Below are 57,671 nucleotides of genomic sequence, written 5' to 3' on the forward strand. Positions count from 1 at the left end.
TAACCAGCTTGATTATAGAGGCACTACTTTTGCGGACGGCTATAACTACATTTTTTCTGCAGGCTTGTGGCAGGGATTAGAAGTAAGCGGGCAAATTGCAGCTAATACTATGCATGATGACATGTTTAGGACTAGAGCATTGGGCGACAGTCAAGTAAGGGACCTGTCTTTCAATGCCAAGTATCAAATTCCTTTTATTCCTGAGGACTGGTTTGATTTGGCTATCGGGGGGAAAGATATTGGTGGAGCGGCGAATCAGTATGAGTCATATTTTGCAGTTGTCTCAAAAGACTGGCTAGACTTTCGTTTTTCCACTGGAGTAAGCACCAGCAAAAACGAAATCGGTATGATGGATGGTGTATTTGCAGGTATCGAGTGGCAACCATTGGATTGGTTTGCTTTGCAAGTTGAGCATGATGCAGAAGCGGTAAATGCGGCTGCTCGCGTGACCGTGCCTAAAGCTTGGTTGTTTGATCTTGGCACTTTAACCCTGACGAGTCGCTTTTATAGCAGCACCGTTCACAGTGACAAAGACGCTTATTATGGCATTAATTTCTCCATGCCTTTATCTGAGCAGTCCAGAGAGGACTATCAGAAAATAAAACCAGCGCCTGATAATGCTGAAATGTTAGCGCGATTATCAGGGCAAGGCGTACAATCCGCAAAGTCTGATAATGCCCCTACAACAAGATCGAATAACCTTGCCCCTGGCACTCAAAATAGTGAATCAAGGTCAATTCAGGAAGTCAATATCAGTGAATTGAATACTGAGATACGTGCACTTAAAAACGCGCTGGTTGCTGATGGATTTGAAAACGTACAAGTTGGCGTAAATCGTGAGCCTGTTGTCGTGGTGAAATTCGAAAACCCAGTATTCAACCGAAATGATATCGATGCAATTGGGGTTGTATTAGGCCGAGTTGCGCAATATATCAGTGACGAGAGTGCGAGCTTTATTGTTCAACTGGGTAAACATGACATTCCGTTGTTGTCGTTGTCAGGACACGTTAGCAATTATCGACAGTTTATTACAGACGGCATCTCCCCTGGATTGACTATTCGCCAGGGGTTGATAAATGTCCCAGGTGGAGTAGCCTGGATAGGTGATGGTGCAGCTAATAGCCCTTACTTTAAGCCGCGGCTGACACTCGGGCCAGCATTAAGTTCGACCTATGCGACTGAGCTGGGTGTGTACGATTTCTCGTTGGCACTCAGAGCTGACTTAGATATACCAGTATGGCGTGGTGCGGGCTTTAACATCACTGCGCAAACGGTGGTTGCTGATACAGAAGACTTTGAAGCTGGGGAGGTGTTCGAGGCGCGCCGTGAACGAAATGGTCTTGAGAGAGCGGTCTTCTATCAGACATTTGATTTGCCCTTTGGTTTCTATAACCAGACTCAAATCGGCCTCTTCCGAGAGTTTTATGAGTATACTGGGTTAATTAATGAAACGGCCTGGGTAAGCCCTTCAGGACGCCATAAGCTCTACAACACTTACGGTTTCTTCGACTATCGTGATTACAATGAGGACCGTGACTATCATGTTATGGGTTATCAGTACCACTGGGTTGAGCAAGATATCTCATTTCATATCTCAGGTGGAGAATTCTGGCGAAGAGATAAAGGGATGAAGGTTGAGACCAAGTTTTGGTTTGGTGATAGTTATGTATCGGTATATGCCTATGATACAGATGTTGAGGTAGCGGGCATTTCATTCAGTATTCCACTTACGCCAAGAAAGGACATGAGCGTATCAAAGTATGGTCAGGTAAAAGGGAATCAGGCCTGGCGTCACGGTGTGAGCACGCGTATCGGCGATAAACACAACGCACTAGTGTATAAAAAAGGCTATGTACCGGAAACTTCGGTGAGCTTGGACCGTACGTATCTTAATCAGGGGCGCCTATCTAGCAGTTATGTCTATGCAAACCTTGCAAGATTACGCGAGGCGTACCTGACATACAAATAAGCCAATCAACACAGGCCAGGTTGCTTGTATCAGCAACCTGGCCTGTTCAGTGAAAAATAAGCCTGTTTTTGAACACCTTCTATCCCACAGACACATTATCCTGATCTATCACAAATAAATTCGGTTTGATGACAAAAATCTTAAATTTATGCTTGAGAATTGTGTCTTTCGCTCCAATACTTAGTAATAGGTAAACAACAAAAGGGAGCGCTTATGAAAATTAATCTTTCAGGCCACCATGTAGATATGACAGAAGCCGTAAAGCAACACGTTGATGAAAAGTTTGCCAAAGTAGCTAATCACTTCCCGTCGCTGTTGTCGATAGATGTCATAGTCAGTAAGGAACACAAGAAATTTTATACTGAGATCAACACCAATTATTCAGGCGCCCGGATATCTGTAAGAGGAGAGGACGACGTCATGTATCCGGCCATCGCTAATGCAGCTAAAAAGTTAGATGCGGCACTAAAACACAGAAAAGGTCAGCTCAAGGCTAACAAACATGAAAAACCTGTGAGTACGACTCCGCCAATCGCCCACGAGATCATTCAGGAAATGAACCTGAATTAGAGATAAGCTGCATGAAGCCACCTGCCGGTGGCTTCATGCATATTAGATATTAAACCGCCCCATCAAAGCCCATTTGACGCCACGATTCATAGACAAAAACGGATACCGCGTTTGACAGGTTCATGCTCCTGCTGTTCGGTCGCATTGGGATCCGCAGACGCTGTTCTGCCGGCAGAGAGAAAATCAAGTCTTCTGGTAAGCCTCTGGTTTCAGGTCCAAAGAGCAGACAATCACCACTCTGATAGTCTGGTTCGTGATGGTATCGGGTACCTTTAGTAGTGCAGGCAAAGACTCTATTGGGTTTGCGCGCTTGCAGATATGCATCCAAAGAGGGGTAACGTTTCACTTCGCTGAATTCATGGTAATCCAAACCGGCGCGCCTGACGCGTTTGTCGTCCCAGTCAAAACCCAGAGGTTCAATCAGGTGTAACGAAAACCCTGTGTTTGCACACAAGCGAATAATGTTGCCTGTATTAGGGGGAATTTCAGGTTGATACAATACGATGTCTAACATGGATAACCTCAAAATAATATTGCCCGCAGTATAGCGCATCTGATGGTGAGGCTAAAAGTCAGTGTATAGCCTTTGTGCTGTACGAAGACAAATACCTGACCAAAATTTGAAGTAGGCGTCACTAATTTTTCATTTTCATGACTTACACTATAAGATAAGCCTAAACAGGAGTTTTACGAGGTTGTTGAGGTAATAAGTGTCCCATAATTATGACTTTTTAGTTCGATTTTCCAGCATTTTTACGCTCGCAATGGCGGCATTAATGATCACAGCGAAGGCCTGGGCCTGGCTGGCGTCTGGCAGCGCGGCTATGTTGGGGTCGCTGACGGATTCCTTACTGGATGTCAGTGCTTCTATGATGAGTTTTTTGGTGCTCAGTTATGCGCTCCGCCCTGCAGATGACGATCATCGTTTTGGTCATGGTAAAGCGGAAGCCCTGGCAGGCCTTGGTCAGGCTGCATTTATCGCAGGCTCTGCGTGTTTACTCACTTTCCATGGTATTGAACGCCTGTTTAATCCGGTTGCAATTCAGCATAGCCTGTTGGGGGTGTGGGTTAGCCTGTTTGCTGTGGGGTGCACATTGGCTGTTGTCATTGTGCAGCATCATGTGGTTAAGCGAACCCAGTCAATTGCGATAAAAGCAGACTCTTTGCATTATAAAGGGGACATTCTACTTAACCTGGCAGTGTTGACGGCGTTACTGTTGAGTCATTGGCAGGTAGAGCATGCCGATGCCCTGTTTGCGATAGGTGTTGCTGCTTATCTGCTTTACAATTGTTGGGAAATAGCTCGAGAAAGTGCGGATCACTTGATGGATAAAGAGCTGCCTGACGAAGAAAAAACGGAAATTATCCTGTTAGCGTCCAGTCATGAAGAGGTATATGGGGTGCATGATTTACGCACCCGGCAAAGTGGTAAAGTGAAGTTTGTACAGTTGCATCTTGAGCTGGATGATCATATTCCGTTGGCTCGTGCGCATGAGATCAGCGATGAAGTCGTGGCACATATTAAAGCTGCTTTTGAGTCAGAAATGGATATCCTGATCCATCAGGACCCTGTGTCACTGTCGGTGTCACCAAACTCATCCACAGTGTAATTTGTGACGTTTTTGAGAGATGGCTGATAGCCAAGGAGTTGTTCGGCAAACGTATAAAACTGGTCCAGCACAGCACGTCGTATGGTGTCTGTTTCGCAGAGTAATTCGTGTTTACCTGGATAGGACTGTATCTGACACTGCGATTGACGTTGTGCAAACTGCGCATGCGCTGTTGGGCAGACAATACTGTCATACTCAGCACTGGCGATGCTCAGCGGCAGTGCTATCTGTAACTGCTCGATGTTTCGAGTAAATTGCAGTGCCTGCTGAAGCCAGCGGAAACTGACACCGCCCAGCTGTAATCCCGGGTTATCTCTGTAGAGTTGCCTGAATAATGCGTAACGGTGCTTACACTGAGTTAATTCATTGTCTTCGAAGGCTTTTGGCAAGTAGTCAGCCTGACCAATCGCATAGCACTTCCCCAATCCCAGCAGGCAGGCTGTAGACGCAACGCCATGCGCAAACCAGGCAGGGTAAGGGGCTGTGTTGATCGCAAGCATGGGGGCGCTGAGAAATGCACCTTTAACAGAAGTTGTGAAGCGGGACAAATAATCACATGCAATTGCTCCCCCCATTGAATGTGCCAATATAATTGTGTCACCCTGCCACTGTGAGGTGACCACTTCTTGCATAAATGCATCGAGGCAATCGCCATATTGGGTAAAAGTGTCAATATAGCCAATATGCAAATTGGCAAGGAAGCGCCCGGATAGGCCCTGACCTGGGTGGTCAAAGGTAAAAACGGCGATTTGGTTGCGGGCGAGCTCCCACATTAACTCCTGATATTTATGCGCCGATTCAATACGGCCATTGACCAGAACAACCGCAAATTTTGCCCGGTCCGGAATATGGCTGGCGTAAAAGAGTGGTCCTACCCCACTGGAAAATGTACCTTTTTGGCAGCGTTCCCAGTGCGCCTGGATATGAACCAGATTGTCCGTTAAGTGTGTGCTTTCGCTATAATACATGATTGCCTGTTGGCAGCGTTACGGTAACACGCAGGCCACTGTGGTTGCTAAACTGAATGTGGCCATGATGCACTTTTACAGCGTGCTGCGCAATTGCCAGCCCCAGTCCGAATCCACCGGGTTCAGCTGTACCATCAGGGGTGCGTGCTTGTGAGGCTCTGAAAAAGGGGATACACAGTTTTTCCAGCATAGTGTCACTGACACCAGGGCCATCGTCGCTGATCTTGACAGTGAGTTGATCGTCACTGCGTTGTATCATCAAGCTTACTTGTTTATTGGCGTATTTGATGGCGTTACGCAGGATGTTCTCAAATGCACGGTTGAGTAACGCTGCATCGACTGTCAGGGTGATGTCGGGCAATGGTTGCCATTCAATCTGTTTACCCAGTTGCTGGCCCTCAAATTTGGCATCATCCAGGATAGGTTCTAATAACTCTGTCAGTGAAATTGGATGAGGGGTGAGCACCAGTTGCTGAGATTCGAGTCGGGACAGTTGCAAAATATCACTCAACATGTGCTCAAGTAAGTGTGCCTCTTTTTCAACGCGTTGCAAGTACGGTAGCAAAGGGGCAGGGGCTTTATCACTGGCAATGCCGTTTGCCATCTGTAATCTGGTTAAGGGGGAGCGCAGTTCGTGAGAAATATCAGCCAGTAACCGTTTTTGTTGTGTCACATGAGCCTGCAGGCGGCTCGCCATTTGATCAAAATCTTTACCCAGCTGGCCTAATTCGTCCTGGCGCGAAACGTTAATCCCTGCTCGTGCATCCAGCTTCCCCTGAGCGAGGGAAGCGGCAGCCTGTTGAAGTTGACGCACAGGTTTGAGCAGTCCGCGTGCAAACCAAAGACTAAATGCAAAGCTTGCCAGTATTAATACCAAGAGCTTAGCCCAGTTAGGTAGCATTCGTATCTTAGTCAGAATATGTGGGTCTCGGTGGTCCATCAGCTGAAACAGCTGATATGTTTCTCCATGCAATTGGATATCCAGTGGACCATAGGCCCGATAACGCTCGGTATCAACAACTTGTGGTTGCGCACTGGTGGTAAAATTCAGCAAAGATAAGTCCCACTCCTGAAGTGCCGCATGGCTTAAAACACTGAGCTGTTCATTACTGTGACGTAAGTAAATTTTCGGACCGTGGTTGCGATGACGCCCAGGTAACAAGGTATTCAGTTCCTGCCCTGGCCGGCTCTGTGCACGCCGTTCTATGCTACGCTTCAGGTGGTGTAGGTTTTTCATCATAGCAGGACTGATTTGGCGTGTTTCCAGTATGTCTGGCTGCAACAGACTGATACTCATCAGCATAAACAGCGTAGCAGCAATTGTGCCCCAGAACCATAGGAAAATTTTTACTAGTAAGTACTTCCTCATCTCAAGCCTTAAGAAAAATATAGCCAGAACCTCGTAAGGTTTTGATATAGGTATGTGCACTATGTACGGCGATTTTTTTCCGTACATTACTGACATGCATATCCACAGATCTGTCATAGGGTGCCAGAGGGCGACCCAGCACAGCTTGAGACAAAGTTTGTTTAGTCACGGTCTGACCCGCAGATTTCATAAGCTGGTGGAGCATCTCGTACTCAGTACCTGTCAATGGCAGTGGTATACCCTTAATACTCGCGGTGCGTGAGGATAAATCCAGAGCAAGCTCATGGCATTCGAAACGGGGACTGGTCGTGGTATGAAGTAAATGGGCGACGCGGCGAGTAATGGCTTTGATCCTTGCCAGTAATTCTCTGTGATTGAATGGTTTTGGGATGTAATCATCAGCACCAAGTTCAAGCCCGAAGATCCGGTCAAAATCATCGCCTTTGGCGGTCAACATAATCACGGGCGTCATTTTTCTTGCACGTAATGCTTTGAGCACTTCAAAGCCGTCCAACTGGGGAAGCATCACATCCAGCAGGATGACATCAAACTCCCTGTCTAACGCCATATCCAGTCCCACAGGGCCCGTATGGGCGGTGTCAACATAAAACCCTTCGCCTTGCAGATAGTCTTGCAGAAGCTCACACAGGCCTCTATCGTCGTCTATTATCAGTACTTTCGCACTCATACTGTTACTCAATCACTCTTCTCACGCCTATCTTACCTTACTACTTACTATATAAGTAAGGTGACTGACTTTACATTTCTTTACGCTCTGGGAATGATGTCGAAACGCTGGATGTGTGAGGGCTGCAACAGCTCTTGACAAAACTTTACACAGCCTTGACGTTGCTTTGCTCTGGCGTTGCTAAAGTTGAACCTAACTTAACAGGAGACGCTATTATGAACACACACACCAAGATGAAAATTCGTCACACACTAAAAGCATTATTGCTGGCTTCGGTTATGGCTGGCAGTGGCACGGTTTTAGCTGATACCGATAAGGTTGAGGCGCATGCTCAGGCTAAGCACATGAAACCGATGCAAACAATGGGGCGCATGTTGTTATCAAAACGTGCGATAAAGCATCTGGCACTGACTGAAAGCCAGCAAGCTGAGCTAAAAAGTATTTTCGATGCTCAGAAGGAGCAAGTTAAGTCACTGCGTGGTGACAGAGACAAAGGAGAGCACCACACAGCATTTAAGGCATTGATCGAGGCCGAGCAGTTCGACAAAGCACAGGCACAGGTATTATTGGAGCAATTTCAGCCTCAAAAGCGTGACATGATGCTGATCAGACTGGAAACCCAGCATAAGGTCTATCATATTCTGACCGAAGAGCAGCGTGATAAGCTCAAGGAGTTGCGCCATAAACGGATGGGGAAAAAACACCACCAACATCAGTCATCCTGAACCACTGAACAAAGCCCGAACTATTTATTCGGGCTTTGTGGTTGTATAAGTTAGTCTTTAAAAAAACTATCGTCGTTTTTGGCCAGTAAGGCTTCCAGATCTTCCACCATATCCCGTGCTGCTTCAGGCGATAAATCCGCACTGTTAAGTGGCGTTGAGATTTTATTGTTCTCTTCTGACCACTCTCCTAAATCAATGAGTTGGCAGCGCTTCGAGCAAAAAGGGCGATGTGGGCTTTGCGCCGACCAGACGACGGCGGCCTGGCAGGTAGGACATTTTACAGATACAGGCATAAGCACCTCAGCATAACTATTTTACTCTATTGTACTGTGCAGCTCTCACACAGTCACGGGGGAGCCGGGATTTAGTAGTTGGTTACCCGGTTCACTTCCGCCAGTGAGGTGATCCCATCTGCTGCTTTTTTAAGTCCGGATTGTCTTAGGTTCGCAAAGCCCTGCTTGGCAGCCAGCTCCGCGATTTCCAGAGAGTTTCCGCCATCCATGATAGCATGAGAGATCTCTGGTGTGATTTTCATCACTTCATAAATGCCCACTCGGCCTTTATAGCCATCAGTACAGTGATCGCACCCTTTGGGTGAATAGACCGTCATATTTTTTATCTGCTCCTCGCTAAAACCCTGGCGTTGTAATTCTTCTGCTGGCAGATCTTCTGGTTCCTTGCATTTAGGGCAAAGACGCCGGGCCAGACGCTGTGCAATGATAAGGCTCACTGAGCTTGCCACGTTATAGGCGGGGACACCCATGTTGAGCAGTCGGGTCAGGGTTTCAGAAGCCGAATTGGTGTGTAGAGTACTCATCACCAGGTGACCTGTTTGTGCAGCTTTGATGGCAATCTCGGCGGTTTCCAGATCCCGGATCTCACCAACCATGACAACATCGGGATCCTGACGCAGGAATGCCCGCAGTGCGTTGGCAAAGGTCATATCGGCTTTGGTATTAATTTGAACCTGGTTGATCCCTTCGAGATTGATTTCCACAGGATCTTCCGCGGTGCTGATATTGCGCTCTGGTTTATTAAGTATATTCAGACCAGTATAAAGAGAAACCGTTTTACCCGAACCGGTTGGGCCCGTGACCAGTATCATCCCTTGCGGTTGTTCCAGGGCATTGAGATACATGTCTTTTTGGTCAGCTTCATACCCCAGGGCATCGATCCCCAGTTTTGCTGCGGATGAGTCCAGGATCCGCATTACAATCTTTTCGCCCCACATGGTTGGCAGTGTACTGACACGAAAATCAATACTCTTGCGCTCCGAGATTTTCAGTTTAATACGGCCATCCTGTGGCTTGCGCTTCTCTGCAATATCCAGATGCGACATAACTTTGATACGAGCTGATAAGCGGCTGGATAATGCGTGAGGGGGACTGGCCATTTCATGTAGCAAGCCATCGATACGAAAACGTACCCGATACTTTTTTTCATAGGGTTCAAAGTGGAGATCCGAGGCCCCTTTTTTTATCGCATCCATCAAAATCTTATTGATATAGACAATGATTGGAGCATCATCTTTTTCTTCGTCTGTGTTCTGTGTCTTGGGTTCATCTTCGACATCCAGACTGGCGAATTCCTTAAACTCGTCTTCACTCAGGCTCAGGCTACTATTGTCATCAAAGAGCTGATCGATTTTTTGATCGAGCAGTTTGTAATCTACGACGACAACCTCGCACTGCAAACCTGTGCTGAACTCAAAGTTTTCAAATGCCCCGTAGTCTGTTGGATCTGACGTGGCAATGAAGAGCTTTCTGTCCTTTTTAACCAGCGGCAGCAGGTGGTGCTGGCGGATCAGCTTTTCCTTAACCAGCTCTTTTGGTACCTGAGTAATATCAAAACCGCTCAGATCGAAGTAGGGGACTCTGAAAAGATCCAGGCATTGTTCGGCCATTTCCTGACTACTCATGCCGCTGCACAGACAAATAAGTTCAGCGGTGGAATGGGCATCGGCTTGTTTGGCTTTAACCTGCTCAGCAGTGAGTTTGCCAAGGGTAATAAACTTTCTCAGTAATGGCGAGTGATGTTCCATAATGCTCTTAAGACTTCAACGAGTTACACTAAATGTAGCAAAAATGCATAGATGCGGGTAGAGAATTGATGACGATCCGGGCTATGCCAGAGTCTGTTCAACGCATATCAAGCATGATTTGCCGCAGCCTGTTGTAAAAAGGTTTGATGCAATGCGCTCAGTTGTTTGTGCATTGCTTCGATAGGTTGGTGGTTGTCGAGAATAAAATCGGCCTTGTCGCGTTTATCGGCTCTGCTCATTTGTGCCTCTATGATGCGCTCAACCTGCTGCTGCGGACTATTGTCTCTGTTGCAGGTTCGCGCAATCTGGACTTCGACAGGCACATCGACAAGCAGCGTTTTGTCACAGTATTGTTCAAGCCCGTTTTCAAACAATAAAGGCGCAGACAAAATGACATAGTCGCTCTGGGCGCGGTTTAACTGGGCTAATAATTGCTCCCTGATCATCGGGTGCAATAGGCTATTCAGCCAGAGTTTTTCCTTTTCATCGCTAAAAATGGTATTGCGTAAGGCCTGGCGGTCTAGCGTGCCTTCTGCTGTCAGTATCTGCTCTCCAAAATGCTCAACAATAGCAGCCAACCCGTCGCTACCAGGCTCAACAACTTCTCTTGCGACAATATCTGCATCTACAACGACAATTCCTAACCGGTTAAGAAAATCGGATACCGTTGTTTTACCGGCGCCAATTCCGCCCGTTAAGCCTAAGATCCATTTAGCCATCGTCTTATGCTCCTAATAGTGAAAAGTACCAGCGACTGATCTGTTCACCATATAACAAGGTCAGCCAGCCAGCAATGGCGAGGTAAGGACCAAACGGGATAGGTGTGGCTTTGTCTTTTCCTTGCACGGCAAGCTGAGTGGCGCCGATCACGGCACCTACGACACTGGACAACAACACAATCAGCAATAATGACTGCCATCCCATGAGTGCGCCAAATACCGCCAGCAGTTTAAAATCACCAAACCCCATCCCTTCTTTTCCTGTCAGTAACTTAAAAGCCCAGTAAATACTCCACAGGCTCAAATAGCCGACAGCCGCGCCAATGATAGCTTGGGAAGGCGTGACGGTTATACCAAATACGGCGGCCAGCAGCGCAAACCAGAGTAAGGGGAGGGTCAGTTGATCGGGTAGTAACATATGGTCAATGTCGATAAAAATCAGGGCGATGAGTACCCAAGTCACAAGTAAGTAGACAAGGGCCTGTGGTGTTGCGGAAAAATGCCAGGCCAGCCAGACTGACGCAACCCCTGTGAGTAATTCGATAAGTGGATAACGTTTGGCGATAGGGGTGTCGCAGTATGCGCATTTCCCTTTCAAGAATAACCAGCTGAGTAGGGGGATATTGTGATGAACTTTAATTTTATTCTCACACTTAGGACAGGTGGAGCCCGGCGTCATCAGGTTAAAGCGTGCAGGCTCAGGCTGCTCAGGCTCCTGGGATAAAATCACTCTGCATTCTGCCTGCCAGCCGCGTTGCATCATGATGGGTAAACGATAAATTACGACGTTCAGAAAGCTGCCTATACATAGGCTGGTCAGAGCGACGGTCAGCAACCAAAACCAGGTTTGCTGCTCCATGAGGTGCCAAACTTCTTGCATAATAGAGTCTTTTTTATTGTTAAATGACGGTGCCGAGCTGGAATATAGGCAAATACATAGCAACAATCAAGCCGCCAACCAGTACGCCCAGGATCACCATGATCATAGGTTCAAGCAGTGATGATAACCCATCGACGGCGTCATCTACTTCCTGCTCATAAATACTTGCGACTTTTGCCAGCATGCTGTCAAGTGCACCGGACTCTTCACCAATGGCCACCATCTGTACGACCATGTCGGGAAAAATTCTGGAGTTGCGCATTGCCCAGTTCATCTGATTACCCGAGCTGACTTCGCCTTTGATGTCTAAAATAGCGTTCTTATAGATAATGTTGCCGGATGCACCTGCGGCAGATTCCAACGCATTTACCAGGGGAACACCTGCGGCAAAGGTGGTAGACAAGGTTCTGGCATAGCGAGCAACCGCTGCTTTTTTCAGGATCTCACCAATTGCCGGGATCTGCAGCACCATGCGGTCGTTAAAGTGGCGCACAGCGGCACTGCGTTGTAGTGCTTCTTTATAGGCGTAACCACTTCCGCCCAGCCCGATGAGGAACAGCCACCAGTATTCCTGCATAAACTCAGAAATACCTAACACCATCAGGGTAAAGCCGGGTAATTCAGCCCCAAAGCCGGTAAAAATTTCTTCAAACTGAGGCACAACAAAAATCAATAAAATGGAGGTCACGATCAGGGCAACTGACAACACCGCTATGGGGTAAAACATGGCTTTCTTGATCTTTGATTTCAGTGCTTCAGCTTTTTCTTTGTACAACGCCACCCGGTCGAAAATACGATCTAATGCACCGGACTGTTCGCCCGATTCAACCAGGTCACAATATAATTCATCAAAATACTTTGGGTGGCTGCGCAGCGATTTTGCCAGCGGCTGACCTGCTTTGACTTCGTCTGCAATATGGGTGATCAGCTTACTGACACTTTTATTTTTCGCCCCGGACGCAATCATATCTAGTGCCTGTACCAAAGCCACACCTGCGGTCAGCATAGTTGCAATTTGTCGTGTGACAACAGCAATGTCTTTCGGGGTGATTTTTTGGGTACTGCTCAAACCAAACAAAGGCTTTGGTTTGCGTTTAACTTTAGAGGGGGTGATACCCTGTTTGCGAAGTTGCGCTTTTACTAGCGCTACACTGGTTCCGGTGAGTTCGCCCTGCAGGCGTTTGCCACGGGCGCTGACGCCGACCCAGATAAAGGTATCGACCTTGGCAGAATTTTTGTCGGGTTGATTCATATGCGATGAGTCTGCAAGAGGGAGAGCCCCTCTTGCATAATTGAGCGCTAACTATTAGTTAGTCGTACAGCTTGCAGGTAACCAGCTCGCTTGTGCGTTACCAGTTACTGTGCCGTTACATTGCCAGCTGGCAATCTGGAAACCAGCGGTGAAGTCACCGGCTTCTGCAGCTTCACTATCCGCGCCATTAATTGGCGTTAGTGTCACAACCAGACCTGCCATGTCAGACTGACCCGTGATAGTAATTAGGCCCGCAGCGCTTACTGTCAGAGCTGATACAAACTGAGTGCCGTCGAAGTCGTCGTCACATACAGCTGGGTTACCACCGATTTGAGCGGTTTCTGTTGCACAGGCTTTAGGCATCGTTGATGCGGCTAACAGCTCAGATGCTTTAGAGCGGTTGATGTAATCCTGATATGCCGGCAGTGCAACGGCAGCAAGAATACCAATGATTGCAATTACAATCATTAATTCGATAAGGGTAAAACCACCCTGTTGTCTTTGCGTCATGATGTGTCTCCTAAGGGATGTTAGACCCGATGCCAGCAACCACTCACACCAGGGGTTTATTAAATCTGTGCTCTCAGAGTTTAGACCCAGTATAGGTCGTTCTTCTTATCGCCAATTTGTTGTAAATCAAAGTAGATTGTCATTACTTTGGCCTAGTCAATGATAATGAATAGTCCTTTATAGTCTACTACATTACTATGACAGTTTAGGTCTTTTTTCTGTTCGCCTGCTATCATCCGTGGTGTCTACACCTTTATATAACAGCTGTTAATAGGGTGCACTGGCAGTAAATCAAGAACATGAATAATTTATATGCTAATTATTTGTTCGTATTAAAAAGAGTTTTCTTGACCTTGTCAACGAGCCGGCTCTGTATTTTATTACAAAGCCGTTACACCTGTTACTCAAAGCGCATAGATAAGTCTATACTCTGGAGGTGTTTCGTCAATGCACCGCTGGAAATGTAGTCAACTCCCGCTTGCGCATACGTCGCCAGTTTATCTAAGGTCATGTTACCCGACACCTCCAGCTTAGCTCTACCCGCAGTATGTTTAACGGCAATTTGAATGTCTTCAACGGTAAAGTTATCAAGCATGATGATATCGGCACCAGCTTCAAGCGCTTGCTGCAGCTCATTCAGGTTCTCTACTTCGACCTCTACCGGTTTGTCCGGATGGTTATGTCTGGCTTGTGTAACTGCTTTGTCAATTCCGCCACAGGCGGCAATGTGGTTTTCTTTGATCAGGAAAGCGTCAAACAGCCCGATACGATGGTTTTTGCCGCCACCGCAAGTAACAGCATATTTTTGCAAAGCGCGCAGGCCCGGTATGGTTTTACGAGTATCCAGCAGCTGCGTATTCGTGTCAGCCAATGCTGCAACATAGTGTGCTGTAGATGTGGCTGTACCAGAGAGAGTCTGAACAAAATTCAGTGCGGTACGTTCCGCTGTAAGAATAGCGCGTGCGCTGCCTGTAGCTTCAAAAATACGCTGATTTGGCTGCAGCTTGTCTCCGTCAGTGACGAGTACATTTACCTGAACACTGGGATCGACTTGTTTGAACACCTCAAGGATCAGGTCTTTGCCGCAAAAAATGCACTCTTCACGTGTGATCACGTAAGCTTGTGCTTGCTGTGAGGCTGGGATCAGGGCTGCGGTAATATCGCCATCAGCGGCGTTTTGGTTATTCAGGTCTTCATCAAGTGCCAGCTTAACTAGCTGGGTGAGCTGTTCATTTAACATGGGTTATCTTGGCTTTGTGATTCAATAACCTAATTCTACTGCGTTAAGTCAGTTAATGACAACGTCGTTTAACTGGGTCAGAGTGGCTTGGCTTTCTGCTGGACTTGTTTGGGTGTCAAAATAACATAGTGAAAGCATGGCAAACTTGCTAAGGTAATAACAATATTAATTGGCTAAGTGATTCTATTCATGCAGTTAAATTGGCTTGATGGTGTATTTCAACGGCACTCGCCACATTACAATGAGCGTCCGGCAGAATGTCAGCCCTCGTTACTGGTGATCCATTGCATTTCATTGCCCGAAGGTGAGTATGGTGGTGATTACATAGACAATTTATTTATGGGGACGCTGGATTGTCAGGCACACCCTAGTTTTGAGTCATTGCGCGGGGTCAGGGTGTCGGCACATTGCTTGATCCGTCGTGATGGTACTGTGGTTCAGTATGTCCCGTTTGATAAACGGGCCTGGCATGCAGGTGTATCAGAGTTTGCGGGGCAAGCGAACTGTAATGACTTTAGCATAGGTATTGAACTGGAAGGTACCGACAGGTCAGCCTATACCGAGGCGCAGTATCTGGCGTTGGCTAATCTCACCGTGTGGTTGCAACAGAGGCTCCCAAAGCTGACTAAAGAGCGTATTGTGGGTCACAGTGATATTGCGCCAGGCAGAAAGAGCGATCCCGGAGTCGCGTTTAATTGGGATAAATATTTTGCTTTGATAACAAAAGAGTAGCGGACATGATGTTAATTTCTATCATAATTGCTTTAGTGATCGAGCGTTTAGGCGCTCGCTCAGAACATTGGCAGATTGACTTCTATATAGGGAAGTATCTGGCTTGGAGTAAAAAGCAGCTTAGTAACAAGGGAATCTTGGGTTCTGATCTTGGTGTCATGATCTGGTTTGTTGTGCCTACTGTGCTGACTGCTTTGGTACTTCATTTCTCTGATTTTGTGTTATTCCAGTTAGTGTTAAATGTGCTCATACTGTTAGTTTGCTTTGGGTGCGGTCGTTATCGCAAGCTGTACAAAGGTTACCTCAACGCATTGACTCGAGGTGATTCCGAGGCGGTGACACTGTATGCATTACAAATGGGGCAAGAGCGCACGGAAACTGAGCGCAATGGCGAAACGTTTGGACAAACCTTAGTATGGATTAACTTTCAGCACTACTGCGCGGTAATGTTCTGGTTTGTTGTATTGGGTGCGCCTGGTGCGGTGTTATATTCGACAGCGCGTTCTTTGGTCAGTACGCTGACTGAGCGTCAGGAAGAAGACATGCCCGTTCAGGTGGCGCTAGTTCGCAGTACATTGGGTGCACACACGCAACGCTTCTCCAAATTACTCTTCTGGCTTGACTGGTTGCCTGCCAGAGTTGCCAGTTTTGGTTATCTGATTATAGGTAACTTTACACAGGGGACTGGGTGTTGGCTAAAATATTTGCTCGATTTTGAGACGCCAAACCGACGCGTGGTGAGTGATATTGCATTGGCTGCTGAACAGATAGAGCAACAGTTTTTTGGTTGCACTTACGAAGCGACCTGTATGATGCGTCTGGTTAAACGCAACATCCTTTTCTTTTTGGTACTTACTGCCTTACTGACCCTGTTTGGTGGCCTGAGCTAGGCATACGAAGCACAGTACCTGACAGAGTGTCTCTGTCAGGTGCCTGGCTGAGTTGATAACCAGGCTTTCTTGCGCTCTGACATAATATCCAGCTGGTTTTGATCCACATCCAGAGTCGGTAGGATCTGCTCTGTAACATCTATCAGATCACAGACTCCGGCGACATTCCACAGTGCCTCTTCGAGTCCCTTTGCTTTGTGTATGGCATAATGACTGACATACCTTAGTTCGTTGGCCAGATAGTCCATGTCAGGTCGCCCTGTTTTGGATATATACAAATGAAACACAAACAGTAACTCTTTTTTCAATGCACGCTTGATGAACAGGAACAAAGGTTCGAATGATTCTCCCGCGACAACACATTGGCTTTTCAGCGCGTCTTTCAGTTCAGTGGCTTGCGGATCAAAACGTAAGAATACGGTGTATTGCAGAGGCTTATCCTGACGTGATTGCTTGCGTAGTCGCTCACTAAGATATTCACCAATGAAGTCACTGGGTAACAGGCCATGAGCCTGGACATATTCCTGATGGTTATGGTTGATCACCTCAGAGAGTAAAATCGTATGGAGTGCTGTAGGGTAGAGGCCTTGGCCTATTGCGCCAATCCGAAAATGAGCCGCTGCTTTGTGCAAGTACAGGGGGAACTGGCAAATACTCTTGGTGACCATATTACGCAGTGCATGGGACAGTCCGGGGATCCTTGGTGCTTCTTCGCAGGGTTGAAGCTTATTTTTATTGCTTTCAATCAGGATCTTGAAAAATGTAATGGCTGTGTGCTGCACATTGCTGAGAATGTTCACCTTGAGGTTAATAATGGTTTTTGCTTTATTGACAGCCATTACCTCATACCTGAGTTTCGTCAGGTTATGTTGCTTGGTGATTTTCTGCAGCTCAGGTAGGTCGAGGTGCACAATATCCCCTTTCTGTAGCGTCGTGGCCTCTTCCAGTGCCACCTGTAAGCCCATTACGGAAAAGTCTCGGGTGTGACCATTTAAAGCTTGTCCGTCGTCTTGTACAACGGTGGCTGCGGTTTTGTATAAATAGCGTTTGTGAGAGCGCAGGTTGACATACTCCAGGGCCACAACTTCGAGTGGCGGAGGGACCTTTGCTTTGCCGTGACCAAACTGCTTGATTAGGTTGACCTGCTCTTTGGGGTATTGCAATGCCTGATAATAAGCCGTTTGCTGCTCAGTGGTAATATCGCTGAGGGTCATCAGGTACTTGACGTTTTCTATCAGTCCCTGCACGCGAGGCGTGGGGCGCTTATTGAGCTTTTCCACATTCTTTCCCGCACTGGATGGCAGGGACAAAGGAATAAAGGCATCCTCATGATGACTTGGCATAAGCTGCACTTTAAAGATCCGCCAGCTGTCTTTTTGACTGCCAAAGCCCATAAACAAATCATGCAATTCCGCAGATTTTTTCAGTTCCCAGTCAAAGGCAGAGTAAAAGTAGATTTTACCGTTTTTACCATGAGTGAAGGTGTAGCAGAAAGCTTCTTTCACGGGTTCCGGACGCTGCAGCAACATATCCAGACGTTGCTGATTAAACACGCTATAAAGGGAAGACGTTTTGCGCTCATCCTCAAAATAGTAGTTGATGTGTGCATTGTTTTCATTGGTCAGGACCAGGCTCGGGTAGAGCATAGTGTTGGCCTGGCTGAAAAATACAAACAGGGAATTGACGCGCGGCAGGTAATATTGTTCATACCCCTTACACACGACGGCATCCATTGTATTATCCAGGTTGATTTTATAACGTCGTTTGTTGCCATGGATAAAGCTTTGCAGGAAGTCGTCAAAGCCGCTGTTGTTCTCCACAAACGTACGTTTGAGGCGAACATGATTATACTCATTGGATACTGGCTCAACGGCGACGACTTCATACTGGATCCCGCTTTTCAGGCCCAGCTCAAAATCTTGCTCCAACCCGACCAGTCTTAGCGACACCAGATCGCCTTTATGCAGGTGATAGTTTGGTGCCAATTTGATCTTGGCACCGCTGAGCGATATGTCCGAGGTACTGGCATTGGCGAGCCGTTGATTACCAAACTCGACGGTGATCTTGATTGAATAGTTCATCCGTTCTTCGATGCGACTTTCATAAGAAGCAAAGCGGATATAATGAGTTGCCTGAGAGACGTCCAGTCCGGTGACATCTTCATCTTGCTGCTGGGCTGCCTGTTTCTGCATCACCTTAAAATTATTGTCGGTGTTCATGACCGCTTCGTATACGGCTAAGGTGTAGCCGCCATAACGGGCGACTTCCTGTTCGAACACTCGAATCGCAACATCGTCCATAAAATGTTGCTTACCTTCGTATTCATAGGGTTTAACTTGACCTGAAACCTGACCGCGCAGGTCAATAAAACGGGCAACAGGTTGTGACAGCCTGGTCATTTCCATTTTCAGCAAGAACTGATCCGGCTTACTGAGTTGCGCCGTTTTTTGCTTGAAGATAAAGTCAAAATTAGGATCGCCGAGATCAATCTTTAATTCATCTATTAAGTCTTGGTATTGTTGTAATTTATCTTCAGCCATAGGTACACATTTTAAATCAGCAGATCTTACCCGGTTATTGTTTTAGCCTTTGCCAAATTTATGTCAGTATTAACGCTTACTGTTGAACTAAGCTTAATTGAGTTTTAATTTAAGCAATAACTATGCCTTGATTTTTATGGGAAAAAAGAAAACCGCATTTGTCTGTAGTGATTGTGGAGCGGAATTTGCTCGATGGCAAGGGCAATGTTCTGAATGTAAAGCCTGGAATACGATTACTGAGTTCAGAGTCCCTTCTGTAAAAGCGGCGCCACGGGCCGGAACTATGGCTGGGTATGCCGGTGTCGTCGAAGCTAAAGTTCAGACGCTGGATGAAGTTAATCTCGAATCTTTGCCAAGATTTACTACTGGATTCAAAGAGTTTGACCGTGTGCTCGGTGGTGGGGTGGTGCCTGGCAGCGCCATTTTGATTGGTGGAGAACCCGGTGCCGGTAAGAGTACTTTGCTGTTGCAGACCATGTGTTTGCTTGCCGAGACTATGTCTACCCTATATGTAACGGGTGAAGAGTCTTTGCAGCAGGTTGCGATGCGGGCCAAACGCCTTAGCCTGCCAACCAACAAACTACGTACCCTGGCTGAAACAAACGTTGAGAGCATTTGCCAGCTGGCATTGCGTGAAAAGCCGGCCATCATGGTCATTGACTCCATTCAGGTGATGCACATGAGTGATGTGCAGTCCGCACCGGGCAGTGTTTCTCAGGTGCGAGAAAGCGCCGCTTACCTGACCCGTTTTGCCAAGCAAAACCAGGTTGCCATTATTATGGTCGGCCATGTGACCAAAGATGGATCTCTGGCTGGACCTAAAGTGCTGGAACATTGTATCGACTGCTCCATTTTGCTTGAAGGCAGTAGCGACAGTCGTTTCAGAACTTTGCGTGGTAACAAGAATCGATTCGGTGCTGTAAATGAGCTTGGGGTCTTTGCAATGACAGGTCAGGGGTTAAAAGAAGTCAGTAACCCGTCTGCTATTTTCCTCAATCGCGGAGAAGAGCAAACTCCAGGTTCTCTGGTGATGGTGATCTGGGAAGGTACTCGGCCATTGCTGGTGGAAGTGCAGGCGCTGGTGGATTACTCCCAACTGGCCAATCCGCGACGCGTGACGGTCGGCCTGGAGCAAAATCGATTGGCAATGCTCTTAGCCGTACTGCATCGTCACGGTGGTTTGCAGGTAGCGGATCAGGATGTGTTTGTGAACGTGGTGGGCGGGGTTAAGGTGTCTGAAACCAGTGCTGACCTGGCATCAATAGCGGCGTTGGTGTCCAGCTTTAAAAATCATGCGCTGGAGCGCCAGATGGTGGTGTTCGGCGAAGTTGGCCTTGGTGGAGAGATCCGCCCGGTACCCAGTGGCCAGGAAAGGCTGCGCGAAGCCGCGAAACATGGTTTCAAACGTGCTATTGTACCCATCGCAAATAAACCAAAGGACGCCATTGAGGGCATGGAGGTCGTTGCCGTTGCCAGTCTCAGTGATGCACTTGAAGCCTTGTTTTAAAGGAAACTTACAAAAATGAAAAAGTCTACGATCATGCTGGCACTCGGTGGTGCATTGTCAGCGGCTGTTGTTGGTGCACATATTTATGCTAATCAGCAGGCTGAACTCGTTGTCGAACAGCAGATCACACAATTTGCAGAGCAATCTGACATGCTGATCGAGTATCAGGGATCTTCGTACAACCTGTTCACCAATACTGTTAAAGTGCAGTCTCTGGTGGTCAAAGATGCTGCAGAGCAGCAGGCACTGATAAACATTGGTGAATTCAGTTTACAGGGCTACGAAGCAGATAGAATTAGTGATTTTACTGAGGTGAAACTGTCTAATGTAACCTTAAGTCCTGCCATTGCAGCTGAACTCGAACAGCAATCTACCGCTTTGGCCGGTACACACTTCGCACTTACTTCATCTATGCGTTACGACGAACAGACAGGCAACAGCCAGTTTAGATCGGCGGTTGAGGCTGCAGGTGTTGTTGGTCTTGAGTTTAACTTTGACCTTGGTAACAGTGCTGAATTGATGAGTACGTCACTTGAGATGCAGCAACAGGGGTCAGAGATCACTCTGGAGCAGGAGTTGCAAATGCAGAGCAAGCTGCTCTCTGCATTGCAGTCACTTGAGCCGCAAAAGCTGACCTTTGCAATTGACGGACAGCCAAAGCTGGAACTTTTAGTGACCGAGCTACTAACCAGCAAAGGGCTGACTAAGGAACAGTTTCAGCAGATGCTGACAATGCAGCTTGCTCAGGTGCCTGTATCTGATGCCGTCAAACAAGGGATAACAGGGTTTGCCTCCGGGCTAAATACCTTAAAGGTCGATGTGTCAGTGGATGAAGCAATGAACTTTGACGCCTTTTCTCAGCAAGTTCAGATGCTAGCTGCGGATCCGGAGGGGCTCGAAAAATTCTTAAACCTGACAGTGAGTGGTTCCTAGTCTGACTTTCTATCAATAAAAAAGCCACCTGACGGTGGCTTTTTTATTTAGCTGTTTGCTAGCAAATTATACGACTTGGTATTAGTCGTTCAGAGCAAGCATCAGCTCGCGATTACGCTCCAGCTTAGCCAGCATTTGTTGCGCCAGAGGCTTAAACGTTGCCAGCTCTGTAGCTGGAAGTGGCTGTGACTTCGGCAGTTTAACCGTACGTGGGTTGCGATGCACGCCATTCACCAAAAACTCATAGTGAAGGTGCGCACCGGTAACCCGGCCAGTAGCACCGACAGTACCAATTTTCTGGCCCTGCTTGACCTTCTGACCTTGTTTAACGTGACGCTTATGCAAATGCAGGTATTTAGTCACATACTGACTGCCATGCTGAATAAAGACATAATTACCATTCAGACGGTTGTAGCCAGATTTAATGACTTTACCATTACCAGCTGACACCACAGGAGTGCCTGTTCTGGCGGCATAGTCAATCCCGCGATGTGCCGATACACGACCAGTTACCGGATGCAAACGACGCGGGTTGAAATTTGAACTAATATACTTAAAATCAACCGGGGCCCGCAGGAAGGCCTTTTTCATGCTACGCCCTTCAGGGGTGTAAAAGTCACCGTCGGAGTGACGTACCGCGGTATAACGTTCCCCTTGGTTAATGAACTCGGCAGCGATGATTTTGCCTGTACCTATTTCTTCACCATCCACAAAATGTGATTCATAGATCAGAGCAAACTGATCGCCTTTACGAATATCATTGGCGAAGTCGACATCCCAGCCAAAGATATGGGCAAAGTTCATGATCTGGCGTTCAGTCAAGCCTGCGGTAATACCGGCGGTCCAGAAGCTGGATTTGATCTCGCCCCCAGCTGATTTTTCGATCGTTTCTATCTCTTTACTTTCGATCCGTGTGGCGTAGTTACCTTCCTCATTACGACTGACAAGCAGCGTATCTGTTTTCGAGAGTACGTATTTCAGCTGTAATAATTCACCCTGTTCATTACTGGCAAAGCTCAGCACTTCACCTGGGTGGATCTTGGTGAGTTTACGGGTTTCAGCGTTGGTATTGACGAGCTTATGTAGCGTTTGTGCTGAAAAGCCGGCGCGTTTAAAAATCACTGCCAGGCTATCACCGTTGCGTACCTGGTGGTCTTTGAAGTCGTATTGGATAGTTTCCGGTACAACCGGCTCAGCTGTGTCTACAGGCGCTTCGCTCAGTTCAGTGAGCTCAGGTTGTTGCTCACCGACATTGAGTGGCAGCTCATATCTTTTGCCAACTTCGAGCGCGCTTTTGTCGTGATCTCGGGAGGCTGTTGCCTTCTCAGATGGGATGAGTGCAATAGCGACCATTGCTGACAGCAAGCCCAGGATCAGCAACTTGTGTTTTTTTGGGAGTTTGTGCACTGCATGTACCATAACGTGCCTTTTCCGCTGTCAAGAATTATTGCAAATAATAGTGCAGCATATACGTAATAATGCGCAAATACCAGTCTTTTATACATTTAAACTGCCCCGAATATAAGCTAAAATCGGGCGATTAACTGATTAAATTGTTGGAGTGAGGTTGGCGTGACAACTGTGGACATAGAAACGGCACTGGCAGAGATAAAGCGTGGTGCTGAAGAGATTCTGATTGAAGAAGATTTAAAAGAAAGACTGAAGTCTGGTAAAAAGTTGCGGATCAAAGCCGGATTTGATCCAACAGCGCCAGATCTGCACCTGGGCCATACTGTCCTTATCAACAAGCTAAAAACTTTCCAAGACTTAGGCCACGAGGTCATTTTCCTGATCGGGGATTTCACAGGCATGATTGGTGATCCAACCGGCAAAAATGTCACACGTAAGCCACTGACACGTGACGATGTCCTGGCCAATGCTGAAACCTATAAAGAGCAAGTGTTTAAGATCCTGGATCCAGCTAAAACCACAGTAGCGTTCAATTCCGAATGGATGGAAAAATTAGGCAGTGCGGGCATGATCAAGCTTGCAGCACGTCAAACGGTTGCCCGCATGCTGGAACGTGATGATTTCAAAAAGCGTTACGCTGGCGGTCAGTCAATTGCCATCCATGAATTCCTGTATCCTCTGGTTCAGGGGTGGGACTCTGTAGCGCTTGAAGCAGATGTTGAGCTGGGTGGTACCGATCAGCGTTTTAACCTGTTGATGGGCAGGGAATTGCAAAAAGAAGAAGGTCAGAAGCCGCAGACCGTGCTGATGATGCCGCTGCTTGAAGGTACCGACGGGGTGCAGAAAATGTCCAAGTCTTTGGGCAACTACATTGGTATCACAGATGCACCAAACGATATGTTTGGTAAAGTGATGTCGATCTCTGATGAGCTGATGTGGCGCTACTATGAGTTGCTCAGTGCTAAATCTCTGGAAGAGATTGCTGGTCTGAAAGAAGAAGTGGCTGGTGGTCGCAACCCACGAGACATTAAAATCGAGTTTGCCAAAGAAATGATTGCACGTTTCCACAGTGAAGCGGATGCCGAAGCGGCTCATCAGGACTTTATCAAGCGTTTCCAGAAAAATGCACTGCCAGATGATATTCCTGAAGTGACCATTACTATCGCGGAATCGACAACTTTCATTACCAATGTGTTGAAAGAAGCTGGCCTGGTAGCCAGTACCTCTGAAGCAATGCGGATGATCAAACAAGGCGCGGTTAAGCTTAATGGCGAAGAGAAAGTCACAGACTCTAAACTGAGCGTTGAAAAAGGCTCCACGGCGATTTATCAGGTTGGTAAACGTAAATTCGCCAAAATCAGCGTTGAATAATCCGACGAGCTGATCAAGCGAATACGAACATGAAAAAGGCGAACCTTCAGGTCGCCTTTTTTAATGGGTCAGAATATTAACGGTTAACCAGCATAAACACAGTGCACAGAGGAAAAACCAGCGCATGGTCGCCAGTAATTTCAGCATCAATGCTATGGTCTCGGGTTCAGGTGGGGTATCGCTGCCAATGCGCATATTGTCAAAGCGCTGTTGCTGATAAAAGCGCGGCCCCGCCAGTTGCGTGTTCAGGCTCGCCGAGAATAACGTTAAAATCCAGCCTGAGTTACCGGGTCGATAAAACTGGCCATAATGCCTGAGGTAATGGAGTGTCTTATTGAGGTTTTGTGTCAGCGCCATCATTAGGACTAACACCCGCACGGGTAACCATTCTAATACCGTCAGACATACCTGCAGAGGCTTCATAAATGAGATATCGGGTCGCATCTTGCTGCGCCAAGCCTGATCACAGACTAGCATCAGCTTATAGCTCAGGGCCAGTAAAGGTCCACCAATGAGATAGAAGATAATCACCACATAAAAGTGTCTGATCCCTCGTAGTGCCAGACTATCCAGGCAAGCCTTGCAAATGCCCATGGCAGAAAGTTTATCGACATCTCGTTTGACCATGGCACTTAGTAACTGACGCGCGGCGGCCTTTTGTTGTTGTTTTACTAAGATGGCAATGCGCTTTGCACGGCGCTCATGTTGAATATCAAGACAAAGAAATAGTACTAAGCCACCAAGCCACTGGGGGTAGAAAGATAAATAGCCGAGTGTGGCGAGTAAGATCAACATGGTCAGGATTGGCAGTACAAATGCGAGACTACCGGACAGCAATTGATAACCCACGGCGGCTTTTGGTCGGTAGACTTTCTGTGCGAGATTCGCAAACAGTAAGGTCATGAGCACATTGGGGTGATACAGGCTGGAGGTTCTGAATCCTATTGCACTGAGTGTCGCCAGCAAAAATATTAGCAAGCCCGTATGGGCTTGCAATTGTTCTGTTAACACCTTAAAGCGAAACCTGATCCAGCTTAGCCAGCAGAGCAGTAACCAGTTTTGAAGAGTTCACTGAGGCAATTTCCAGATAAGCTTCGAACGATTGTGGTGATTCTTTGCCTGCGATATCAGACAATGAACGGATCACAACAAAAGGGGTGTTTAACACATGGCAAGCCTGAGCGATCGCTGCGCCTTCCATTTCAACGGCAAGCATTTCCGGGAAATCCTGACGCGTCTTATCGATACGTACAGGGTCGCACATGAAGGAATCACCAGTACAGATAAGACCAACTTTCGTCTGAATATCTGCCAATTCACCGACACTTTGCTGAGCGGCATCAACCAGAGCCGAGTGCGCGCTATAACCTGCAGGCATTTGCGGGACCTGACCCAGTTCATAGCCAAATGCGGTAACGTCTACATCGTGGTGTTTCACTTCTGAAGAGATCACCACATCACCGACATTGAGTTCGGGGTCGAAACCGCCGGCAGAGCCTGTGTTGATCACACAATCCGGTGTATAGTTGTCGATAAGCAAAGTGGTAGCAACGGTTGCTGCTACTTTACCGATACCAGACTGAACCAGGGTAACTTCATGACCACCCAGTTCTCCGTGGTAAAAGGTAAACCCGCCCTTGGTTGCGGTTTGTGTGTTTTTCATTGCGCCACGCAGGATAGTGACTTCCTGTTCCATGGCGCCAATAATGCCTACTTTCATAGTCTTCTCTTATTTTTTAACAGTGCTGCTCATTATATATCATAAATGGGCGCTGAGAATATGGAGTTAGGTGGGTAAAGGTGTTTAGCTGTCAGCCCATAATATGGGCGACAGCGAATAGACTTGTTTATATTTCGGCTAACTGGGTTGCGGCTGCTTTGGCTTGCGAAGGCGAGAGAACCGCAGGTTTGTAATTGCGATTGCGCGGTTTGCTTTGTGGCTCTGGCTTTTTACCCAGCTTGAACAGGATAGCAGCGCGCACTTCTGCACTTTTATAGCCACTTTTGACTTTCATGCGAATGTGCGGAATACCCGCAGACTCCAGGGCACCACTGACAAACCAGTCTTTCTGCGCTTTGTGGCCGTTTTTATTGGCGTTGTTAACCAGATCGACTGCGGCAACAATGTTCAGGGTCTCTTTATCAACCAATACGTAATCGAGCTGCTTGTTTTGTGCTTTGGTAATGGCTGAGCGACGCGCCTTTTTAGACAAGCCTGGTTTGCACTCGATGATTTCAATCAGTTTGACTCGGCTTACAACCTTAAACTTGTCACCCACTGAACGTTCTAGCAGTTGCAGGAAAGAGGCTTCGACCGTCGTAAATACGGAATCTTTTCGATTAAACGGATAAGGATTACCGCCAGTATCCGTATACTTTGAAATAACAATGGAAGCAATAACGACCAGCGCAAGAATAGATAGTAATGTTAGTTCCATAAATCACTCCACGACAACAATTTGACTTGGTGATTATTAAGCAAAGAGCGTGCCTAAAGTGATTGCTGGTGGGGTAATTATCAATTTTGCTCGGCGATGTACACCTCGCCGAGCAAAATGGAGCAGAGCCGAGCGCTGCCGGGTTAGACGCGATAGCCGTCTTTCAGGCCTTTTACAGCATATGCAACGGCATCGTGCGCATGCAAAGACTCATAGTGGTTTATCTTGATATAATAATCCTGATAATTTTCCTTTTCAAACAGGGCTTTAAGCTTTCTTGCTGCATCTTCACAGAACATCAGGTTTTGGCCATTAAGACGGGCAAACTCCTGCTCATCTTCACGTTTAACCGCCGCCTGAACCGGGGTTTTCAATTCATCTTCCACCTGATTTACTAACCCTAGAATGTCAAACTCCTGACAGTGTTCATCCAGTTTCACTTTGATGTTGGTCACAGAGCGTTGAGAGTGTGGAGTGGCTAAAATGCCTTCAGTTGTACCTAACCAGGCATGCACACTGGCATGGTCGAGCGACTGATCGGCAAATTTTTGCTCAAAGGCGTTTTGGATCAGTTGACGAGCCAGTGCGGCCGAACAGGGACAGGTTGATGAATACGTGACATCAAGAGCCAACTCCAGATTAAACTGGCCATCCTGCAGGGTGGCTGTGATAATAACCGGGTAATTTTTCCACCCTTGTTTACCACTCAGCAATGAGGAGCGACGCAGGGGAAGTTCAAAACTAAAGGTCACTTTAGCGCTATGGCTCAGACCTTCGTGGCTGGTAATAAAACTGTCCAGCACTGCGCGGATAGAAGCCGGTGACAATGTCTTTTCACACGATAACTCGTCGAGTGCCAAAAATAGTCGTGACATATGAATGCCTTTGGCATCTTTTCTGTCAAGGCTGACAAACGCGTCTGCTTTGGCAGTGACAGGCGTGTCATTCAACCCTTTGCTGGATAACAATAAAGGCAGCTCGATATTTCCCATTCCTACCCAGTCCAGCTTACCTTCTTGTAAGGCGTCAGCAGAATGTGCAATGTCAGGCATTGAAGTTGGCATTTGAACTCTCTTAATCACGACTATAAGGGGGAGGCATGTTACACCAAAATGTCACAACTTGCCGAGCCTATTGGAAATTATCTGGTAAAAAAATCGCCCAAGTGTGCAAAAATTCATACGCTTAAGTCGACTTTCTAAACATCCACGAAAGACCCTGAATACGGGAGCTGGCGAGGTTATTTTGGTTTGTGCAATGTCGCTTGCGACTTTTGGTGACTCGCTTCTGTGTTTGGGTCAGGTATAATGTAGAAGTTAACTAGGTGATTTTATTATGCTTGACTCTTCATTTGGGACCTGGGCCCGAATTTTATCAAATTTGATTAGGAACTACGGAGACCGTTGGGCGGGTATTGTCGCCTATGCATTTGTGCTGATCGTGTCTCTGGTGTTGGCGTGCATGTTTTATTATGTCGCACTTGGTGAAGTGACACTGGTCAATGTGTTGTCCGTCGTATTATTCGCGGCCTTAACCTCACCACTGTTACTCTCTGTTGCTATCTATGCAATGCGTCAGCTCGATGCTTCAAAGGAGTATCTGGAGTCAGCCACGCAGCAGGAAAAGTTGCTCAATCAGACCCTCAAGGACAATATTAACCGCCTAAATAATGAAATTGATGAGCGGAAGATGGCACTGCATGCCAAGCACAGGGCGATAGCAGAGCTGCGCAAAGAGATTTCGGAGCGCCGTAAAGCAGAGCAGGAACTGGCGCAACAAAGTATGCTACTGCGCAGTATTGTGGACTCTTCTCCTGATTTATTCTATTACCGGGATGAGCGTGGGGTGTTTGCCGGGTGTAACAAGAAATTCGAACAAGTCATTGGTAAAACCAGCGAGCAGCTCATCGGGCATACGGTACAGCAGGTATTTGGTGAACAAGATATTCCAGAGGTACTGCAAACCGATGAACACGTGATTGAGACCCAGCAATCTATCAATGTTGATGTTGAATATCCGGTAGCCAATGAAAACTGCTGGTTTGAGATGCGCAAGCTGCCCTTTATAAATGACGATGGGCAATATATCGGGCTGCTGGCGTTTGGGCGTGATATCACCAGTCGTAAAGAAGCGGAACAGGCGCTTGAAACAGCCTACAAAGATAAAGGGAAATTTATTGCCACATTGAGCCATGAGCTTCGCACGCCGCTCAATGGCATTGTCGGACTGACCCGTATGTTGCTCGACACTGAGCTGACCAAACAGCAAAAGAGCTGGTGTAACACCGTATTCTCCAGTGCGGAAACTTTAGGTAATATTTTCAATGATATTATCGATCTGGACAAGATAGACAGGGAACAACTGGATATTGCGACTGACAGTATCAATGTCTCAGATTTTATTAATGATGTAGTGAACTTTGCTGGTCTGATTGCTGAGCAAAAGGGGCTTGAGTTCAATATTAAACGCACTGGCCTGTTGGATATTCATGCTTTATTAGATCCTACCCGACTACGTCAGGTATTGTGGAACCTGATCAACAATGCGGTGAAATTCACGCACCGCGGTGGTGTGACACTTGAGTGTCGCCGTGAAAATCGTGATGACGGTCCCTGGCTGTCGATTAGTGTGATTGATACGGGTATGGGTATCCCCTCTGATCAGCAGGAACGGATTTTCGATATGTACTATAAAGCGCCGGATGCCAGTGGCAATAACGCCATTGGTTCGGGCATTGGTCTGGCCGTGACAAAAGCTCTGGTGCATGCCATGAAAGGTACAATTCATGTCAGTAGCATGCAGGGTGAGGGAAGCCGTTTTGATGTTGAGTTGCCATTGGAGTTGTGTGCCGCACCAAATGAGCAAAGCTATGCAGGGCGCAGTCTTTATATTCTGTTGGTTGAGGATGTGCCACTCAATGCAGAGATAGCGACGAACTTGCTGGAGCAGCGCGGGCATGAAGTTATCTGGGCTGAAACCGGAGAAGATGCTTTGTCTATGGTTGAAACTGAAGACGAGCTGGATCTTATCTTACTAGATATGCAGCTGCCAGATATTAATGGTGATGAAGTAGCAAGGCAGATCCGCGCCGATAGCCATTTTGATGAGTTACCTATTGTGGCGTTGACGGCCAATGTGCGTAGCGCAGAGCAAGAGCTGCAAGGCATTGACATCCAGGGCGCACTAGCAAAACCGATCAACACCACAAAGCTGGACAAGATGCTTGCGGAGCTGTTTGGGATAGAAGCAAGCAAAGACAAACAAGCTTCGCCCCGGTCAGAGCCTTTGCAATTGAGTGAGCAAGAGCAGGCTTTACTGGATGTGGAGACAATCACTGATTTTGTATCATCTATGGGTATAGAGCCCTTCAAGCGCAGCTGTGACTTATTTGCTCGTCTTAACCCGACTTATTACAAAGAGCTGGATGAGGCTAATCAAAATGCGGATACTGAGACTTATGTGTCTGTGGCACATAAACTAAAAGGCGCCGCAGGATCTGTTGGTCTGCAAAATGTGCAATTACATGCTAAAACGATGGAACTGGAAGGTGCTCAGGTAGGCACAGAGCAGCGTGCTGGTTGGCTGGATGAACTGGAAGTGAAAATAAGAGAAGGGCAATCTGCCCTTCACTCATTAATTGCAAAGCTCGCTGAAAACTCGTAACGCAAACTTATTGGCTATCGATCTTACCGATGAAGCGGTAGCCTTCACCATGAATGGTGCTGATCAGTTCAGGCGTGTTGTTGTCGGTTTCAAAGTGCTTACGGATACGACGAATAGTAACGTCTACCGTTCTGTCGTTGGCACGCAGCTCACGGCCTGTCATGTGCTTGATCAGCTGCTCACGACTGAAGATACGACCCGGTGAGTCCAGCATAAGACGCAGTGCACGGTATTCGCCCTTCGGCAAACGTTTCGCTTCACCTGTAGGTGAAGTCAGGCAGCGGCTATTCTCATCCAGCTCCCAACCGTTAAATGTAATGACGCCATTGCTGTCAATACTAGACTCCTCCGGGCTTGAGCCGGTACGAGTGATCAGGTTGCGCACGCGGATTGTAAGTTCACGCGGGTTGAAAGGCTTAGTGACATAGTCGTCGGCACCGATCTCAAGACCAAGAATACGGTCGACATCGTTGTCACGACCGGTCAAGAAAATAAGACCGATGTTTTTCTTCTGGCGTAACTCACGAGCCAGGATAAGGCCATTTTTACCAGGCAGGTTAATATCCATGATCACACAGTTGACATCATCGTTAGATGTCAATTTTTCATGCATATCATCGCCATCAATGGCTTCAATTACCTTATAACCTTCGGCTTCAAATAAACTAACGAGGTTCAGTCGAGTTACGTCTTCATCCTCAACAATTAGAATGACTGGCGTTTGCATTATTAATTAACCTTTTCGGAATATTGTATTTACAAAATCATCGGCGTTATATAATAAAACCGAATGTTAACGATTATAGGAGTATATTCAATTGTTAACAAGTAAAATCAGTTAGGATAAAACTTGGACACGGCAAGCAACCGAGAAAGCACTTTAAAGTTGTGCTGAGTGACTTCTTGCTTGTTTATATACAGCCTTATCTTACTCCCTTCCTGGACCAAGGACGCAATCCCACCCCCTTCCAAAAATTCGATACTTTCGCCCACAGTTACCATACTTAGGGCCATTGTATCGGTCCAAGCGGAGAGTATATCATCTTCCATTGTTTCATCAATGTATGTGATATCACATCGTTGTGAAAGTTCCCGCAATGACTCAGACTTTTTCACTTCGATTATTTCGATCGGCTTTAAACGTATTTTTAAGGTACGGTTACTATATAAAACAGCGCCTGGACCTTTTTTGATATCATAAAAACAAAAACGGGTCGTTTTCTTATTTTTTTGCTCAGGAAAATCAATGAACTTTGCCATTTGATATAAAAAAGCTGAGCGGATTTCCTCGGGCGATTTTGCGTAACTAAATGTAGAAAAAAACGCAAGTGAGTACAAAATAAATAGGTACATTAATCTCACTGTGTACCTCCTTTCAGAGGCAGGCTAATCACAAATTGAGTACCTGATTTATAATCTTCCTGCAGTGTAATGCTTCCCCCCAGTGCCTGAGTGACCAGGTTATATACCAGGTGCATACCCAGACCACTGCCACCTTCCCCCCGTCGTGTTGTAACAAATGGATCAAAAATACGCTTTTTAATCGCATTAGGCACACCTACGCCATTGTCGCTGTATACAATCGTTAATTGCGGGTCTTCACGGTTCACTTTTATAGCAATTTCGTTATTTTCGTTACTCATAAAACCATGCACCAGAGAATTTGAAAACAACTGTTCAAACACCTGTTGTAATAAACCAGATTTACTTCTGATGGTGAGGTCTTCAGGGCAGTCAATATGTATCTGTGGTGCCTTGAGCGCCAGTTCTGTGCGCATAGCCCCCATGACTGCGTTGAGCAATTTAGTGATGTTGACGTCTGAATTGATCTCGATATCCTGGCTCACTGCCACTTTCTTAAAGCTGGAAATAAGATCGGCCGCTCTGTTGAGGTTACGATAAATGAGATCCAGATTTTCAATCCCTTCTTTAATGAAACGTTCCAGCTGCTTTGACGTCAATGTCTTTTGTTGGAAGGCGGTTTCAATATCGCTGAGTTTATCGCGTAGCAATGTCGAACCTGTTACACCGAGGCCAATAGGCGTGTTAACTTCATGTGCAACGCCTGCAACCATTTGCCCAAGTGAGGCCATTTTTTCATTTTCAACAATCTGATTCTGATACTGGTGCATACGCTCCAGGGTGTTAAGCAGCTCCTGGTTTGCTTCTCTAAGCGCTATCGTACGCTGGTTTACTTTTTCTTCCAGACTCTGGTTGAGTTGCTTTATTTCCTGTTTGTCAGCCTGATGGCGTTCAAGCTGGTTTTGCGTCCTGGTAAGCATAATATTGAGGTTGTTTGCCAGAATATTAATTTCTTCTATGTCACTTTTTTCCGCCCTGGTAGCATAGTTGTGATTTTTCGACACGTCCTGCAACAGAACAGAGAGAGACTCGATCGGACTGGCAATACGTTTTTGGATCCCCCGGGCGACAAACATCACCAGCACCAGCACAAACAGAGTTAACGCGATATCGACCAGAATTTTCCTGTTAATGTATTCTGCCAGGTGCTCAAGGCCACCGCGCAGGTAAACATATCCTTCTATGTTGCCTTCGTACTCTACGGGCAGGATAAGCTCAATGTAGTCTTCGGATATCTTGGGTGTTCTGAGTTCTTCTATTTGATTGACTTTGAGCGGCACAGGCGGCGTTTTACTGGCATTGTAGCTGGTGAAAAAAACGGGCCTGTTGGTCACGTCATCAATCGCATAGATGTGAATGTTCTTGACCAAATCAACCTTATCAAACGATTTTAGGCGCTTTTCTTCGGTTTTTCTGTCATCGAAAATCAGCGTTACCTGAGCATTAAACGCAATGATCTCGGCGATCATCTCCAGCTTGTTGATGATCAGCTGCTTTTGCTTTTTAACGTCAAGATAGGTTGAAATTGAGATAGACAGGGACAAAGACAGCGCCGTTACTAGCATGACGGCACTGATCAGCACTTTTCTTATACTTGTTTTCGTTGCGTATTTACCCATTGGGAGACCACAAATCCCGCTTGCATGCTATTCACTCACTTTAGTTTAGCAGTATAGAACACAAAAAAGCTCACATTTTACGAAACGATTCAGCACTTTGCTCTTTTACAGGGGATGTCAGTAAGGCCAGGAGGAAGACAAGATGGGATTGGGGCCAGTTCAATCATCGCTTTGAACTGGCTTTACATCAGCTCAGGGTCGTACGATAAACTGCAAATTTGGTGTTTTTTATCTGTGTATCGCAATGCCCGAAACGTGCCTCTAAAAGTGGTGGGTACTTCAAGAAGCTATTAGCAACAATATGCAGCTGAGCACCTTTGCTCATATGTTTGGTAGCACCGTTGATAAACCCTTGCGCAATATCATAATCGGTTTTAATACCGGTGTGAAAAGGCGGATTGCTGATAATGGCATCGAAGCGACCTGTTAATTGCTTGAGACCATCGCTTAGCACCAGTTCAGCCTGATGACCATTTAAGCGCAAAGTTTGTTCACAGGCATATAAAGCTAATGCATTGACATCCAGGCAGCTGAAGCGAATCTTTGGAGACTGATTAAGGACAAAGGTTGCGATGATCCCTGCACCACAGCCAAAATCGAGCATATTACCGTGGGCGGGCAATTTAAGGTTTTCCAGTAGTAGTTTCGTCCCGATATCCAGCTTGCCGTGATTAAACACACCAGGGACACTGACAGCTTCAAACTCTTGCCCGGCAACTTTAATGGTGAAGGTTTGCTGATAGCTGGCAATGTCAAAGTTTGCCTCAGGTTGCAGTTGGGCAAATTCGTACAAAATACAATGCTTGGCACTATCGAGCTTGTAATGTGCTTCGCATTTATCTTGCAGCTGCTTTTCTGCCGACTTAACACCGCCTTTATTTTCTCCAACCACCAGTAAACGGGTCTTTTCAGAGCACAGTGCACGAATATTGTCGAACATCATTTGTGCTTCAGGCTTGGACTTTGGATAGTAATAAATGATTAGGTCTAAATCATCGAGCGCAGGCAAGCTGTGTGACACATGGCTGTCAATATCTGCGATCGAATCAGCAGCCAGGTGATCGGCAAAGTCATAACTAAATGCACTGATGATCGCCTGTGGATTTAATTGCTTCAGCTCAGACAGGAAGCTATCACGCTGATGGTTGATCACCAAAATATGCTGGCCTGTCAGCTCTTCTTCGTTGCGCAGCAGCAATAAGCTAGGGTTAGTTAATTTTTGCATCAGAGGTCCACAATAGACGGGGCAGGGCGCCCCGGTAGCAATGACAGGTTAGGCTGTACGTTCAAACATCAGATCCCATACACCATGACCCAGGCGGTGACCGCGCTGCTCAAATTTAGTCAGGGGGCGGAAATCCGGGCGAGGTACGTAGTCGTTGCTGTCTGATTGGTTGGCAAAACCTGGCGCTGACTGCATTACTTCCAGCATATGCTCTGCGTAGTTTTCCCAGTCTGTTGCCATATGGAAAACACCCCCGATACGCAACTTAGTGCGGAGCTTCTCGACAAATTCGGCCTGAACGATACGGCGTTTATGGTGGCGTTTTTTGTGCCATGGATCCGGGAAAAACAGCTGAAGTTTTGCCAGGCTACCGTCTGGGATACAATCTGCCAGCACTTCAACCGCATCATGTTCAAATACGCGCAGGTTAGTGACGCCCTGTTCGTCGGCTTCCATTAAACAGGCACCAACACCCGGACGGTGTACTTCAATACCAATAAAATTCTGGTCTGGCGCGTTTTTTGCCATTTCAACCAGAGATTTACCCATGCCAAAGCCAATTTCAACCACAACATCGTTGTCGTTGCCGAACACCTCAGTAAAGTCCAGGCGACCCTGAGCATGCTCCAGGCCCATCGTTGCCCAGCATTTTTCAATGGCGGCAGCTTGTCCTTTGGTCAGGCGGCCTTCACGTTTTACAAAGCTACGTACTTTGCGAATGTACTTGCCTTCCTGCTCGGCTTGTTCCAGAGCGGTTTTACTCGATTCGTTCATGGTCTTCATCTTCGGTGTAAAAAATGGGCGCACATTATCGCTATTCGCAGCGCCAAGTACAAGAGCTTGACCTTTGAAAAAAGCTTCATACACTGGCGCGTGTATTAGCAAGTAAAAGCAGAGTCTCGCAATGACAGTAAATAATGAGCAAGCCCAGTGGTTTGCCAAGCAAGTTGTCGACTGGTACCAGTTACACGGGCGTAAAACGCTGCCCTGGCAACTTGAGAAGACCCCATATAAAGTTTGGGTGTCAGAAGTAATGTTACAACAAACTCAGGTTGTGACTGTTATCCCGTATTTTGAACGCTTTATGGCGCGTTTTCCGACCATAATCGACCTGGCCAATGCACCAGAAGACGAAGTATTGCACCACTGGACTGGCCTTGGTTATTACGCCCGAGCAAGAAACCTGCACAAGACCGCAAAAATTGTCCGTGATGAGTATCAGGGGAGATTCCCCGAAACGCTGGAACAGGTGATGGCGCTACCAGGTATCGGTCGCTCTACTGCGGGGGCGGTGCTTTCTCTTTCTCTGGGGCAGCCACACCCGATTCTGGATGGTAATGTAAAACGTGTACTGGCCCGTTTTTTTATGGTTGAAGGCTGGTATGGCGTTAAGAAGGTTGAAAATCACCTGTGGGCATTAACCGATGCGCTGACACCAAAAGACAGGGTGACTGAATACAATCAGGCAATGATGGATCTGGGGGCCAGTTTATGTAGTCGCAGCAATTTTGATTGTGAGGCTTGTCCACTGGTCAGTCGTTGTCAGGCGTATCAGCTGGGCAGGGTGAAGGAATTTCCTAACTCTAAGCCTAAAAAAGTGAAGCCCAGGAAAGCAGCATATCATCTGATAATGCGTGCAGAGGATAAAGTATTAATGGAAAAACGGCCAAGCAGTGGCATCTGGGGAGGACTATTTGGTTTCTTTGAGTTCACTGAGCTTGCAGAACTTGAAGCATTTTTGGTACAACAGGGCATAGCAGGAAGTCGTCAAACACTGGCGTCTTTTGTTCATATATTCACGCACTTTGAGCTGACCATTACTCCTGTGGTTATCGATTTAAATCAAATCCCGGATTGTGTGCACGACAACCCATTATTGTGGTATGAGTTAGCACAACCTGCCGAAGTGGGCCTGGCTGCACCGACTAAAAAGTTGGTTAAAGTATTAAAGGCAATGGGGTAAACTTAACCTAAACGAATGCATAAAGGGTAAAGAGATGGCACGTACCGTATTTTGTCAAAAGTTACAAAAAGAAGCACCGGGACTGGATTTTCAATTATATCCGGGTGAAGTTGGCGAACGTATCTTCAACAACATCAGTAAAGAAGCGTGGCAACAATGGCAGCATAAACAAACTATGCTGATCAATGAGAAACATCTGAACATGATGGATCCTGAGCACCGCCAGCAACTTGAAGATCAGATGGTGGGTTTTTTGTTTGAAGGTAAAGACGTTGAGATTGAAGGTTATCGCCCAAAAGAAGGGTAATCACCTCAACTAAAAAAGGCTGCTCAGGCAGCCTTTTTTAACGTCTTTTTTGCAGCTTAATAACTGCGCTCTACTGCGAGCTTCGCTAATGAAATCAGTGCGGTTTTGTGTTCAGATTCCGCTAGTACACTAAGTTGCTCAATCGCTTTTTGCGACTCAGTACGGGCGCGCTCCATGGTGTGTTCCAGCGCGTTAGTTTGCTCAAGTGTAGCCAGGATTTCGTTTAGGTTATCAAGGCCATTACCGTTTGCTATGGCATCACGGATCTGTGCAACCTGCTGGTCAGTGCCGTGACGCATCGCATAAATTAACGGCAATGTCGGTTTGCCTTCGGCTAAGTCATCACCAATGTTTTTTCCAAGTTGCTCAGCATTGGCGCTGTAGTCCAGCACATCATCAACTAACTGAAAGGCTGTACCCAAGTGCATACCATAGAGTTTCAGGGCGTCTTTGGTTGCCTCTGACTGGTCCAAAATAACCGCGGGTAGCATAGTGGCTGCTTCGAACAGTTTAGCCGTTTTACTATATATCACTTGCATATAGCTTTGTTCTGTCGTATCCGGGTCGTTACAGTTCATTAGCTGTAAAACCTCGCCTTCAGCGATAACATTGGTCGCATCAGCCAGGATTTGCATGACTTCCATATTCTCCAGCCCAACCATCAGCTGAAAGGAGCGGGTGTATATAAAGTCACCAACTAGCACGCTTGCCGCGTTACCAAATTCGGCATTGGCTGTGGGTTCGCCCCGGCGCAGAGCGGATTCATCAACCACGTCGTCATGTAGCAAAGTGGCTGTGTGGATAAACTCGATAATGGTCGCCAGTGTAACGTGTTTATCGCCCTGATAGCCTAATGCTTTAGCAACCAAAAGTGCCAGCATAGGGCGGATGCGTTTTCCACCACTATTGACTATATATAAGCCAAGTTGATTAACCAGTGCGACGTCAGATTGCATTTGGTCGCCTATAAGTTGATTAACGGCAAGCATGTCTTGCTCAATCAATCTCTGGATCGCTTTGATATCCATAACGCTCCGAGCTAAAGCCTCATTCAGGGATGTTCGAGTCGCAAGTGTACATTAAAAATTCCCATGACTCGATAACTTGCCTTGATAGAGGTTAAAAAATCGATGCTTTTGTTTGTTTTTTGTTCTTTATGGTCGTTTCATATCAGAATTCGTGGGTGAGAAAGTAAAAAGAGCTTGGCTTATCACACCTTTTCGTTAGAATAAATGAAAATATTATTACGCCCTCAAGTTAGCTATTTTTTATTCATTTATTTGCGATCTAGGGCTTGCGCGAAGTAGCACATTAGCGTAAACTTCGCGCCCTATTGAAGAATATTAAGTTGCGTCGATTTGAGGGCGCACAGACGGAGTTAATTATGTACGCGGTTTTCCAAAGTGGTGGTAAACAGCACCGTGTGACTGAAGGTCAAACAATTCGTCTAGAGAAACTAGACGTTGAGACTGGTGCATCAATTGAATTTGATTCAGTACTTCTTGTAGCTGATGGTGAAAAAATCGAGATCGGTGCGCCGTTCGTAAACGGTGGTAAGATTACAGCTGAGGTTGTTTCTCACGGTCGTGGCGAGAAAATTAAGATCGTTAAATTTAGACGTCGTAAGCATTCTCGTAAGCAGATGGGCCACCGTCAGTGGTTCACTGAAGTTAAAATCACTGGCATTAGCGCTTAATTTAGAGGTACAGAAAGATGGCACATAAGAAGGCAGCTGGTAGTACTCGTAACGGTCGCGATTCAGAAAGTAAACGCTTAGGTGTTAAGCGTTTCGGTGGTGAATCTGTACTAGCGGGTAACATCATTGTTCGTCAACGTGGTACTAAGTTCCACGCAGGTACTAACGCAGGTATCGGTAAAGACCACACAATCTTCGCAAAAGCAGACGGTAAAGTTGTTTTTGAGCAGAAAGGTCCTTTGAACCGTAAATACGTTAGCATCATTGCTGAGTAATCGGTAAAAGAATATTGAAAAACCCCGCTTAGGCGGGGTTTTTTGTTTTTATAGAGCAGCACTCTAATTTGTTCTAACCTTATTCCTGTCAGATTTGAGCCACATACCGGTAGTTAGGCATTTGCCCATGCTGATCAAGCCGCTATGAACTTGCTATAATAGCAGGTGCTGAACAACCAGTAAGAGAGTAACCATGAAGTTTGTCGATGAAGTAGAGATCCGCGCGGAAGCCGGAGACGGTGGAAGCGGTGTCGTTTCATTTCGCCGCGAAAAATTTGTACCCGACGGTGGCCCTGATGGCGGCGACGGCGGAGACGGAGGTAGCGTTTACCTTGAGGCAGACGAAAACCTCAATACCCTGATTGATTACCAATTTGAACGGTTTCACCGTGCTGAGCGCGGCACCAATGGTCACGGTCGTAATATGACAGGTAAAAAAGGCACCGACTTAATCCTGAAAGTACCTGAAGGGACACGCGTGACGGATGTTGATACTCAGGAATGTCTGGGTGATCTGACAAAACATGGACAAAAGCTACTGGTCGCTAAAGGTGGCTATCACGGGCTAGGGAATACTCGCTTCAAATCGAGCACAAACCGTGCGCCAAGGCAAAAAACACTGGGTACACCTGGTGAGGTACGCAATTTAAAGCTGGAGCTGATGTTGCTGGCTGACGTCGGTTTACTTGGCTTGCCAAATGCGGGTAAATCTACCTTTATTCGTAGCGTATCTGCGGCAAAACCTAAAGTGGCGGATTATCCGTTTACTACCTTAGTACCTAATCTTGGTGTGGTACGTGCAGAAGCAAACAAGTCATTTGTTATTGCCGACATTCCCGGGCTAATCGAAGGTGCGTCGGATGGTGCTGGTCTGGGTATTCGGTTCCTTAAGCATCTTGAGCGTTGTCGCGTGTTGCTGCACGTTGTCGATGTGATGCCAATTGATGGTACAGATCCGGTTGATAATGCATTCGCAATCATTAATGAGCTACACCAGTACAGCCCTAAACTTGCCAACAAACCTCGTTGGTTGGTGCTGAACAAAATAGACTTACTTGCAGAAGACGAGCTGGAAGAAGTGTGTCAGCGCATTGCTGAAGAGCTGGATGCTGAGCATGTATATCGCATTTCTGCTGCAAATAAGTTCAATACTCAGCAGTTGTGTTACGACATTCAGGGTCTGCTGGATAGCATGCCACGCGACAAGTTCGAAGAACAAGAGCAAGAAGAAGTCGAATTCAAGTGGGATACTTACCACCGTCAGGCAACCCAGGACAACGATGATGACTGGGATGACTGGGATGAAGATGACTACGATGTAGAAGTCGTCTACGAAAGATAGTTCAATCCGTGTTAAAGCTTTATTAGTCGGATTGGCATAAAAAGGGCCTCAGGCCCTTTTTTAGTATAAAAGTATGAGTGGAGTGTAATTGTGATAATATCAATGATTGCCGCAATGGCAAACGGACGTATCATTGGCGATGACAACGCCATGCCCTGGCATTTACCGGCTGACTTGAAACATTTTAAAGCGGTCACTCTGAATAAACCTGTGATAATGGGGCGCAAAACGTTTGAATCTATTGGTCGCCCTCTCCCCGGCAGGCGAAATATAGTGATCAGCCGCAACTTAAATTACAGTGCTGAAGGGATTGAAGTGGTTTCATCACCACAAGACGCGTTGGCTTTAGTTGACGGATGTGAAGAAGTAATGATCATTGGAGGTGGAAATATTTATGAACAGTTTCTACCCTTAAGTAACCGGCTCTATTTAACTTATATAGACTTGGAAGTCTCAGGAGACACGCGCTTTCCGGACCATACGCAAGTAGGCGATTGGCACGAGGTGGCATGCCAAGCTTTTGAGGCAGATGAGAAAAATTTGTATAGTTATAAGTTCGTAACTCTAAATAAAGGAATATAACTTTGTTGCTAACAATTGTATTGGTTGATACAATATTGAGCGTTTGTTCTTACGAAAAAAGTACTAGGTGATTGGTGATGAAAGTAATTCCTTTAGTTATTGGTGTGAGTCTTGGCGTTTCGGCATTAACAATGAGTTTTGCGAGCAAAGCAAACGACCAGCTGGCAGTTTCTCTGTGCGAGTATATTGCAGCTGACGATAAAAGACGTATCCGCAGTACGCTTAAGAGCTCGCGGGTTAAAATCCGTAACGTATACGATTCAATTCAGTGTAATGGTAACAATATGCTGCGCCACGCTATCGCTAATAATGCCGTAGATGCAGGTGAATTTATCGTCAAGAGCCTGCCTAAGAGTGCTTTAGAAGATGGTGCTGATATCGCTTGGGCAGAAAGCAATGGCCATGGTGGTTCAGCTTTGATTGCCGCTATCAAAAAGCGCGCTGGTCTTTAAGCAACCTATAAAGACCTTAGCGTCTAACAGAGTATTACCAGAAATGCCCGGCACGTAATGTGAGCGGGCATTTTTTATTTATTTCACTGAATTAAAGGCATATTACTAAACTTGCACTACCAGTATATTCGATTAAAATACTCTGTCACACGAACTTTTATATGGTGATAAGTTACATCACCATCTCAACGCAATAATGGATGAACTATGAAAGCTGTAATACCTGTCGCTGGACTTGGTACACGCATGTTACCTATGACTAAGGCTATTCCAAAGGAAATGTTGCCTGTGGTCGATAAACCTCTCATTCAGTATATAGTGAAAGAATGTGCAGCTGCGGGTATTTCTGAAATTGTTTTAGTCACTCACTCTTCAAAAAATGCGATTGAAAATCACTTTGATACCAGCTTTGAGCTTGAAGCAACACTAGAGATGCGGGTAAAGCGTACTCTGCTTGAAGAAGTGCGCTCAATTTGCCCAGAGGGCGTGACAATTATGCACGTCAGGCAGGGTGAAGCTAAGGGGCTCGGACATGCGGTATTATGCGCTAAGCCGATTGTTGGTGATGACGACTTTGTAGTGGTTTTACCTGATGTGATCCTGGATGAATATACTGCTGATCAATGCAAAGAGAACCTGGCTGCTATGGTCAACAGGTTTGTTGAGACCAAGCGAAGCCAGATTATGCTTGAACCTGTGCCTCGCGAAGACGTAAATAAATATGGTATTGCAGATATTCAGGGAGTGGAGTTAAAGCCAGGCGAAAGTGCACCTATTAACCACATGGTTGAGAAGCCTGCGGTTGATAAAGCGCCTTCTAACCTTGCGGTTGTTGGCCGTTATGTTTTGTCACGCAATATTTGGCCTCTACTTGAGCGTACGCCGCTTGGGGCAGGTGGTGAGATCCAGTTAACCGACGCGATTGATATGCTGATGGAAAACGAGAGCGTAGAAGCTTTCCATATGAGCGGCCGTGCGCATGACTGCGGTGACAAAATGGGCTACCTGAAAGCCATCGTAGAATATGCGATGCGTGATGAAAAACTGGGTGAAGAATTTAGCCAGTTTGTGAGGTCACTCTGAGCATACTTTAGTTGCCGCCCCTGAGATGAAAATATCTCGGCGGTAGCCCGGCAAAATTCGCGACTCTATGCCTAACATTCAGTTTGTACTAGAGAAGCTTTAAGCACTGTTATCTGCAGGATGAATCCCTTCAATTAGTTATGTGTAATTGAAGGGATATAACGACCCAGATAATTAAGCCCGGCCCAGAGTCGGTTTTTTATATCCAGATGCTCTACCCTCTGATCAGCGTTTTATCAGCAAAATTTCAACCTTTGCTCAGGCATTATTGTGTCTCCTCGGTTAGCTTAAAACACTCACAAAGGAGCCAATATGAACTATCTCAAATTTCTAACTATTATTTTTTTATTTATAATATCCAATAGCTTAATAGCGGCAGGTATCCAATCTGAGAAGCATACGATCAGTTTTCATTCCGCTATTTTAAAGACGCAGGTTGAGACCGAAGTTTATTTGCCAAAAGGCTATTCTGATCACCTTCAGGAACGTTACCCAGTAATCATCACCTCATCTGGTGATAGCCGTATTGAAGCACTGCGAGCCCAGATTGACTGGTTGAGTCATGCTGACTTTGGTCCCATGCCGAAAGTCATACTCCTGCGTATTCCGAATATTCAAGCGGCAATACCGAAGCAGGCTCAGCAAGGCAGCATGGACCAGTTATTAGGTAATATATTGGTTCAGGAACTGTTACCGTATCTGGAAGTGCATTATAGAGCTGCACCTTTCAGAGTGCTGGAGGGATTCTCAACTTGGGCAAATCAATCTTTATACTTGTTTAGTCATTTTCCTGAAGTGTATCAGGCGGCTATTCTAATCAATCCAGCTTGGGAGTTGGAAGACAAAATTTGGTCTGAAGATATACAAAGCAGGCTGATGGTTGGCCTGAAGCAGCGCTACTTATATCTCAGCTTGGGAAATTTTGCCAACAATCGCCCTTATTTTGACGCCCTGGTTAGTAAGTTAAAAACTCGGGAACACGTGTTGCTTACAGATCTGAGTGAAGAAAATTACCTGGGTGCAGTGCAGATTGCCTTCTATCATGGGGTTGAAGCATTATTTTCGGATCGTCAAATCACTGACTTTTCTCCTTTTGCAGAACAAGGAATCAGTGGGTTACAGGCATATTATCGTAAGTTGAAAAGTAAGTATGGATATGACATTCCAGTGTCTGGCAGCCTGGCCGGCCTGGCACTGTACTATATGGAACAAGGGCTGAGTAAACATGCGCTGCCTGTCTATGAAGAGCTTATCAAGCAGGCCCCTGAGGAGCTTCACTATCGTATCCGTTATGCACAAGCGCTTAACGTGAATGGAAAACGTGTACTGTCGAAAGAGGTCTTTGAGCAAGCGCTTGTTAAGGCGAAAGCTCAACGGGATGAGCGTGCCATTGACTATATTCAGGCACAGCTTAAGACAGCTCACTTCTAGCTATCTAATGATTGCTCTTGGCGAGTTTAAGTCTGAGTAACGTGCTGCTGGGCGCCTGGTTTGTCAAATCTAACACTTTGAGCGGTGCACTGAAAGCATCGCTTAGCAACTGAAAGTCAGAGTTCGGTTTGGTTAAACTTATACTTTCCATAGTTACAGGGTCATATTGCCAGATAACCCCTTGTTTGTCCGGTAGCAATAATACGCCATGATGATAGAAAAAACGCCACTGTAGGTGTATATGTTGTATGTCAGACACAGGGGTGCTTGTGCCATTGCTCCATTGCATTAAGTGCGGATGATCAGAGGTCGCGAATAGCAAGTTGCCTTGACGAGTGTATTGTGCCCAGTGAATAGGGCCTTCGAGCAAAGTGTGGTTTGTTGACTGTTGCGGTCTGAATAAGCTGACAGAGTTGTCGTGCGCAGTTAGCAGAAAGTGGCCCTGTGCGTCTTCATCTGATTGCATGAGTATAGAAGGCAGAATATCGGTTTTTAGTGGTATGGTATACCCAGACAGATCCACGCTAAGCAACGCGTCCTGCGTGAGGGCATATAGCGAATGCCCTTCGTGATGCCAGACAAAAGAGAGAACTTCAGCACCTTTTGTGAGCTGCGTTAAAGCCCGGTCATGCCATACCCAAAGTTGTTGCTTGCCCGAGCGTACAGAGAGAAAAGCCACGGCCTCGCCATTGGGCTGAAAAAGAGCCAAATTATGAGCCGGATTGCCGAGAGCGACGGGGGTTGAAGCCCACTTTTCTCCCTGCTTGATATGTCGCATAATTTGGTTCGCTTGAGCGGCACGAGACAATAGAAGCTCACCTGTGTGGGTCACAGCGCTGAGATTGAGCTGTCCACTTCCATGTAAAGTCAAAGAGTAAGGGGCATTGTCAGGAGGGTAGAAGTGAAGTTGGTCGCGAATACTCTGTACTAAGGTCTCATCAGGCAGCACCAGAGGCTGTGAAGCGTCAAAGGGGTCATAACTTAACGCTATCTGTTTAACGAGTTCAGGGTGTATACCTTCGTATCTTATGTGCCACAGCTGAGCGGTGTTATTGATGTCTTTACCACTGATAAACAACTGATCTGCCTGGTTTGAAAAAGCGGCTACTTGTTGTATTTCTTTGGGAAGTCGCAGGCGCTGAGCCTTAGCTCCTGGTACCAGCTGGTGACGCCAGAGTGTAATATGACGGTGATTATCCTCCTGACCATAGATAATCTCTCGACTAGTGCGCCATCGAGCAAAACGGAACCGGTTTTTCTGGCATGGCAGTAAAGCCTGACTGGTCTGTGTGGTGAGATCGATACGTCGTAACTGAGCGCATTTGGTTTGCTGGTATATAGTCTGTTCTGAAACGAGTAAGGTACGTCCATCTGGCGAAAAGGCTGGAGTATCGACAAATGAATGAGCCTGGTGCAAGACTTCTGCTGGACCATGTAATGTTGCCCGTAGCATCAGTTGTGTGGAATTTTGCTCTTCTCCATGGCGTACATACACCAACTTTTCGTTATAGATATTGCTTTGACTTTCATTGCCCGACTCATAGCTATCGGATAGTAGTTGGGCTATACGGTATGGTGGTTTTTCGCTGGGCCATAAAACACCTGCAAGTACGAGCATCATTAGCAATACAGCAATTGGATATAGATAGTTTGCTTGCCTTGAAACCCGTGTTGTTGGTGATATTTGCAGTCTGTAACCAAGCTTGGGGAAGGTTTTAATCAGGGTTTTACTATCATCACCGAGGTGCTTTCTTAATTGCGTGATACACCTTTGTACCGCATTAGGCCCAACCACGACATCGGCCCAGACGGTATCCAGTATTTTTTCAGTGGAGAGCAATTGGCCTTCAGCATCAAGCAGGGCGTTTAGCACGGCAAGCACTTTGGGTTCCAGCACACTCACTTCACCTTGGTAGCTGATTTCACCGCTGTGTAAGTTTATCTCTCTGTGATTAATACTGACTATCATTGTCCATGACGCTCCGTAAAGCGCTGCCAGTGAATATTGGGATTAATCACTCTCACCTGTGTGAGTATTTGCTTGAGTTGCTGAGCTTTGGGTTGCTGAAGGATCTGGCCATCATTTTTCAGGCCCAGCAAATACAGCATGGCGGCTTTGTTACCCTGCTGGATAGCTGAGATGTGTACCTGCTGCTCAAAGTTCAGTCTCAAGCTGCTGATAGCAGTTTTCATACCTTGCTGGTCGACATTGGGCAGACCACACTTTTGTAAGTAACCCAGTCGTTCACCTTCTCCGGAAAACCAGATCCTGACTTTTTCACTGAAGCGGCCTGATTTAGCGGGTAAATCAAACATCAGCCGGCTGTGGCCTTGTTGTTCTAAGAAGTGTAGATAGTCCTGTAATCCGGCGTGCCATAGTGCAGGGTGAATGGGCACAAAGCGGGCCTGTAACTTACCATGAGTATGGAAGGTAAAACCGTGAACCTGCTCTTGTTTGCTGATATCTGAAAACGTTAAATTGCCAATCTCGTCGCTGTAGGCACCGGTGTAATATGCCAGCACAGGCAACCAGAAGTGCCAATGCTTCGGCTGTTCACGCTTTTGTTTTTCATCACCATAAATGTAGCCGTTAAACAGGGTGTACAGCTCCATATTGGAAAATGCGCGTCGGCCTAAGTGAGATTTCATAAGATAGCGCTATACCTTGTGCCTAAATAGTTCACACAATTCAAAGGATTACTAAGAATGAGTTGAGATAAGTTTATCGGCTTTTAGTAATAAGCAAAAGCTTAATCTCAATGTAGTAGCCAGATACTACCTATTTAGCTGCGACTACGCGTATGATCGGCCAGGTAGGTTAAACAGGTGATCCGCAACAAAGAGGCCAGGTTTTTTACCTCGCCCTGACGCTCCAGCACCTCCTGGTAGAGGGTCGAGACAAACTCGGCCACGCTGAGCTGCTCTGCGGTTGCTATTTCTTGTAACAGCTCCCAGATCTGACGCTCCAGTGCCAGGCTGGTTACGGCCCCCTGAATACGCATCGAGCGGCGTATTACCTCATAGCTGGCTGGATTGGCCGAGGCATATAATTCACACATAAGAGGACTCCTTGATGGCAAAACTCATTCACAGCATGGTTAGGGTAATGGACTTGCAAAAATCCCTGACATTTTATCACGATGTATTAGCACTGGGCGAGCGCAGGCGCATTGAGTTTGATGATTTTAGCCTGGTTTACCTGGGTAACGATGAGGCTGAATTTGAATTAGAGCTTACCTGGAATCATGATACGCAGCAGCCCTATGAGTTAGGTAATGGCTATGGTCATATTGCTGTGGTGGTGGATGATTTAGCCCCAGTGCATGCTAAGGCACAGGCGCTGGGTTACCAGCCCAAAGAGATGAAGTCGTTTTACAACGGCGATACGCTGGTAGCACGTTTTTTCTTTGTTGCCGATCCTGACGGCTACCAGATTGAAGTCATTGAACGTTCAGAGACGTTTAAGTAAGCCATGGATAATCCGTGGATAATCCGTGGATAATCCGTGGCTAATCCATGACTAAGCCATGGCAAATTCACTGCGGTTGGGCAGCCAGCGCTGAATCAGCGGCTCAACGGCTTGTGGGTGCTGTTGCAGCAAGGTGAAGGCCAGGCTGCGCACCTGAGGCAGCAGCACCTTGTCTCGGCTCAGATCGGCAATCTTCAGCTCGGCAAGGCCGGTCTGGCGAGTGCCCAGTACTTCGCCTGGACCGCGGATCTCCAGATCCCGTTCAGCAATCACAAAGCCATCATTGCTGTCGCGTAGCACACCCAGGCGCTTTTGCGCCGTTGCTGACAAAGGCGCATGATAAAGCAGCAAGCAATGCGATGCGATGTCACCACGGCCAACTCGGCCACGCAACTGGTGTAGCTGTGCAAGCCCCAGGCGTTCCGGGTTTTCTATGATGATCAGGCTGGCATTGGGCACATCAACGCCTACTTCAATGACAGTCGTTGCAACGAGCACATGACTTTGTGCCAGCTTAAAGTCCTGCATGATCTGCTGCTTTTCCTGCGCCTTCATACGGCCATGAACCAGGGCTATATTCAGCTCAGGCAGCGCTTTGGTGAGCTGCTCTGCGGTGTCTTCGGCTGCCTGACATTGCAAGGCTTCAGACTCGTCAATCAAAGTACAGACCCAATACACCTGTCGCTGTTGTTCAATACAGGCGCGTCGTACTCGCTCAATCACTTCTTCGCGGCGGGTATCCGGAACGGCAACGGTGGTGATGGGAGTGCGCCCTGGTGGCAGCTCATCGATCACTGAGGTTTCCAGATCGGCATAGGCAGTCATGGCCAGTGTCCGTGGGATTGGCGTGGCCGTCATAACCAGCTGATGCGGATAGCAGTCGTTAAACTTGCCCTTTTCACGCAATGAGAGGCGCTGATGAACGCCAAAGCGGTGTTGTTCATCAATGATGATCAGGGCCAGATTGCTAAACTGCACTTGCTCCTGAAACAGCGCATGGGTGCCCACCACCATTTGCGCCTGACCTGAGCTGATGCGCTCCAGTACTCGCTCGCGTTCCTTCCCTTTGGTTTTACCCGCCAGCCACACGACTTCAATACCCAATGTTGCAAACCAGTTCTGGAAATTGATGTTGTGCTGCTCGGATAAAATTTCCGTTGGTGCCATCAATGCCACCTGGTAGCCCTTAGCAATGGCGGTCAGTGCACTTAATGCTGCGACCAGGGTTTTACCTGAGCCAACATCACCCTGCACCAGGCGCATCATAGGGTAGGGCTGTTGCAAGTCGCCTTTGATCTCGGCCACCACCCGGCTTTGGGCCGCGGTAGGTTTAAAGGGAAGCTGAGCCAGAAACTCGGTTTCTAACAGATTATTAGGCGGCAGTGATACGGCCTTGACGGCCTGGCCTTGCTGCCTGAGTTGCAGCAGGCTAAGGTTTTGCGCCAGCAATTCTTCAAACGCAAGGCGTTGCTGCGCCGGGTGCTGACCCAACTCCAGCTGGTCCAGTGCGATGTTCTGGGGTGGCTGGTGGAGCGTCAGCAGGGCCTCTTTTAAGCTCAGCTGATTGGGACGGAACCGCTGCGGCAAATGATCGTCAATGTCGTATTTGTGCAGCAAGGCAACGGCCTGTTCGGCAATGGCACGAATGCTCAGTTGTTTAAGCCCTTCCGTCGTCGGATAAACCGGCGTGAGGGTGTCGGCGCCTTGCGGTGTATCACTCAGTTCATCGCGAATACTGTATTCTGGGTGGGCCATTTCCAGGCCGACCCGGCCACGGCGTACTTCACCAAAACAGCGCATGATCTTGCCGCTTTGCATGGCATTTTTTTGTGCTGCACTGAAATTGAAAAAGCGCAAGGTAATACGGCCTGTACCGTCGTTTATCTGGCACACCAGCATACGGCGCTTGCCGAAAGTGATGTTAGCCTGCTCAATTTCGCCCTCCACACTCACATGAAGGTGTGGCATCAGTTCGGCGATGCGGTAAGTTCTGGCTCTGTCTTCATACCGCAATGGCAGGTGAAACAACATGTCCTGCACACTGCGGATCCCCAATTTGGCCAGCCGCTCTGCGGCCTTAGGGCCGACTCCCTTGAGGTCGGTGATGGCGTACTGGGCTAAATTGGGGTGCGACATAATTATCCTTTTTGACTGAACTTCAGTGTGTTCCAGAAAGCCTCGTCGGCGACGATCTCCCCAACTTCATCCAGCGCCGGGTAGGGCAGGCCTTTTTCTACGCAGCGATTGGCAATGATCGGGTGACAGCCTTCAAACAATAGCTTATGTTTAATCGCCGGGTCGAGCATATCGTTGCGCTGATACAGCCCCGCTACTTCACGTTGGCGCTGTGCTTCATATAATATCAGTGCTGCGGCTACAGAGACATTTAACGACTGCACCATACCTGCCATTGGAATCACGATATGCTGATCGGCATGTTCCAGTGCCCGGTCTGAGATCCCTAAACGTTCCTGCCCAACAATAACGGCAGTCGGTTTAGTATAATCAATCTCGCGAAAATCTACGGCGGTATCGCTGAGGTTTGTGGCCAGCAGTTGAATACCCGGGTTTTGCGCACGGATCGCGGCAACGGCCTGATCTATGTCGTCATGCATATGGGTTTCTACCCAGTTTTTACTGCCACCTGAGGTGTTATTGGTCAGGCGTCTTTGTTCCTGCGGCCACACCGCATGAACATGATGGCAGCCGACCGCATCGGCTGTGCGCACTATTGCCGACAGATTGTGATGCTTGTGGACTTCATCCAGGCACACAGTTAAATCAGTCTGGCGTTGATCCAAAATGCGCTTAACGCGCTGAAAACGGTTTTCTTCCATCAATTACAGCTCTTAACTACTAAATTGCCGCGATTATAACAAAAAGCGCCTCTCTAAGGCATTACTTCACGCATTATTGGTGCCTGCAAGGAGATCAGGGTCTCGGTTGACTGGATCGCCTCAATGGTCTGGATCTTGTTGATCAGTACATCCTGAAGATGGTCAATTGAGCGTGCCATCACTTTGATAAAAATGCTGTAATTACCCGTGGTGTAATAGGCTTCAACAACTTCTTCGAACCCTTCGAGTTGTTCAATGGTGGCCGGGTAATCTCGCGCATGTTTGAGATTTACACCGATAAAACAACATACGTCATAGCCCAGCTGTTTGGCATCTATGCTGACCCGGGTGCCGACGATAATACCGGCTTGCTTCATCTTTTCGACCCGCACGTGAATAGTCCCTGCACTGACGGCAAAGCGTTTGGCCAGTTCAGCATAGGGTGTTCTGGCATTGTCCATTAATGCATGAAGGATAGAACGGTCGAGATTATCGATTTGATAATTTTCCATGGATATTTTGCACGCTAATTATTGATTCGATAATTATTAAAGCTAATTTTTAAAGAAAAAAATAGTGTAAAGGTGTTTTTGTTGTGGAGTATTGAATCTTTGCTCGTTTTTGTTGAGGATAGATTTAACGCAGCAAGCCTGCACCGTTATTCAACACCATTGGGAATGAGGAAACCGATATGTTGCAACAGTATCTGCAAACACAACAGCAAATAGCCCGTGCAAAAGCACTTTTTTCACAACAACTGACTGACAAGCTAGGCCTGATTGAAGTCCAGGCACCTATCCTGGCAAAAGTAGGAGATGGTATTCAGGATAACCTCAGCGGCACCGAAACAGCCGTTAAGGTGAAGGTGAAAACGCTGAGTGACAGCGACTTTGAGGTCGTGCACTCACTGGCAAAGTGGAAGCGTAAAACACTTGGCGATTATGGCTTTGGTGCAGGGCAGGGACTCTATACGCACATGAAAGCGTTACGACCGGACGAAGACAAGCTGTCACCCATCCACTCTGTGTACGTTGATCAGTGGGACTGGGAGCAGGTGATCTGCGCGCAGTCAGAGCGCTCTTTGGATAAACTCCAAGATACGGTTGAGACCCTGTACGGCGCCATTCGAGAGACTGAGCTGCAACTGGCATCTGACTATGGGCTGACGCCGTTTTTGCCACCACACATCACCTTTGTGCATAGTGAAGAGCTGCGCCGCATGTATCCGGATTTTACGCCCAAACAAAGAGAAAAAGCGATTGCTCAGGAATATGGTGCGGTATTTCTGATTGGGATTGGCGGCGAGTTGGGTGATGGCAAAATCCATGACGTCAGAGCGCCGGATTATGACGACTGGTCAACGCCCACCTGCGAGCAATATCAGGGACTCAATGGCGATATCCTGGTCTGGAACCCGGTACTCGAAGATGCCTTTGAAATTTCGTCTATGGGGATCCGGGTGTGTCCGGACAGCCTGCAGCGTCAGCTCAGCCTGACCCAGGATGAGCACAGGCTAGAGCAGGACTGGCACCAGAGCTTGCTGGCCGGGGCACTGCCACAGACGATAGGCGGGGGGATTGGTCAGTCTCGTTTGGTTATGCTGTTACTGCAAAAGCAACATATCGGTCAGGTCCAGGTTGGTGTGTGGCCTGAGCACATTAAAACTGAAGTTTCTGGGTTACTTTAGGCGCGATGGCAACACACAGTAAGGGAGCCCGGGTGGGCTCCCTTACATCTTAAATTCAATTTCTATTTTTCCTTCGAGCAACCTCGCGCTGCAGGGAGGATAACTGCGGTTGGTTTTATAAACCTTATCGAAAATATGAATTTCGACGCCAGAGTGCAATGAGGTATTAACCACCAGCTGAGTGTTGTCGAGCAAGTCGTGCAAAGTATGATCTAATTCAGACAGCTGATGCTCCAGTGCTTCGGCTTGTTTGCAATAATGCTCCTGCGTTGCCCCTATCTTAGCCAGTAAGGTTTTTTTCTTTTCGGCGTCTTTAACATGATCGGCTTTTTCGACCGCTTTTTGCAGATTGTCGATCTGCTCATCAGTCTGACTTAATTCTTTCAGGCACAGATCGGTTCGCTCGGTGATTTCCATGCCACTGCGCGCCAGGTAGATGGCCATGGTTGCCCCTGAGCTGCTGCCAACTTCGCCCGCCACCAGCATCTTAGCATCAAAAATAGTGCCGCCAATGAGCTTACCTTTAGGTGATTCATCCAGGCCAACCTGCAACAGGTTTGCAGCTTTAATATCACAGTGATTGCTTTGCTTTTGGATAAAGACATTGTGGCCTTCCAGATAGGTGTACTGACCGTGAGTGATCTGGACATCACCTTTGGCTATCAGGCGACAGGTGAGTCCCTGATCGTCGTTGCTGTGATCCAGATGACCTATGACCCCACCTTTGACTTCGATATTGCCATCTGAAATCAATTCGCCCGATTCTACAGTGCCCATAACAGTAATATCGCCATGGGCCTTGATCTTCATCCCCGGCTCCACATTGCGGGTGACCAGTACACTGCCACTGAACTCAATATGGCCGCTACGTACATTGACATCGGCTATGGTAAAGATGTCGTCTACCCGCATGCCATTTGGAACATCAGAGGGGCAACCCGCAATGGTGGCCACCAGTTGCAACGGATTAGTAGGTGATATCTCTGTGCCCTCACCGGCAACAAGCTGAAAGGTGTCGCCAGGTTTTGGAGTAATACTTTCGCCCGTAACAGTAAAGCCCTCTTTACCAGGTGTTGCCGGACGCTGGGTAACCAGTAAGGTGCCAGGCGCAACACTGGCCAGGGCACCAAAATCTCGCATATCCACGGTGCCATCTTCACGTAACTTGGGCTGTTTCAGGCGTTCTTTCAATGTCTGAACATGGGGAATTAACTTAGCAGGGATACCATTTTCAGGTGGCCGGCCTTGTGCGACAACCCCGGTTACCTCAGTACCTGGCATGGATTCAAGCTGTTGCTTGAGTAAATTCTCGAGATAAACCTGTTTATAGCCCCGTGTTACGCCGATTTTGACGATGGCGCGTTTGGCATCCTCAAGGCTGATCATTTTACCACCCTGAGCAGTTGTCAGTTTGGCGGTTGCCTGCATTTTATCTTCGCTGAGTGCCACTTCGATATGGGCATCTTTTTGCTGAGCCACAATCAGCTGAGCAGCGGGGGTATCTTGTTTAAAATAGGCTGCAATGGACTCGTGATCAATTGCGCAGTCCGCATAAGGTGAGCGTTCAAGTGCTTCAACCACAAACGCTGCACTGGGGGGCGACGCAGCTGCGACGTCCATCAATATATTGCCATTTTTTGCGAGTTTAAACACAGGCTTATCCTTATTGCTTATCACTTACTACGATAATGAGTACCTCAAATTGCCTTTGTAGACGGCCATAACAGAGTTAGGTCTTATGACCAGATTGCTAAATTAATAGTATGCGGTCAAGTGTTTAAGATCAAAGTTAAGGCTATGAAAAATCATCGGGCAGGTATGAAAAAGCCCGCATAAAGCGGGCTGAGTCGTAATACGAATACACTAAGGTATTAGTTGGTGGAAGGCAGCTCCATGATGCCGTCAATCTCAATTTGTACACCTTTCGGTAATTCTTTGACACCAATAGCAGCACGTGCCGGGTAAGGCGTTTTAAAATGCTGACTCATGATCTCATTCACAGTGGCGAAGTTACTCAGGTCAGTCAGGAAGATATTTACCTTCACCATGTCCTGTAGCTGGCCGCCTGCTTCTTCACATACGGCAGTCAGGTTTTTAAATACCTGCTGTGTTTGCTCCGCAAAGTCTTCAGAGATGACTTCCATTGTTTCAGGCACCAAAGGGATCTGCCCCGAAAGGTAAACCGCCGTACCGACTTTAACTGCCTGACTGTAGGTGCCGATTGCCGCCGGCGCCTGATCGGTTGAAATAATGGCTTTATTCATTGTCTTTCCTTTATCGCTTCCTGGTTACGCGTTGTACATCCGGCATTACCCGGATCCGGCGCATAATATTTGCAACGTGGATCCTGTCTTTAACGGTAACACCCAGATCAATCACGTACAGGTTGCTCTCTTTTTCTTCGGTTGCAATCTCCACAATATTAGCTTGGGTACTTGCAACCACATTGGTTAATTTGGCCAACGCACCCTGGTGGTTGATGATCTCAACCCGCAGTGCTGCGATGTATTCTTTTTCGGGGTTATCTTCCCACTTTACCACAAAGTACTTGGCACGTTCATTTTGCCAGCCTTTGATGTTTTTACATTCCTGGCGGTGGACCATCAGGCCCTTACCCTGGCTGACATACGCGGTAATATCATCACCGGGTACAGGTCGGCAGCACTTGGCATAAGTGACCAGCATGCCTTCTGTGCCGATAATTGGTGCCTTCGCTTGTTGTGCCAGGCTTTCAATAGCATCATCGGCCTGTAACAGGCGTTTTGCAACCAACATACTCATGATGTTGCCATTGCCAATTTCCACCAGTAGTTCCAGTACCGTATTGAGTGAGTGCTCTTCCAGTACTCGGTCTATCTGTTCGGTTGGAATGTCATCCAGCTTGTGCTCGCCCAGCGCGGAGTCAAGTAAGCGTCTGCCCAGCAGGATAGATTCTTCCTGATGCTGACTCTTAAGGTAGTTACGTACGCCCAGACGCGCTTTACCCGTGACGATAAAGTTGAGCCAGGTGGCATTGGGGTGTGCGCCCGAACTGGTAATGATCTCAACAGTCTGGCCGGTATCCAGCGCTTTACTCAGTGGGTAAGGCTTGCGGTTAACCCGTGCGCCAACACAGGTATTACCCACGTCGGTGTGTACCGCATAGGCAAAGTCGACCGCCGTGGCGCCCATAGGCAGCTCAATAATACGTCCATCCGGCGTAAAGACATAAATCTCTTCCGGGAACAGTTCTGTCTTAACGTTTTCAACAAATTCAAACGACGAGCCGGCACTTTGCTGCAGCTCTAGCAGGCTTTGCATCCACTGTCTGGCACGCTGTTGTGCGGTATGCCCCGAGCTGTCACCGGCTTTTTTATACATCCAGTGCGCCGCAACCCCTTTGTCGGCCATATGATCCATATCATGAGTACGAATTTGGATCTCCACCGGAATACCATGAGGCCCAACCAAAGAGGTGTGCAACGACTGATAGCCATTGGTTTTGGGGACTGCAATATAGTCTTTAAAACGGGTTTCTATGGGCTTGTACAGGTTGTGCGCCACACCTAGCACCCGATAGCAGGTATCTATGCTGTTGACGTTGATCCGAAAAGCATAAATATCCATCACCTCGTTGAACAGCAGCTCTTTGTTAAGCATTTTTTTGTAGATACTGTACAAGTGCTTCTCGCGGCCACTGACCGAAGCGTCAATACCAGCTTCTTCCAGGCGTGATTCAATCTCAGACTGAATATTACTGATCACTTCCTTACGATTACCGCGTGCTTTCGCAACTTCTGATTTAAGTGCTCTGTGACGCATAGGGTATAGAGCTGCAAAGCCCAAATCTTCCAGCTCATTCTTGATGTCATGGATACCAAGACGGTTCGCAATCGGCGCAAAGATCTCCAGGGTCTCGCGGGCTATCCGGCGACGTTTTTCCGGGCGCAGGAAGCCAAGCGTACGCATGTTATGGGTACGGTCAGCCAGTTTGATCAAGATAACCCGGATGTCCTGAGTCATGGCCATGATCATTTTGCGGTAGTTTTCCGCCTGAAACTCTTTTTTATCTTTAAAGTCGAGTTTGTCCAGCTTACTGACGCCGGCAACCAGCTCAGCAACCGTATCACCGAAGATCTCGGCCAGGTCTCTTTGGCTGAAATCGGTGTCTTCGATGACATCATGCATCAATGCCGCCATCAGGGTTTCATGGTCCAGCTTCATACTGGCCAGGATCTGCGTGACTTCGACGGGATGGGTAATATAAGGCTCGCCGCTGGAGCGGGTCTGCCCTTCATGCGCTTCGCGGGCAACCACGTAGGCTTTTTGCACCAGTTCCACGTCTTCGGGTGGCAGATACTCTGATATTTTTTTCTTTAAGCCTTCAAACAGATACATTCACACTCCAATGTTCCAGCGAAGTTATACCAATTACGCAATAGCATATCCTGAAGTAAGGCTATGACGTTTGATTGGTATTAATAATAAGTTAAGTACTGAATATACGATGAATTGACTTCGAAGCCAATCGACTAACAAATTTATTAGTCTAATAAAGAGGTGGCGACACACAAGCTGTTGGCCCGGGGCGCAGAAACAATAACGCCAGCTAAAAAGCTGGCGTTATCTTATAACAGGTCGCAGTGGATTAGCGATTGCCACCCACAATTGCAGCAACAGCAGCAAGCTCAGCAGCTTCCTGAGTTTGTTGCTCTTCGCGATCGATCATGTCCAGTGAATCGCTGGTGACCATGCCTTTTTCGATCTCGCGCAATGCGATTACGGTTGGCTTGTCATTTTCAGCATCAACCATAGGGTCTTTACCACCGACTGCAATCTGACGAGCGCGACGCGCTGCAACAAGAATTAGGTCGAAACGGTTACCAATTTTATCTACTGCGTCTTCTACTGTTACGCGAGCCATCGAAGCACTCCAAAAAATTCAATACATTTAGCAAAGGGCTAGTCTACTAAAAAGCACCGGATTCGCCAAGTATATGGTTAAAAAATATCGGGTCGTTACGGCTTTAAGGTTGTATTGGTCGGTCGCAGACCTAAACTCGATACAGCCAGCCACAGAGATCGCTTATTTTAGCAGTTCGGCGATCAGTGCCTGCTGGTTCTGTTGCTGTTTTTTCAGCTCCAGGCGTGCAGCCACCACAATGTGCTCCAATTCGTTCAAAGCGGTATCAAAGTCATCATTGACCAGCAGATAGTCAAACTCATTATAGTGAGAGCACTCAGATTTGGCCTGCTCCATCCGCGAGGCAATGACTTTCTGAGAATCTTGTCCGCGATTATTCAGACGCTCTTCCAGTGCCTGCTTAGAAGGTGGCAGAATAAAGATGGTTTTTACTTCAGGCATCAGCTCACGCACCTGACGCGCACCTTGCCAGTCAATGTCAAGGAATACATCGATACCCGCAGCCAGCTGTGCTTCGATTGCCTGCTTAGAGGTACCATAGTAGTTGTCGAAAACCTGCGCCCACTCAAAAAAATCATTCTGATTGATTAAGGTTTTAAACTCATCGACAGACACAAAGTGATAGTGCTCGCCATTATTCTCTCCCGGACGAGGTGCGCGGGTCGTATGAGACACCGATACCCGGACCTTATCTTGTCTTTCCAGCAGGGCTTTAATCAAACTTGACTTTCCGGCACCGGAAGGCGCCGAAAGAATAAACAAATTACCGCGATTTTGATGTGGCATACGTCAGACCTATAGGGTTGCAATACAGCGATGTGGGCGTGGCGCATCGCTGGTTGTCCAAAAGCGTTATTTTAAAGCCATATCGTTTAACTTACCAGCACCGAGGTGCTTAATCCGTGCGTTGCAGCACAAACATCTGATAACCAAACTCGCCAAGGTACTGCTCATAAATGGCAATTTCCCGGGCCATATCCAGCAGTGCTGCTGACTCTGGCTGGTGGTTGAGCTGCTTTTTGACCTCGGCTTTGAGCGGTTCATAATAGTCTGCCCAGGCTTGTTGACTCAGTGTAAAGTGCGCCAACACTCGAAAGCCTGCCTGCTCAATTTGCACCAGACGCGCTGCAATGGCGTGCATATCCGGGTATTCCTGTTGCCAGAAGGCGCTTGCCTGTTCTGAGGGCGTATCCTGTAACCACACCAGATCGCTGACCATCAGGCAACCGGCCGGGCGCAGAAGCGGGCGCCAGGCATTCAGTGCCGCTTCAAAGCCCATGATATAAGCCGAGCTTTCGGCCCAGAGCAGATCAAAGCTGCCGGGCGCAAAGGGCAGTGCGGTCATGCTGGCGCACAGGGGCGTGACGCGCTTATCGAGTCCCTGTTGCTTTAACCGTTGCGCCAGGCTATCGA

General features: G+C 47.3%; 56 protein-coding genes (2 of these 56 cut by a window edge). 21 read left to right on the forward strand and 35 right to left on the reverse strand.

What is annotated here, in order from left to right; translation table 11 throughout:
* Both CWB98_RS13430 and hpf read left to right on the forward strand, forming a co-directional pair.
* On the forward strand, nt 1–1,969 hold the 3' portion of the coding sequence (locus CWB98_RS13430) for a YjbH domain-containing protein (RefSeq protein ID WP_138545338.1). 167 nt of this gene lie to the left of the window's left edge; the window shows 1,969 of its 2,136 coding nt (coding positions 168–2,136); its start codon lies off the left edge, out of view; it ends in the stop codon at nt 1,967–1,969.
* A 213-nt stretch (nt 1,970–2,182) separates the two neighbouring features.
* Nucleotides 2,183–2,539 (forward strand): ribosome hibernation-promoting factor, HPF/YfiA family, encoded by a 357-nt coding sequence (gene hpf, locus CWB98_RS13435; protein ID WP_054014760.1) that lies wholly within the window; start codon nt 2,183–2,185, stop codon nt 2,537–2,539.
* 49 nt (nt 2,540–2,588) lie between these two features.
* Here the strand turns inward: hpf and trmL are convergent, their stop codons facing one another.
* A complete protein-coding gene (gene trmL, locus CWB98_RS13440) occupies nt 2,589–3,053 on the reverse strand; it encodes a tRNA (uridine(34)/cytosine(34)/5-carboxymethylaminomethyluridine(34)-2'-O)-methyltransferase TrmL (RefSeq protein WP_138545339.1) in 465 nt (154 codons plus the stop codon).
* A 235-nt stretch (nt 3,054–3,288) separates the two neighbouring features.
* Here trmL and CWB98_RS13445 point away from each other — a divergent pair, with 235 nt between their 5' ends.
* Nucleotides 3,289–4,149: a cation diffusion facilitator family transporter gene (locus CWB98_RS13445; RefSeq protein WP_283241206.1), complete on the forward strand. Its 861-nt coding sequence runs from the start codon at nt 3,289–3,291 to the stop codon at nt 4,147–4,149.
* Here CWB98_RS13445 and CWB98_RS13450 read toward each other — a convergent pair.
* From CWB98_RS13450 to CWB98_RS13460, 3 genes are read right to left on the reverse strand one after another with little or no spacing between them, the layout of a single operon-like run.
* Nucleotides 4,101–5,117 (reverse strand): alpha/beta fold hydrolase, encoded by a 1,017-nt coding sequence (locus CWB98_RS13450; protein ID WP_138545340.1) that lies wholly within the window; start codon nt 5,115–5,117, stop codon nt 4,101–4,103. The two genes, CWB98_RS13445 and CWB98_RS13450, sit on opposite strands and share 49 nt — an antisense overlap.
* Nucleotides 5,107–6,486, reverse strand: a complete 1,380-nt coding sequence (locus CWB98_RS13455) for an ATP-binding protein (RefSeq protein ID WP_138545341.1) — start codon at nt 6,484–6,486, stop codon at nt 5,107–5,109. The genes CWB98_RS13450 and CWB98_RS13455 overlap by 11 nt, the downstream gene beginning before the upstream one ends.
* Nucleotide 6,487: 1 nt before the next feature.
* Nucleotides 6,488–7,174 (reverse strand): response regulator transcription factor, encoded by a 687-nt coding sequence (locus CWB98_RS13460; RefSeq protein ID WP_138545342.1) that lies wholly within the window; start codon nt 7,172–7,174, stop codon nt 6,488–6,490.
* Between the two features lie 215 nt (nt 7,175–7,389).
* On the opposite strand from CWB98_RS13460, the gene CWB98_RS13465 reads away from it, so the two are divergent.
* Nucleotides 7,390–7,899, forward strand: a complete 510-nt coding sequence (locus CWB98_RS13465; RefSeq protein ID WP_138545343.1) for a Spy/CpxP family protein refolding chaperone — start codon at nt 7,390–7,392, stop codon at nt 7,897–7,899.
* A gap of 50 nt (nt 7,900–7,949) precedes the next feature.
* On the opposite strand, the gene yacG is transcribed toward CWB98_RS13465, so the two are convergent.
* The 7 genes from yacG to nadC form a co-directional block, all read right to left on the reverse strand.
* Nucleotides 7,950–8,192 (reverse strand): DNA gyrase inhibitor YacG, encoded by a 243-nt coding sequence (gene yacG / locus CWB98_RS13470; protein ID WP_054014754.1) that lies wholly within the window; start codon nt 8,190–8,192, stop codon nt 7,950–7,952.
* A gap of 71 nt (nt 8,193–8,263) precedes the next feature.
* Complete coding sequence (gene pilB, locus CWB98_RS13475) at nt 8,264–9,940, reverse strand: type IV-A pilus assembly ATPase PilB (protein WP_138545344.1); 1,677 nt, start codon at nt 9,938–9,940, stop codon at nt 8,264–8,266.
* A 107-nt stretch (nt 9,941–10,047) separates the two neighbouring features.
* Nucleotides 10,048–10,659 (reverse strand): dephospho-CoA kinase, encoded by a 612-nt coding sequence (coaE, locus tag CWB98_RS13480; RefSeq protein ID WP_138545345.1) that lies wholly within the window; start codon nt 10,657–10,659, stop codon nt 10,048–10,050.
* A gap of 4 nt (nt 10,660–10,663) precedes the next feature.
* A complete protein-coding gene (locus tag CWB98_RS13485) occupies nt 10,664–11,539 on the reverse strand; it encodes a prepilin peptidase (RefSeq protein ID WP_138545346.1) in 876 nt (291 codons plus the stop codon).
* A 19-nt stretch (nt 11,540–11,558) separates the two neighbouring features.
* Nucleotides 11,559–12,791, reverse strand: a complete 1,233-nt coding sequence (locus CWB98_RS13490; RefSeq protein ID WP_138545347.1) for a type II secretion system F family protein — start codon at nt 12,789–12,791, stop codon at nt 11,559–11,561.
* Nucleotides 12,792–12,845: 54 nt separating this feature from the next.
* Nucleotides 12,846–13,301, reverse strand: coding sequence for a pilin (locus CWB98_RS24605; protein ID WP_138545348.1), 456 nt, complete (start codon nt 13,299–13,301; stop codon nt 12,846–12,848).
* A 400-nt stretch (nt 13,302–13,701) separates the two neighbouring features.
* Nucleotides 13,702–14,541 (reverse strand): carboxylating nicotinate-nucleotide diphosphorylase, encoded by an 840-nt coding sequence (nadC, locus tag CWB98_RS13500; protein WP_138545349.1) that lies wholly within the window; start codon nt 14,539–14,541, stop codon nt 13,702–13,704.
* A gap of 189 nt (nt 14,542–14,730) precedes the next feature.
* Between nadC and ampD the strand changes: the two genes are divergently transcribed.
* Complete coding sequence (gene ampD, locus CWB98_RS13505) at nt 14,731–15,273, forward strand: 1,6-anhydro-N-acetylmuramyl-L-alanine amidase AmpD (protein ID WP_138545350.1); 543 nt, start codon at nt 14,731–14,733, stop codon at nt 15,271–15,273.
* A gap of 5 nt (nt 15,274–15,278) precedes the next feature.
* Entirely contained in the window at nt 15,279–16,163 is an 885-nt protein-coding gene (ampE, locus tag CWB98_RS13510) for a beta-lactamase regulator AmpE (RefSeq protein ID WP_138545351.1), read from the forward strand.
* Between the two features lie 35 nt (nt 16,164–16,198).
* Here the strand turns inward: ampE and CWB98_RS13515 are convergent, their stop codons facing one another.
* Nucleotides 16,199–18,703: a PilZ domain-containing protein gene (locus CWB98_RS13515; RefSeq protein WP_138545352.1), complete on the reverse strand. Its 2,505-nt coding sequence runs from the start codon at nt 18,701–18,703 to the stop codon at nt 16,199–16,201.
* A 136-nt stretch (nt 18,704–18,839) separates the two neighbouring features.
* On the opposite strand from CWB98_RS13515, the gene radA reads away from it, so the two are divergent.
* Nucleotides 18,840–20,210, forward strand: coding sequence for a DNA repair protein RadA (gene radA / locus CWB98_RS13520; RefSeq protein WP_138545353.1), 1,371 nt, complete (start codon nt 18,840–18,842; stop codon nt 20,208–20,210).
* A 15-nt stretch (nt 20,211–20,225) separates the two neighbouring features.
* Nucleotides 20,226–21,143, forward strand: a complete 918-nt coding sequence (locus tag CWB98_RS13525) for a hypothetical protein (RefSeq protein ID WP_138545354.1) — start codon at nt 20,226–20,228, stop codon at nt 21,141–21,143.
* Nucleotides 21,144–21,224: 81 nt separating this feature from the next.
* Here the strand turns inward: CWB98_RS13525 and CWB98_RS13530 are convergent, their stop codons facing one another.
* Nucleotides 21,225–22,562: a peptidoglycan DD-metalloendopeptidase family protein gene (locus CWB98_RS13530; protein WP_138545355.1), complete on the reverse strand. Its 1,338-nt coding sequence runs from the start codon at nt 22,560–22,562 to the stop codon at nt 21,225–21,227.
* Nucleotides 22,563–22,724: 162 nt separating this feature from the next.
* Between CWB98_RS13530 and tyrS the strand changes: the two genes are divergently transcribed.
* Entirely contained in the window at nt 22,725–23,924 is a 1,200-nt protein-coding gene (gene tyrS / locus CWB98_RS13535) for a tyrosine--tRNA ligase (protein ID WP_138545430.1), read from the forward strand.
* Between the two features lie 60 nt (nt 23,925–23,984).
* On the opposite strand, the gene CWB98_RS13540 is transcribed toward tyrS, so the two are convergent.
* From CWB98_RS13540 to folE2, 4 genes are all read right to left on the reverse strand, one after another.
* Nucleotides 23,985–24,935 carry a cobalamin biosynthesis protein CobD/CbiB gene (locus tag CWB98_RS13540; protein WP_249364675.1) on the reverse strand — a complete coding sequence of 317 codons (951 nt, stop codon included), beginning with the start codon at nt 24,933–24,935 and terminating at the stop codon, nt 23,985–23,987.
* A 1-nt stretch (nt 24,936) separates the two neighbouring features.
* Nucleotides 24,937–25,644: a 5'-methylthioadenosine/S-adenosylhomocysteine nucleosidase gene (mtnN, locus tag CWB98_RS13545; protein WP_138545356.1), complete on the reverse strand. Its 708-nt coding sequence runs from the start codon at nt 25,642–25,644 to the stop codon at nt 24,937–24,939.
* A 127-nt stretch (nt 25,645–25,771) separates the two neighbouring features.
* Complete coding sequence (locus CWB98_RS13550) at nt 25,772–26,362, reverse strand: DUF2726 domain-containing protein (protein WP_138545357.1); 591 nt, start codon at nt 26,360–26,362, stop codon at nt 25,772–25,774.
* Nucleotides 26,363–26,505: 143 nt separating this feature from the next.
* Nucleotides 26,506–27,426, reverse strand: a complete 921-nt coding sequence (folE2, locus tag CWB98_RS13555) for a GTP cyclohydrolase FolE2 (RefSeq protein WP_138545358.1) — start codon at nt 27,424–27,426, stop codon at nt 26,506–26,508.
* 271 nt (nt 27,427–27,697) lie between these two features.
* Here folE2 and arcB point away from each other — a divergent pair, with 271 nt between their 5' ends.
* The gene (gene arcB, locus CWB98_RS13560; RefSeq protein ID WP_138545359.1) at nt 27,698–30,025 is read left to right on the forward strand and encodes an aerobic respiration two-component sensor histidine kinase ArcB; all 2,328 of its coding nucleotides are present in this window, start codon (nt 27,698–27,700) and stop codon (nt 30,023–30,025) included.
* Nucleotides 30,026–30,032: 7 nt separating this feature from the next.
* On the opposite strand, the gene arcA is transcribed toward arcB, so the two are convergent.
* The 5 genes from arcA to trmB all read right to left on the reverse strand — a co-directional run bounded on the left by arcA (nt 30,033) and on the right by trmB (nt 35,005).
* A complete protein-coding gene (gene arcA, locus CWB98_RS13565) occupies nt 30,033–30,752 on the reverse strand; it encodes a two-component system response regulator ArcA (RefSeq protein WP_010383531.1) in 720 nt (239 codons plus the stop codon).
* A 107-nt stretch (nt 30,753–30,859) separates the two neighbouring features.
* On the reverse strand, nt 30,860–31,378 hold the full coding sequence (locus CWB98_RS13570; RefSeq protein ID WP_249364679.1) for a YfiR family protein: 519 nt from the start codon (nt 31,376–31,378) through the stop codon (nt 30,860–30,862).
* Between the two features lie 5 nt (nt 31,379–31,383).
* Nucleotides 31,384–33,006, reverse strand: a complete 1,623-nt coding sequence (locus tag CWB98_RS13575; RefSeq protein WP_138545361.1) for an ATP-binding protein — start codon at nt 33,004–33,006, stop codon at nt 31,384–31,386.
* Between the two features lie 187 nt (nt 33,007–33,193).
* Nucleotides 33,194–34,231: a methyltransferase gene (locus CWB98_RS13580; protein WP_138545362.1), complete on the reverse strand. Its 1,038-nt coding sequence runs from the start codon at nt 34,229–34,231 to the stop codon at nt 33,194–33,196.
* A 48-nt stretch (nt 34,232–34,279) separates the two neighbouring features.
* Entirely contained in the window at nt 34,280–35,005 is a 726-nt protein-coding gene (trmB, locus tag CWB98_RS13585; protein WP_125717102.1) for a tRNA (guanosine(46)-N7)-methyltransferase TrmB, read from the reverse strand.
* 130 nt (nt 35,006–35,135) lie between these two features.
* Between trmB and mutY the strand changes: the two genes are divergently transcribed.
* Together mutY and CWB98_RS13595 are read left to right on the forward strand one after the other, a co-directional pair.
* Entirely contained in the window at nt 35,136–36,194 is a 1,059-nt protein-coding gene (gene mutY, locus CWB98_RS13590; RefSeq protein WP_138545363.1) for an A/G-specific adenine glycosylase, read from the forward strand.
* Between the two features lie 34 nt (nt 36,195–36,228).
* Nucleotides 36,229–36,501: an oxidative damage protection protein gene (locus CWB98_RS13595; protein WP_054014731.1), complete on the forward strand. Its 273-nt coding sequence runs from the start codon at nt 36,229–36,231 to the stop codon at nt 36,499–36,501.
* 56 nt (nt 36,502–36,557) lie between these two features.
* Here CWB98_RS13595 and ispB read toward each other — a convergent pair whose 3' ends face one another.
* Nucleotides 36,558–37,529: an octaprenyl diphosphate synthase gene (gene ispB / locus CWB98_RS13600; protein WP_138545364.1), complete on the reverse strand. Its 972-nt coding sequence runs from the start codon at nt 37,527–37,529 to the stop codon at nt 36,558–36,560.
* A 356-nt stretch (nt 37,530–37,885) separates the two neighbouring features.
* Here ispB and rplU point away from each other — a divergent pair, with 356 nt between their 5' ends.
* The 7 genes from rplU (at nt 37,886) to CWB98_RS13635 (ending at nt 43,362) form a co-directional block, all read left to right on the forward strand.
* Nucleotides 37,886–38,197 carry a 50S ribosomal protein L21 gene (rplU, locus tag CWB98_RS13605; protein WP_010383520.1) on the forward strand — a complete coding sequence of 104 codons (312 nt, stop codon included), beginning with the start codon at nt 37,886–37,888 and terminating at the stop codon, nt 38,195–38,197.
* A 17-nt stretch (nt 38,198–38,214) separates the two neighbouring features.
* Entirely contained in the window at nt 38,215–38,472 is a 258-nt protein-coding gene (rpmA, locus tag CWB98_RS13610) for a 50S ribosomal protein L27 (protein ID WP_010383519.1), read from the forward strand.
* A 193-nt stretch (nt 38,473–38,665) separates the two neighbouring features.
* Nucleotides 38,666–39,814: an Obg family GTPase CgtA gene (cgtA, locus tag CWB98_RS13615; protein WP_125780934.1), complete on the forward strand. Its 1,149-nt coding sequence runs from the start codon at nt 38,666–38,668 to the stop codon at nt 39,812–39,814.
* Between the two features lie 90 nt (nt 39,815–39,904).
* Complete coding sequence (gene folA / locus CWB98_RS13620; RefSeq protein WP_171045653.1) at nt 39,905–40,396, forward strand: type 3 dihydrofolate reductase; 492 nt, start codon at nt 39,905–39,907, stop codon at nt 40,394–40,396.
* A gap of 131 nt (nt 40,397–40,527) precedes the next feature.
* Entirely contained in the window at nt 40,528–40,848 is a 321-nt protein-coding gene (locus tag CWB98_RS13625; protein ID WP_432765890.1) for a DUF3718 domain-containing protein, read from the forward strand.
* A gap of 207 nt (nt 40,849–41,055) precedes the next feature.
* On the forward strand, nt 41,056–41,931 hold the full coding sequence (gene galU / locus CWB98_RS13630; protein ID WP_138545366.1) for a UTP--glucose-1-phosphate uridylyltransferase GalU: 876 nt from the start codon (nt 41,056–41,058) through the stop codon (nt 41,929–41,931).
* Between the two features lie 312 nt (nt 41,932–42,243).
* A complete protein-coding gene (locus CWB98_RS13635) occupies nt 42,244–43,362 on the forward strand; it encodes an alpha/beta hydrolase-fold protein (RefSeq protein ID WP_138545367.1) in 1,119 nt (372 codons plus the stop codon).
* Between the two features lie 4 nt (nt 43,363–43,366).
* Here CWB98_RS13635 and CWB98_RS13640 read toward each other — a convergent pair whose 3' ends face one another.
* The 3 genes from CWB98_RS13640 to CWB98_RS13650 all read right to left on the reverse strand — a co-directional run bounded on the left by CWB98_RS13640 (nt 43,367) and on the right by CWB98_RS13650 (nt 46,421).
* The gene (locus CWB98_RS13640) at nt 43,367–45,331 is read right to left on the reverse strand and encodes a winged helix-turn-helix domain-containing protein (RefSeq protein ID WP_138545368.1); all 1,965 of its coding nucleotides are present in this window, start codon (nt 45,329–45,331) and stop codon (nt 43,367–43,369) included.
* A complete protein-coding gene (locus tag CWB98_RS13645) occupies nt 45,328–46,011 on the reverse strand; it encodes a hypothetical protein (RefSeq protein WP_171045654.1) in 684 nt (227 codons plus the stop codon). Before CWB98_RS13645 ends, CWB98_RS13640 begins: the two co-directional genes overlap by 4 nt.
* Nucleotides 46,012–46,145: 134 nt before the next feature.
* Nucleotides 46,146–46,421 (reverse strand): ribbon-helix-helix domain-containing protein, encoded by a 276-nt coding sequence (locus CWB98_RS13650; RefSeq protein ID WP_138545369.1) that lies wholly within the window; start codon nt 46,419–46,421, stop codon nt 46,146–46,148.
* Between the two features lie 14 nt (nt 46,422–46,435).
* Between CWB98_RS13650 and CWB98_RS13655 the strand changes: the two genes are divergently transcribed.
* Nucleotides 46,436–46,831, forward strand: coding sequence for a VOC family protein (locus CWB98_RS13655; RefSeq protein ID WP_138545370.1), 396 nt, complete (start codon nt 46,436–46,438; stop codon nt 46,829–46,831).
* A 51-nt stretch (nt 46,832–46,882) separates the two neighbouring features.
* Here CWB98_RS13655 and recG read toward each other — a convergent pair whose 3' ends face one another.
* Genes recG through asnC form a run of 3 tightly spaced genes read right to left on the reverse strand, consistent with a single transcriptional unit; the run spans nt 46,883 to nt 50,180 of the window.
* Nucleotides 46,883–48,967 carry an ATP-dependent DNA helicase RecG gene (gene recG, locus CWB98_RS13660; RefSeq protein WP_138545371.1) on the reverse strand — a complete coding sequence of 695 codons (2,085 nt, stop codon included), beginning with the start codon at nt 48,965–48,967 and terminating at the stop codon, nt 46,883–46,885.
* A gap of 2 nt (nt 48,968–48,969) precedes the next feature.
* Complete coding sequence (gene trmH / locus CWB98_RS13665; protein WP_138545434.1) at nt 48,970–49,668, reverse strand: tRNA (guanosine(18)-2'-O)-methyltransferase TrmH; 699 nt, start codon at nt 49,666–49,668, stop codon at nt 48,970–48,972.
* Between the two features lie 53 nt (nt 49,669–49,721).
* Nucleotides 49,722–50,180 (reverse strand): transcriptional regulator AsnC, encoded by a 459-nt coding sequence (gene asnC / locus CWB98_RS13670; RefSeq protein ID WP_010383506.1) that lies wholly within the window; start codon nt 50,178–50,180, stop codon nt 49,722–49,724.
* Nucleotides 50,181–50,359: 179 nt separating this feature from the next.
* On the opposite strand from asnC, the gene asnA reads away from it, so the two are divergent.
* Complete coding sequence (asnA, locus tag CWB98_RS13675; RefSeq protein ID WP_138545372.1) at nt 50,360–51,355, forward strand: aspartate--ammonia ligase; 996 nt, start codon at nt 50,360–50,362, stop codon at nt 51,353–51,355.
* A 42-nt stretch (nt 51,356–51,397) separates the two neighbouring features.
* Here the strand turns inward: asnA and CWB98_RS13680 are convergent, their stop codons facing one another.
* From CWB98_RS13680 to CWB98_RS13705, 6 genes are all read right to left on the reverse strand, one after another.
* On the reverse strand, nt 51,398–53,008 hold the full coding sequence (locus CWB98_RS13680; RefSeq protein ID WP_138545373.1) for a DUF342 domain-containing protein: 1,611 nt from the start codon (nt 53,006–53,008) through the stop codon (nt 51,398–51,400).
* Between the two features lie 218 nt (nt 53,009–53,226).
* The gene (locus tag CWB98_RS13685) at nt 53,227–53,619 is read right to left on the reverse strand and encodes a RidA family protein (protein WP_010383501.1); all 393 of its coding nucleotides are present in this window, start codon (nt 53,617–53,619) and stop codon (nt 53,227–53,229) included.
* A 10-nt stretch (nt 53,620–53,629) separates the two neighbouring features.
* Nucleotides 53,630–55,732 (reverse strand): bifunctional GTP diphosphokinase/guanosine-3',5'-bis pyrophosphate 3'-pyrophosphohydrolase, encoded by a 2,103-nt coding sequence (gene spoT, locus CWB98_RS13690; RefSeq protein ID WP_138545374.1) that lies wholly within the window; start codon nt 55,730–55,732, stop codon nt 53,630–53,632.
* Between the two features lie 250 nt (nt 55,733–55,982).
* Nucleotides 55,983–56,258: a DNA-directed RNA polymerase subunit omega gene (gene rpoZ / locus CWB98_RS13695; protein WP_054014719.1), complete on the reverse strand. Its 276-nt coding sequence runs from the start codon at nt 56,256–56,258 to the stop codon at nt 55,983–55,985.
* Between the two features lie 162 nt (nt 56,259–56,420).
* Nucleotides 56,421–57,044, reverse strand: a complete 624-nt coding sequence (gene gmk / locus CWB98_RS13700; RefSeq protein ID WP_138545375.1) for a guanylate kinase — start codon at nt 57,042–57,044, stop codon at nt 56,421–56,423.
* Between the two features lie 109 nt (nt 57,045–57,153).
* A protein-coding gene (locus CWB98_RS13705) for a MerR family transcriptional regulator (protein ID WP_138545376.1) crosses the window boundary here: on the reverse strand, nt 57,154–57,671 show its 3' portion. 655 nt of this gene lie beyond the right edge of the window; the window shows 518 of its 1,173 coding nt (coding positions 656–1,173); its start codon lies off the right edge, out of view; it ends in the stop codon at nt 57,154–57,156.

This window comes from Pseudoalteromonas rubra (genome assembly GCF_005887115.1).
Taxonomy (GTDB): domain Bacteria; phylum Pseudomonadota; class Gammaproteobacteria; order Enterobacterales; family Alteromonadaceae; genus Pseudoalteromonas; species Pseudoalteromonas rubra_F.

Coding starts and splice junctions, on each gene's coding strand:
- hpf (WP_054014760.1), top strand. CDS start 2,183: ATGAAAATTAATCTTTCAGGCCACCATGTAGATATGACAGAAGCCGTA.
- trmL (WP_138545339.1), bottom strand. CDS start 3,053: ATGTTAGACATCGTATTGTATCAACCTGAAATTCCCCCTAATACAGGC.
- CWB98_RS13450 (WP_138545340.1), bottom strand. CDS start 5,117: ATGTATTATAGCGAAAGCACACACTTAACGGACAATCTGGTTCATATC.
- CWB98_RS13455 (WP_138545341.1), bottom strand. CDS start 6,486: ATGAGGAAGTACTTACTAGTAAAAATTTTCCTATGGTTCTGGGGCACA.
- CWB98_RS13460 (WP_138545342.1), bottom strand. CDS start 7,174: ATGAGTGCGAAAGTACTGATAATAGACGACGATAGAGGCCTGTGTGAG.
- CWB98_RS13465 (WP_138545343.1), top strand. CDS start 7,390: ATGAACACACACACCAAGATGAAAATTCGTCACACACTAAAAGCATTA.
- yacG (WP_054014754.1), bottom strand. CDS start 8,192: ATGCCTGTATCTGTAAAATGTCCTACCTGCCAGGCCGCCGTCGTCTGG.
- pilB (WP_138545344.1), bottom strand. CDS start 9,940: ATGGAACATCACTCGCCATTACTGAGAAAGTTTATTACCCTTGGCAAA.
- coaE (WP_138545345.1), bottom strand. CDS start 10,659: ATGGCTAAATGGATCTTAGGCTTAACGGGCGGAATTGGCGCCGGTAAA.
- CWB98_RS13485 (WP_138545346.1), bottom strand. CDS start 11,539: ATGCAAGAAGTTTGGCACCTCATGGAGCAGCAAACCTGGTTTTGGTTG.
- CWB98_RS13490 (WP_138545347.1), bottom strand. CDS start 12,791: ATGAATCAACCCGACAAAAATTCTGCCAAGGTCGATACCTTTATCTGG.
- CWB98_RS24605 (WP_138545348.1), bottom strand. CDS start 13,301: ATGACGCAAAGACAACAGGGTGGTTTTACCCTTATCGAATTAATGATT.
- nadC (WP_138545349.1), bottom strand. CDS start 14,541: ATGTTAAATGAACAGCTCACCCAGCTAGTTAAGCTGGCACTTGATGAA.
- ampD (WP_138545350.1), top strand. CDS start 14,731: ATGCAGTTAAATTGGCTTGATGGTGTATTTCAACGGCACTCGCCACAT.
- ampE (WP_138545351.1), top strand. CDS start 15,279: ATGATGTTAATTTCTATCATAATTGCTTTAGTGATCGAGCGTTTAGGC.
- CWB98_RS13515 (WP_138545352.1), bottom strand. CDS start 18,703: ATGGCTGAAGATAAATTACAACAATACCAAGACTTAATAGATGAATTA.
- radA (WP_138545353.1), top strand. CDS start 18,840: ATGGGAAAAAAGAAAACCGCATTTGTCTGTAGTGATTGTGGAGCGGAA.
- CWB98_RS13525 (WP_138545354.1), top strand. CDS start 20,226: ATGAAAAAGTCTACGATCATGCTGGCACTCGGTGGTGCATTGTCAGCG.
- CWB98_RS13530 (WP_138545355.1), bottom strand. CDS start 22,562: ATGGTACATGCAGTGCACAAACTCCCAAAAAAACACAAGTTGCTGATC.
- mtnN (WP_138545356.1), bottom strand. CDS start 25,644: ATGAAAGTAGGCATTATTGGCGCCATGGAACAGGAAGTCACTATCCTG.
- CWB98_RS13550 (WP_138545357.1), bottom strand. CDS start 26,362: ATGGAACTAACATTACTATCTATTCTTGCGCTGGTCGTTATTGCTTCC.
- folE2 (WP_138545358.1), bottom strand. CDS start 27,426: ATGCCAACTTCAATGCCTGACATTGCACATTCTGCTGACGCCTTACAA.
- arcB (WP_138545359.1), top strand. CDS start 27,698: ATGCTTGACTCTTCATTTGGGACCTGGGCCCGAATTTTATCAAATTTG.
- arcA (WP_010383531.1), bottom strand. CDS start 30,752: ATGCAAACGCCAGTCATTCTAATTGTTGAGGATGAAGACGTAACTCGA.
- CWB98_RS13570 (WP_249364679.1), bottom strand. CDS start 31,378: ATGTACCTATTTATTTTGTACTCACTTGCGTTTTTTTCTACATTTAGT.
- CWB98_RS13575 (WP_138545361.1), bottom strand. CDS start 33,006: ATGGGTAAATACGCAACGAAAACAAGTATAAGAAAAGTGCTGATCAGT.
- CWB98_RS13580 (WP_138545362.1), bottom strand. CDS start 34,231: ATGCAAAAATTAACTAACCCTAGCTTATTGCTGCTGCGCAACGAAGAA.
- trmB (WP_125717102.1), bottom strand. CDS start 35,005: ATGAACGAATCGAGTAAAACCGCTCTGGAACAAGCCGAGCAGGAAGGC.
- mutY (WP_138545363.1), top strand. CDS start 35,136: ATGACAGTAAATAATGAGCAAGCCCAGTGGTTTGCCAAGCAAGTTGTC.
- CWB98_RS13595 (WP_054014731.1), top strand. CDS start 36,229: ATGGCACGTACCGTATTTTGTCAAAAGTTACAAAAAGAAGCACCGGGA.
- ispB (WP_138545364.1), bottom strand. CDS start 37,529: ATGGATATCAAAGCGATCCAGAGATTGATTGAGCAAGACATGCTTGCC.
- rplU (WP_010383520.1), top strand. CDS start 37,886: ATGTACGCGGTTTTCCAAAGTGGTGGTAAACAGCACCGTGTGACTGAA.
- rpmA (WP_010383519.1), top strand. CDS start 38,215: ATGGCACATAAGAAGGCAGCTGGTAGTACTCGTAACGGTCGCGATTCA.
- cgtA (WP_125780934.1), top strand. CDS start 38,666: ATGAAGTTTGTCGATGAAGTAGAGATCCGCGCGGAAGCCGGAGACGGT.
- CWB98_RS13625 (WP_432765890.1), top strand. CDS start 40,528: ATGAGTTTTGCGAGCAAAGCAAACGACCAGCTGGCAGTTTCTCTGTGC.
- galU (WP_138545366.1), top strand. CDS start 41,056: ATGAAAGCTGTAATACCTGTCGCTGGACTTGGTACACGCATGTTACCT.
- CWB98_RS13635 (WP_138545367.1), top strand. CDS start 42,244: ATGAACTATCTCAAATTTCTAACTATTATTTTTTTATTTATAATATCC.
- CWB98_RS13640 (WP_138545368.1), bottom strand. CDS start 45,331: ATGATAGTCAGTATTAATCACAGAGAGATAAACTTACACAGCGGTGAA.
- CWB98_RS13645 (WP_171045654.1), bottom strand. CDS start 46,011: ATGAAATCTCACTTAGGCCGACGCGCATTTTCCAATATGGAGCTGTAC.
- CWB98_RS13650 (WP_138545369.1), bottom strand. CDS start 46,421: ATGTGTGAATTATATGCCTCGGCCAATCCAGCCAGCTATGAGGTAATA.
- CWB98_RS13655 (WP_138545370.1), top strand. CDS start 46,436: ATGGCAAAACTCATTCACAGCATGGTTAGGGTAATGGACTTGCAAAAA.
- recG (WP_138545371.1), bottom strand. CDS start 48,967: ATGTCGCACCCCAATTTAGCCCAGTACGCCATCACCGACCTCAAGGGA.
- trmH (WP_138545434.1), bottom strand. CDS start 49,668: ATGGAAGAAAACCGTTTTCAGCGCGTTAAGCGCATTTTGGATCAACGC.
- asnC (WP_010383506.1), bottom strand. CDS start 50,180: ATGGAAAATTATCAAATCGATAATCTCGACCGTTCTATCCTTCATGCA.
- asnA (WP_138545372.1), top strand. CDS start 50,360: ATGTTGCAACAGTATCTGCAAACACAACAGCAAATAGCCCGTGCAAAA.
- CWB98_RS13685 (WP_010383501.1), bottom strand. CDS start 53,619: ATGAATAAAGCCATTATTTCAACCGATCAGGCGCCGGCGGCAATCGGC.
- spoT (WP_138545374.1), bottom strand. CDS start 55,732: ATGTATCTGTTTGAAGGCTTAAAGAAAAAAATATCAGAGTATCTGCCA.
- rpoZ (WP_054014719.1), bottom strand. CDS start 56,258: ATGGCTCGCGTAACAGTAGAAGACGCAGTAGATAAAATTGGTAACCGT.
- gmk (WP_138545375.1), bottom strand. CDS start 57,044: ATGCCACATCAAAATCGCGGTAATTTGTTTATTCTTTCGGCGCCTTCC.